This window comes from Paenarthrobacter sp. PPS72 (genome assembly GCF_048537125.1).
GTDB lineage: Bacteria > Actinomycetota > Actinomycetes > Actinomycetales > Micrococcaceae > Arthrobacter > Arthrobacter nitroguajacolicus_E.
In genome coordinates this window covers 1-45,111 of record NZ_JBLYIE010000065.1, presented here as the reverse complement: position 1 = coordinate 45,111, position 45,111 = coordinate 1, and the positions used below count along the sequence as shown (strand labels likewise).

Sequence of the window (45,111 nt, the reverse complement as noted above, 5' to 3'; positions counted from 1 at the left end):
GACCGGTGGATCGAGGCTAAGCTAAAGCCATGGAGTGGACGGCTGACATCCTGGGAACCGACTTCCAATCCTGCGGCCTGGATGCCACAGGCCCGGATGGCGTGGTCCGGCACGCCACCTTGATACGGCACGGGGTCGAACCCGGGCGCCGGTCCAACGACGACGGCGAGTCACCGCCGAAACGCCACGGTGCCGTACTTTTCCTGCACGGTTGGAGTGACTACTTCTTCAATACAGAGCTGGCCGGCTTCTGGGCCAGGCAAGGCTACGATTTCTATGCCCTTGACATGCACAACCACGGTCGGAGCCTTCAGGCCGACATGCCGGGCGGTTACGTCGCCAACCTGTCCGACTACGATGCCGAAATTGAAAAAGCCATCGAAATCATTCATAGCGATCGCGCGGCATCCTCTGTGGGGAGCCTGACCTTGATGGGCCATTCAACAGGCGGGCTGGTGGCAGCGTTGTGGGCAAGCCGCCATCCTAACGACGTCCAGTACCTTATTCTCGACAGTCCATGGCTCGAAATGCACGGTAGCTCACTGGTGCGGCGCGCCGCGCAAGCCATGGTATCCCCCATCGCAAGGATCCGCCCTGAGACAGTCTTGAGATTGCCCGAGCGGGGCTTCTACTTCCGGAGCATCAGCAGCACCGCGGAAGGGGAATGGGCCCTGGATGAGACTTACAGGCCTCCCCTCGCTTTTCCAGTCCGGGCCGGCTGGTTGAGTGCTGTGTTCGCAGGCCATTCCCAAGTGGCCCGCGGCTTGAAACTGGAGATGCCGGTGCTTGTGCTGACGTCGACTACCAGCGCCAATGGCATGGTGTGGCAGGAATCGATGCGCCGTTCGGATGCCGTGCTGGACGTCGGCGTAATCGCCCTGCGTGCCATGGCCCTGGGACGGACAGTTACCCTGGAACGCATCGACGGAGCCCTCCACGACGTCTTCCTTTCAGCCCCCGCAGTAAGGAAGGATGCCTATGCACGGCTTGCCCGGTGGGTCAACGGATTTATGAACAACGACAAGCCGGAGCATCGGCGGGAAAGGGACATATGACCATTACTCGGGAGTCAGTTCCGCTGTGGAAGCCCGATGTCCTGGGCCACGGCTACGAGTGCATCGACCTGCCCCTGAAAGCCGACGAAGAGGGCCCGGTCAAAGCGACCCTCGTCAAGCATGCACCACCGATGGCTCATCCATCCCAGCAAGGGGTCCTGGATTTCCTGGCATCATTTACCAAACGAAAACGCCGGCCCGCCCTGCCTGATCCAGGCGGTGCACCGAGGGTAGTACTTTACTTACACGGATGGGCGGACTACTTCCTTCAGACCGAACTGGCAGAGTACCTGACGGCATCGGCATTTCACTTCTATGCCCTTGACCTGCGGAAATTCGGCCGCAGCCTGTTGCCGGGCCAGACGCCGGGCTACACATCCGATCTTGGCGTTTACGACGAAGACCTTGCCGCTGCCATTCGTGAAATCGAAAAGGATGTGGCCTTGAGGACCAAGGACTCCACACCGCCGACTATCCATGTGCTCGCCCATTCCCTGGGCGGTTTGATCGCGGCACTGTGGGCCGACCGCAATCCCGGCCGCGTGGGTACCTTGGTCCTGAATTCGCCGTGGCTGGAGCTCCAGGGAAGCAGCCTTGTCCGAAGTATTGCCATGCACTTGGTGGAACCCTTCGCCCGGACCGATCCCAAGCGGCCTTTCAGATTCCCGGAAATGCCTGCGTACTGGGAAAGCGTCAGCAATGAGGCACATGGTGAGTGGATGTTGGACCCGGTGTGGCGTCCGCGGGCCTCATTTCCCATCCGGGCCGGATGGACCAAAGCAGTTCTTGCAGGCCACGCTGCGGTAGAACGCAAGCTCAACATCGATGCCCCCGTGTTGATCCTACTTTCGGGACGGACCAGGATTCAGGCCGAATGGACCGCGGACCTCATGAGAGCCGATGCCGTCATTGACGTTGAGGAAACGTCGCGCCGGGCGCTTGGCCTTGGCCGGCGAACTGCCGTATTCCGCTATCCAGGTGCCTTGCACGACGTCTTTCTCTCGCGGCGCACCGTCCGCCAACAGGCTTACCGTGACGTCGCCGTATGGCTGGCGGCCTACCCCTACTGATTTAACTGGTATGCGCTACTTAACAGCCGCGGCCGCATCCACTGCGCCTCCATAGCGTCGATCGCGTTTGGCATAAATCTCGACGGCGTCCCAAAGGGTCCGCCGGTCCACGTCCGGCCATAACGTGTCCATGAAGACGAACTCCGCGTAGGCCGACTGCCACAGCAGGAAATTGGAAAGCCTCTGCTCTCCAGAACTGCGGAGAAAGAGATCCACATCGGGAAGGTCCGGCTCGTCCAAATACTTCTGGATGGTCTTTTCCGACACCGACCCCGGCTTTAGCCGCCCAGCGGCGACGTCGTGCGCGATGGCGGAAACGGCGTCGGCAATCTCCGCACGGCCGCCGTAATTAACACACATGGTTAACGTGCAGGTGTCATTGGCGCGCGTGTAGTCTTCTGCCTCTTCGAGTTCCTTGATGACCGATCCCCATAGGCGTGGCCGTCGACCCGCCCAGCGGATACGGACACCCCACTCATCGAGCTGATTGCGCTGGCGTCGTAGTACGTCCTTGTTAAATCCCATGAGGAACCGAACTTCTTCCGGTGACCGGCGCCAGTTCTCAGTGGAGAACGCGTACACGCTGACGTACTTGATCCCGAGTTCGATGGCTCCGGCCATGACGTCCAAGAGGGCCGGCTCACCTGCCTTGTGGCCCTCTATCCGCGGGAGTCCACGCTGGTTAGCCCAACGCCCGTTGCCATCCATGACAATCGCCACGTGCTGCGGAATGAGCTCACTTGGAATACTCGGCGGCACCGCCCCGGAAGGGTGTCCGTAGGGGGCAACCACGGGTACGGTCCTTGCCGTTGTTGTTTTACTCTTTTTTCCAAGTGCCACTGTTAGCTTCGCTCCACATGTTTGAGTGATTTCAGGGCCCGTTCAAGGTGCCATTGCAGGAAGCTTGCTACCAGGCCTGCAGCTTCCCGCCGGTGCCGCGGATCTGAAGTATCGGCTACGCTCCAGTTACCTGTCAGCAAGGCGCCGAGCAACACCACCGTCTCCGGGGCCGGAGCCGGAGAGCCCGGGGGCCTGCAGTCGTCGCACACCATGCCGCCCACGGGGGCTGCGAACGCTGTATGGGGACCGGGACGGCCACACCGCGCACACGCGGTAAAGCTGGGCGCCCAGCCCCCGGTGGCCAGCGCCCGCAACAAATACGAATCCAAAATGAGTTCAGGTGGGTGGTCCGAACGGCTGAGGGCGGCCAACGCACCAACCAGCAGATTGTATTGGGCGGTTCCTGACTCTGTGTCAGCATCCGTGAGCTTCTCGGCAGTTTCCGTCATGGCCGCAGCAACGGTGAACCGCCCGTAGTCGGCCGCGATGCTACTTCCGTACGCGCCCTTCGCCACGGCCTGGGTCACGATGTCCAATGTCCGGCCGGAGACCAGTTGCAGGTCCGCCACCATAAAGGGCTCCAGGCGAGCCCCGAAGCGGCTGCTGGTCCTGCGGACGCCCTTGGCAACAGCCCGGACCTGGCCATGGTGCTTGGTCAGTAGAGTGATGATTCGATCCGCCTCGCCCAGCTTGTGGGTACGAAGCACCACGGCATCGTCCCGATAGGATCGTGCTGCAAAAGACGGATTGGCCACAACTAATCTTCGCACTATGCCTCGGTCCGGTAGTGTCCGCCGGACCGTGTGGTGACGGTATTTCCCGTCACCACACGGCATATTCTTAGGCCTGGGCGTCCCTGACGGCCCGATTGACCGCAGAAATCAGGGCCTTGAGGGAGGACGTGGTGGTGCTGGGGTCGATTCCCACACCCCACAGAACGCGCTCCCCCACGGCACATTCAACGTAAGCCGCAGCACTGGCACTTCCGCCTTCGGACAGGGCGTGCTCGCTGTAATCGAGCACCCGCACGTCAACGCCGTCGTGGTGGAGGATATCCAGCAGGGCTGCAATGGGTCCATTGCCGTGGCCAGTGCGGCGGACCTCGACGCCGTCGATCCGCAGGTTCGCGTTCATGGTCATGGCCCCGGATTCGTCGGTCTCGGTGCTCACGCTGCCCAGCCCGTAACGACCCCACTGGGCCTGCTCCTCGTCAGAGGGCAAGTACTCGTCCTGGAAGATCTGCCACAGTTGGGCGCCACTGACCTCGCCGCCCACGGCATCGGTCCGCCGCTGGATGACTCCGGAGAATTCAATCTGAGCACGGCGGGGCAGGTCCAGATTGTGCTCATTCTTCAGCAGGTAGGCCACACCGCCCTTGCCCGACTGCGAATTGACCCGGATGACGGCCTCATAACTGCGGCCGAGGTCCTTGGGATCGATGGGCAGGTACGGAACCTGCCAGGTGAAGTCGTCGACCGACTTGCCGGCGGCAGCAGCGTCTTTCTCAAGCGCCTCGAAGCCCTTCTTGATGGCGTCCTGGTGCGAACCCGAGAAGGCGGTAAAGACGAGATCCCCACCGTAGGGCGAACGCTCCGGGACAGGCAACTGGTTGCAGTACTCCACAGTGCGGCGGATTTCATCAATATCAGAGAAGTCGATCATGGGGTCCACACCCTGCACGAACATGTTCAGGCCCAAGGTAACCAGGTCGACATTGCCGGTACGTTCGCCGTTGCCGAACAAGCAGCCCTCGATGCGGTCGGCGCCCGCCAGGTAACCGAGCTCAGCAGCAGCCACACCCGTGCCACGATCATTGTGCGGGTGCAGGGAGATGATGATTCCCTCGCGAGGGTGCAGGTTCCGGTGCATCCACTCGATGGAGTCCGCGTAGACGTTGGGTGTTGCCATTTCCACGGTGGCCGGCAGGTTAATGATGACCTGCTTGTCAGCCGAGGCCTCAAAGACATCAGCAATGGCGTTGCAAACGCGGGCGGCATACTCGAGTTCGGTTCCGGTAAATGACTCCGGCGAGTATTCATAGGTGATGTGCGTATCGGTCAGTGTCTCTTCATACTTCTTGCACAGGCGCGCACCCTGCAACGCAATATCCAGGATGCCGTCTTCGTCCTGGTTGAAGACGACGCGGCGCTGCAAAACGGATGTGGAGTTATACAGGTGCACGATTGCCTGCTTGGCGCCCACCAGGGATTCGTAGGTCCGTTCAATCAGATGTTCACGTGCCTGCGTCAGAACCTGGATGCTGACGTCGTCCGGAATGTGACCGCCCTCAATGAGTTGGCGCACGAAGTCGAAGTCGGTCTGCGATGCCGAAGGGAATCCGACCTCGATCTCCTTATAGCCCATTTTGACAAGCAGCTGGAACATCTTCAGCTTGCGTGCAGGGCTCATGGGATCGATGAGCGCCTGGTTACCATCCCTCAGGTCAACTGCGCACCAACGGGGAGCCTTGGTGATGACCTTATCCGGCCAGGTGCGGTCCGGGACCTCGACAGAGATCTGGTGCTGGAACGGCAGATAGCGGTGAATCGGCATACCGGAGGGCTTTTGTGCATTTCGCATGACGTGTGGCCTTTTCTCTAAGAACTAAGTGAAAGCTTAGCCGGACACAACGGAACTCCGCGGCGAGGATGGCCCAGCGTCAAATAGCTTTCAGGCCTCGCCGCGGCAGCTAAGAAGAAGCATCGCCGTACGCACAAAATCACACTAACACGATGCGTATGATGACAGTGCAACACCTCATGCAACGTCGACTATGCAGACGCCGCGACGGTGGTAACGCCGACTGCAGTGTCCACACAAGGAGCCACAGTGCCACAGTCGGGGATATCTCTTTCAAACATCGATCCCAGCGTCCGGCCCCAGGACGATCTCTATCAGCACGTCAACGGCGCGTGGCTCAACAGCACAACGATTCCGGACGACAGGCCACTTGAAGGTACCTTCACCGCTTTGCGGGATGGCGCGGAACTGGCCGTCAAGGCGATTATCGAAGAAGCGGCCGCCAAAGGAGAGTCGGCGACCGGCGTCGAACGGAAAGTTGGCGGTCTTTACGCCAGCTTCATGGACGAAGAAGCCATTGAAGCAAAGGGAATGGACCCCGTGCGGGGCCGTCTCGATGAGGTCCGCGCGGTGGGTTCTCCACAGGAACTGTCAGCCCTGATTGGACGGCTGTTCCGGCGGGACGTTTCCGGACTTTTCTCCATCTACCCTGCACCGGACGCAGGCAACCCGGAACGCATCGTGCTCTATGTCGGACAGGGTGGCCTGGGTTTGCCGGACGAGTCCTACTACCGGGAAGAAAAATTCGCGAGCATTGTCGCGGCCTACGGCGACTACATTGCCAAGTTGTTCAACCTCGCGGGTGTCCCGGACGCACCGGCAGCCTCCCGCCGTATCGTCAGACTCGAAACCGCGTTGGCAGCACACCACTGGGACAACGTCACTCTGCGGGATCCCAGGAAGACCTACAACCTCAAGACCGCAGCTGAAGCGGCGGAACTCTTCCCCCTGCTGGACACCTGGTTCCAGGCGGCAAGGGTTGAACCAGCGAAGCGACATGAAATTGTGGTGAGCACGCCGGACTTCTTTGCAGGTGCGGCAGCCTTGCTGGAATCCGAGCCCCTTGAAACCTGGAAGGAGTGGCTGACACTGCGGGTCCTCAGCTCAGCCGCCCCCTACCTTTCGTCCGCGTTCGTTTCCACCAACTTCGGCTTCTACGGCACCACACTCAGCGGTACGCCGCAGAACAAGGAGCGGTGGAAGCGCGGAGTGGCTGTTGTCGAAGCAGCCCTGGGCGAAGCAGTCGGCCAGTTCTACGTTGATCGGCACTTCCCTGCCGGACACAAGGCAAGGATGGAGACACTGGTCGCAAACCTGATCGAAGCTTATCGAGAAAGCATCTCGACTCTTGGGTGGATGGGCGAGGAGACCAAGAAAGAGGCGCTGAAGAAGCTGGACGCCTTCCGCCCAAAGATTGGTTTCCCGGACAAGTGGATCGATTACTCAGCAGTGGAAATTGACGCGGCCGATCTCCTCGGGAATGTGGAGCGTGCCCATGATGCGGATGTGGACAGACATTTGGATGAGATAGGGAAGCCGGTGGATCTGACAAAGTGGCTCATGACGCCGCAGACGGTCAATGCTTACTACCATCCAATGCTCAACGAGATCGTCTTCCCCGCGGCAATCCTTCAGCCTCCTTTCTTCACCGCGGACGCGGACGACGCTGTGAACTATGGCGGAATTGGCGCGGTGATTGGTCACGAGATAGGCCACGGTTTCGATGACCAAGGGTCCCAATTTGATGGCAGTGGAGCGCTACGCAATTGGTGGACGGAAGATGACCGTACGGCCTTTGAAGCCCTAACGGCGAAGTTGGTGGCCCAGTACGATGCCTTGTCCCCCTACGCGGCACCCGATCATAAGGTCAACGGCAAGCTGACCCTGGGCGAGAACATCGGCGACCTCGGGGGGCTAACGATTGCGTACAAGGCCTATCTCCTGAGCCTGAACGGAGCCGAGCCCGAGGTCCTTGACGGCTTCACGGGGTTCCAACGGTTCTTCATGTCGTGGGCTGCAGGCTGGCGCCAGGTGATCCGGACCGAGGAAGCGATCCGGAGACTGGCCACTGACCCCCACTCCCCCAATGAGTTCCGGACCAATGCCATAGCCCGGAACCTCGACGCCTTCCACGAAGCGTTCGGTGTGACCGAGGACGACGGCATGTGGATGGAACCAAGGGAGCGCGTCAGCATCTGGTAGTACTAAAAATGCAACGGCCGGCCAGTTCTCCAACGGCCGGCCGTTGCTGTACGCGCCCCCTAAGCAGGGAACTACTGCTGATCTATGTACAGGGGATTTATCTGTTGGCAAACGGAATCTTTGGCCGTTTGGTTGACCACGTCAGACGGTACAGACGCTGCACCATAAGCGGTTCCGGTGCCGAAGTCCGTACCCACGTAGAGCTGCACTCCCGCTACGCCCGGGGCTTCCTGAATCTGCGCGGCAGGGATGCCGAACAAAGTAGCTACGTCGGTAGCCACGTCCGCAAAGCCAGGTCCGTAGTAGAGAACCGTCTGATCCACCGGATTAGCCAAGTAGGACACCGCTTGGGTAAATCCGTTGCCAGTGAGCACGGTCATGAGCTCCTGTGCCCGGGTGGCAACACCGCTGCCGTTGGCAATGGCCACCGGCTGGATCGCTTTGTCGTAGGCAGGTGGAGCAGGAGTGGTAGCCGTGGGCTGTGGGGCAGGGCTTTCGCTGGGAGCTGGCGTGGACGTCGCGCCAGGATTTGTGAGGTCGAGGTCCGCGCGAAGTGCCGCGAACAACTGAGATGCTTGCGGCTCCACGAGTTCCAATCTATTGAGGTCAGCCGAGGCCTGCTGCGTTGGGACAGCCACAAATGCCACCTTCGAAACGTCAATATCCTTGAGCCGCCCACCAATGGTCAACAGCGAGGGAACTGACGCCAAGCCCTCGTCCACGGTCAGGTTCCGCGTGACCACATCCGCGATCTGCAGCAATCTTTGCGGGTTCCCCAGAGTTCCCTCGTCTTTGAGCTTTCTGGTGAGGGACGAGAGGAACGCTTGCTGCCCCTTGATGCGACCGAGGTCACCTCCGTCACCAAAGGCATGCCGGGTACGGAGAAATGCCAAAGCCTGTTCGCCTTCCACAAGGGAATCTCCCTTGGCCAAGCGAAGCCGGGAATCCGGGTCAAACACCGGATCACTGACACAGACGTTCACGCCGCCCACAGCACGGGAAAGCTCCTTGACCGCATTGAAGTCGGCCATCATAAAATGGTCAACTTCCAAGCCCGTCAACTTGTTCACGGTGTCCACCGCGCAACCGATTCCGGCCTCAGCCATAGCCTCATTGATCATTACCCCGCTGCGCGCGGGGAACGTCTGGTTATTGGTGCGATCGGTGCACTGCGGCACGTCAACCAACAGATCCCGCGGGAAACTCAAGACGTTTACGCGTTTGTTGTCTGCGGAGATATCCAGCAGCATCATGACATCGGAACGTCCATAGCCTGTGGAGTCATCAGTGCTACCGTATTCGGCGTTTTTCCCGTCGCGGGTATCGGAACCGAGGATCAGGATCTGCAGGCGATCCGTCTTGTCGTCGACCAGCGGGTCCCCCGCATTGCGTGTTTCCCCTGCGCTCAGGGGCGCCTTGGTGATATTGGTTTGAAGCCGAATGAACCAAAAAGCCGCAAAGGCAACGCCGGCCACAAGCGCTACAGAGACCACTCCGGTAACAATCTTCAACCAGAGTGGCAGGCCTTTGGGTGCCTTCATATGGCGAGGGGTGCCATCGGCATCCTCTCCATGGCGTGCCCCGGTGGGGCCAGCGGTGCCGGTGCCCTGCGGGCGGGCGTCACGACGTCGCACTATTTGGTTTACCTTTCATCAAACAGCTGGATCCCCGCAATCATAGTTGCGGTTTCTGGGAAGTTCCTTATCGGACCCGAAGCCACGCCGGATCCAGTGATGCTAATTAGAACCCGAGTTTGACCAACTGCTTGGGATCACGCTGCCAATCCTTGGCAACTTTAACGTGGAGATCAAGGTAGATCCTGGTGCCCAGCAGCGTTTCAATACCCTTCCGGGCATTGGTTCCCACCTCACGCAACCGGCTTCCCCCCTTGCCGATGATGATGGCCTTCTGAGACGGGCGCTCGACATAGAGGTTCACTCGAACGTCCAACAGCGGGTTGTCCTCGGTCCGGCCTTCGCGGGGAACGATTTCCTCCACTACGACTGCGAGTGAGTGCGGAAGCTCGTCGCGGACACCCTCAAGGGCCGCTTCGCGAATGAGCTCCGCAATCATGACGGCCTCAGGCTCGTCAGTCAGCTCGCCGTCGGGATAAAGCGGCGGCGACGACGGCATATGGCTGATCAAGACGTCTGCCACAGTGGAGACCTGGAAACCATCGGCTGCAGAAACAGGCACAATGTCAGCCCAGCCCTGCTCACCAAGAACGTCGCGTCCCAATGCGGCAACCGCGAGCAACTGTTCCGTCAGCGCCTGACGGTCCACCAAGTCGGTTTTAGTCACCAAGGCCACGATGGGCTTGCGTCCGACGGCGGCCAGTTGCGCCGCAATGTATTTGTCGCCCGGACCGATTTTTTCGTTTGCCGGCAAGCAGAAACCGATTGCGTCGACCTCCGCGAGGGTGTCCGCCACGAGTTCGTTCAGACGCTTCCCCAAAAGAGTACGTGGACGGTGAAGGCCCGGGGTGTCCACGAGGATCAGTTGCGCATCATCGCGGTGGACGATTCCGCGGATGGTGTGCCGTGTAGTCTGCGGCTTAGCCGAGGTGATGGCCACTTTCTGGCCAACCAAGGCATTGGTCAGGGTCGACTTCCCTGCGTTGGGGCGGCCCACGAGCACCGAAAAGCCAGCGTGGAAGCCTCCGAAATCGGCATCGGAATCGAATTTCTTATTTTGCTTGCTCACGTGGAACTCCCTGTTGCGTTGAGTCGGCGTCATCGAGTAGGTCTTCAAAGTCAGTGTCTTCCTTTGGCATGGCTGCCGCAATGATGTGGCTGACCCTGTTTCGGCGACCCTCCAGCCTATCTGCCCGGAGTGATATGCCGTTCACTTCAACGGAGCTCCCAACGATGGGAACCTGACCAAGGGCTTTTGCCAGCAAACCGCCGACCGTATCCACTTCGTCGTCGTCGAGATCGATGTCGAAGAGTTCGCCCAGGTCATCGATGCTCATCCGGGCGCTCACGCGGTACGTGCCATCCCCGAGGTCAACAGCCTCCTCGGCTGCGGCGTCGTATTCATCGACAATCTCGCCAACGATCTCCTCGATGAGGTCCTCAAGGGTGACCAGCCCGGCGGTGCCTCCATACTCGTCGATGACGATCGCTACGTGCGTGGATTCCTTCTGAAGCTCTTTGAGTAGATCGCTCACCGGCTTGGACTCCGGGACGTAACGAGCGTCCCGCGCAAGAGAGTCAACGTCATGGGCTTGTAATCCGGATTCGCTGCGATGCATGGCCGCAGCCACGTCTTTGAGATAGAGAATTCCACGGATCTGATCCGTGTTCTCACCGATGACCGGAATCCTTGAATACCCCGACCGGAGAAAAAGGCCCATAGCCGTCTGGAGGTCCGCGCCCGTGCCAATGCTGACAATGTCCGTGCGGGGAACCATCACCGAACGCACCAGGGTGTCACCGAAATCGAAGACCGAATGAATGAGTTCGGCCTCGTTGTCTTCGATCATGTCCGATTCCGCGGCACGATCCACGAATTCGCGGAACTCTTCTTCGCTGACGAAGGCGTCGTCCCCACTCGGGGCGCCGGGCGCCACAGCCTGCCCCAAGGCGACCAGCCAGCCTGGGATGGGCCCCAGTATCCAGCATAGGAACCTGATTAGCGGTGCAGTAAAGCGAACGACAGGTCCGGAGTGTGCCCTACCCAACTGCCGGGGCGAAACACCCACCAGCACGAAGCCGATCACAGCCATGATGCCGGTCGCAGCAAGCCCCGCGAGCCATACGTTGTCCAGCAGACTGTGCAGGACGACGGCAACGGCAACCGCCGCCGCCATTTCGAACCACACACGCCAGAAACGAAGTGCGCGCATGTGAGCGATCGGGTTCTTGAGAATGCCCCCCAGCGCTTTACCCTTGCTTCGCACTATTGATTGTTCGGCCTCATGCCGCGGCAGGAAGTTGAACGCAGCCTCGGCTGCGGTCAGCAGTGCAACAAAGCTGAGGAAAACCAGCGCCATGCCGACCAGGATGATCCAGGTCACTGCATGGTCTCCGTGGGGGCATCCTTGCCCAGGAATTCAGACAGCAGTTCCCGCTGCAAACCGAACATCTCTTCTTTTTCCTCCGGCTCGGCATGGTCAAAACCAAGCAGGTGGAGAATTCCATGGGTCGTCAGGAGCAGCATCTCATCCTGGGTAGCATGCCCGGCGTTCCGTGCTTGCACCTCTGCCACCTGGGGACAAATCGCGATATCGCCCAGCATGCCTTGCGGCGTGGGCTTGTCCGGAGTGCCCGGCGTCAGTTCGTCCATGGGAACGGACAAAACATCTGTAGCCCCGGGCTCGTCCATGAGTTCGACGTGCAACTTCTCCATGGCCGGTTCATCAACAAGGAGAATGGAGAGTTCGGCCTGCGGGTGAATGTAGAGCCGCTCAAAGATGAAGCGTGACAACGTCACCAGCTGTGCTTCGTCCACTGCTACGCCGGACTCGTTGTTTACTTCAATGCTCATTTACGTTCTCCACGTGTGTACTTTGTTTCGGCTCCATCGCTGCGTTGCGCGTCGTCCCAGGTGCTGTAGGCGGAGACGATGTCGGCAACCAGCCGGTGCCGTACCACGTCAGCAGCCTCCAGGATGGAGAAATTGACGTCATCGATTCCCTTGAGGATTTCCCGAACGATCCGCAGGCCCGACGTTGAGCCAGAAGGAAGGTCTATCTGCGTGACGTCGCCGGTGACCACCATTTTCGATCCAAAACCCAGGCGGGTCAGGAACATCTTCATCTGCTCCGGAGTCGTGTTTTGTGCTTCGTCAAGGATGATGAAGGCGTCATTCAGCGTGCGTCCACGCATATAGGCCAAGGGAGCGACCTCGATGGTCCCCGCTGCCATCAATCGGGGAATGGATTCGGGATCCATCATGTCGTGCAACGCGTCATACAGCGGGCGAAGGTAGGGGTCGATCTTGTCGCTGAGAGTGCCGGGGAGAAAGCCCAGCCTCTCCCCCGCTTCCACAGCGGGCCGGGTCAGGATGATCCGGCTGACTTCTTTTGTCTGCAGGGCCTGCACTGCTTTGGCCATTGCCAGGTAGGTCTTGCCGGTACCTGCAGGACCGATTCCGAAAATCACGGTGTTGTCATCAATGGCGTCGACGTAGTTCTTCTGGTTCAGCGTCTTGGGCCGTATGGTCTTACCCCTGCTGGACAGAATGTTGTGCGTCAGGACATCTGCCGGATTCTGCACGGACTGTGCCCTCAACAGCGACACGAGCTGCTGAAGGATGTCGGGAGTGACAACGGTCCCCTTGGCGACAAGCCCGCGCACTTCCTCCAACAGACGCATAATGCGTGGAATCACTGTGGAAGGTCCGGTCATGGAGAGTTCGTTGCCGCGAACGTGGAAATTGACGTCCTGGAACTGTTCCTCGATGTATCGCAGGGCTTCGTCGTGGCTGCCCAACGAGTGAACCATCTGGTCGGAATTGTCGAACGTGACAACTTCCGTGCGCGTACCCGGTAGTGTGTGCGGGAACTCGGTGGGCGGCGGGTTGCCGTTTCCGGTCCTGAGCCGCCCGTTCAAAGATTCACTCATAGTGCTGGCCTAAGGCCTTTTCTCCTCCGGTTGGTCGTACTAATGCCATCAAATCGACATTCGCGCCGCTGAAAGGAGCCCGCCCGGATGCCGGAATGTCTTCAATCCTACGCCAGCCCGGCCTGTGATGAACCTCAACTGAGGGCAACTTAAGGGCCCGCCTGCCGTGTCCTACATTTTGTCTCAACTCGGCATCGAGCCGGTATCAATCATGTTTCAGTTGGCTCCGGTCAGCCGAATCCCGTCCGACCGCCGTCGACGATGTGCCAAGCTGGCATAGCGGGTGGCATGAACACCCTGTGGCGCGGCGTTGCTGATGCGCCCGCCGAAAGACACAGTAAGGCAGGAATCCCATTACGAAGCCGGTAAGTATCGTCAATGGCACGCGCAGTCGGACGAAGTCCGTTGTCGCCATCCCAGCGATGCTTGCTGTCCTTTTGCTGACCGGTTGCATCGCCAACGGCGGTGGTAGCCAAGCCAGCATGAGTTCGCCTCCGGTCACCGTTCAGGACGCCCCGGCCAGCCACGCCCCGCTGGAGACTACGCAGGCTTCCACCAAGATTCCGGTGTACTGGATCGGGCGCAGCAAGGAAGAGGTTTACCTCTACCGTGAGTTCAGAGACATTTCGAGCGACGAAAACCCCGTGACCACAGCGCTTCGGATAATGATGGCTGAAAAGCCGCTGGACCACGACTTCTTCACGCCCTGGCAGGAGCCCGGAAGTCTCGCGACGTCCATCTCGGGCAAGAACATAATTACCGTTGATATTTCGCGGGACGCCTTCAACTCAAACCTCGACGCCGGGATGGCGCAACGCGCAGTTCAGCAGTTGGTCTATACAGCTACCGCAGCAGCCTCGTCCTCGGGACTCATCAACTCGGGCCAGCAGATTCAAGTGGTGATTCTGGTTGACGGACACAAGGACTACATGGCATTCGGGCAGGTGCAGCTCGGCCAGCCCATGGAACGGAATGCTTCTTTGGTGGCGCCGCTGTGGATTATTGATCCCCAAGAGGAAACATCCTTGCCGGCAGGTGTGGTGAAATTCAATGGCCGCAGCACCGACAGCTCAAGGCCCATCAGCTGGCAGATTCTCCAAGAAAACGGCAAGGGCGAAAAGACCAGCCTGCTCACGGGCCAGGCCAAGGCAACCGGTGAGCAGGGGCAGTACGGACTTTTCACTTTCAACGTCACGTTGAAGACCGGCAAGTATGAATTGCGCGTTTCTCAAGTCGACGAAGCCGGAGCAACCATCGAAACGAGCACGGATACCCGCCTGTTCAACGTCGGATAGCTAGCGGCGCCATCCGCCGGCAGAGGCCTGTTACCAGCGGCCCAGGATGTCACTGGCAAGAACGACGGCGGCAGGACCCGCCGTCGACGACCGCAGGACGTGGTGACCCAGCAAGGCCGTTACGGCCCCGGCATCACTGAGCCGAGTTACTTCACGCGGTGAAATTCCGCCCTCTGGCCCAACGATCAATAAGACCTCGCGCGGCGTCCCTGCAGCCGCATAAGGCAACGCCTCCCACCCTTCAAGGACGGTCCGCAGGGGATTCTTTGCGTCTTCATGCAGGATGATGGCCAAGTCAGCGCCCGCGACAGCCTTCGCCAGAGCGGCGGTATCCACGATGGACCGCACTTCAGGAATCCAGGCACGCCGCGCCTGCTTGGCTGCCGCAGTGACCACCGACTGCCACTTCGCGTGCGCTTTGGCAGACCTTTCGCCCTTCCAACGCACGATGGCGCGTTCGGACTGCCAAGGAATGACGGCATCTATTCCGAGTTCCGTAGCAGTCTCGATAGCGAGCTCATCGCGGTCACCTTTTGCCAGTGCCTGGACCAGCACCATCCGCACGTCCGGCTGGTGCTCGAGGAGCACGTCGGACGCCATCACGGTCAAGGTGCCTGATCCGGCGTCGACCACGGTGCCTATCAGGCGCACCCCTGCACCATCGGCAATATCCACCGGCTCGCCTGCAGAAAGTCGCTTGACCGTGACAGCATGCCGGGCTTCAGGACCCTCAAGTACGAAGGTGGAACCGGGGATCACCTGGCCGAGGCTACCCGCGTCAGTGAAGAAAACGGGATTGCTCACGGTTAGAGATTACCCAGCTTGTCCCGCAGCTTCGCGAACATGCCGCCGCTGGCCACAAGCTTTCCTTCGGTGAACTGCTCACCGCGCAGCTTGGCGAGCTGCTGCAGGAGTTCTTCCTGCGCCGGGTCCAGCTTGCTGGGAGTTTCTACGTGCAGGTGCACCTTGAGGTCGCCGCGGCCGTAACCTCGCAGATGGGTGACGCCAAGACCGCGGAGGGTAATGACTTCACCCGACTGTGTGCCGGCCTTCACGTCGATGTCCTGGGCGCCGTCGAAGGTATCCAGCTGCAGCTCTGTGCCAAGTGCTGCCGCCGTCATGGGCACGCTCAACGTGGCATGAAGGTCGTCGCCTTCACGCATGAACATGGAATCGTTGTTGACCCGGATCTCTACATAAAGATCGCCGGCCGGACCACCCGCGGGCCCTGCTTCACCCTGTCCGGACAACTGGATGCGGGTACCGGTTGCGACACCTGCCGGGACTTTGATGGTGAGGGAACGACGGCTGCGGATGCGGCCCTGTCCATTGCACTCGTTGCAGGGGTCCTTGATGACCGTGCCGAAGCCTTCGCAGGATCCGCAAGGGGCGGTGGTCATGACCTGGCCCAGGATGGACCGGACCGCACGCTGAACCTGGCCGCTGCCACCGCAAATGTCGCAGCGTTCCGGGTGAGTGCCCGGGCGGCAGCAGCTGCCATCACAGGTGGGGCAGATTACCGCGGTGTCCACTTCGAGCTTCTTGTTGATACCAAACACGGCGTCCTTCAAGTCGATGCGGACGCTGATGAGCGCGTCCTGGCCGCGACGGACCCGGGAAGCCGGGCCGCCCTGGCCACCGCCTCCACCGAAGAAGGTGTCGAAAATGTCCTGGAACGCGAAACCCTGGCCGGAATAGCCGCCGCCGAAACCGTTGTCAGTGCCGTTCTCGTTGCCGGTGGCATCGTAGACGCGGCGCTTCTGGGGGTCGGACAACACCTCGTAAGCGTGGGTTACGGCCTTGAACTGTTCCGCGACATCTTCACCGGGGTTTACGTCAGGGTGCAGTTTCCGCGCCAACTTGCGGTACGCCTTTTTGATCTCTTCCCCGGTGGCTTCCGGCGAGACTCCCAAAACGTCATAGTGGCTGCTCAAAGTCGGTATCTCTTCCTTGTCGTACTGCGGATGTTTCCTCGGACGGGTGTTCAGCCGCCGAGAATGCGGGAAAGGTAACGGGCCACGGCGCGAACGGCTGCCATGGTGGTGGGATAGTCCATGCGTGTCGGACCGAGAATCCCAACTTTGGCACCGGAGCCGTAGCCCGTTGCCACGACGGAGGCCTCAGCCAAGCCGTCATAGGGATTCTCACGTCCAATGCTCACTGTGACGCCTCGGGGATCATCCCCCATGTCGGACAACAACCGGAGCATGACAACTTGTTCCTCGAGTGCTTCGAGGACCGGACCGATACTCAAGGGGAAGTCCACGTTGGAGCGGGCGAGGTTAGCCGTTCCCGCCATCAGGATGCGCTCCTCGCGGCTGGTGTCGCTGAGGGATTGGAGTCCTTGAGCCAACGTCTGGGCCAGATTGCGGAGTTCCGGCGGGCACAGGGCAACTACCGAGGGAAGTACTTGCGGCAACAAAGCCAGTTGTGTGGCGGCGATACTGCCCAGGAAGCGGGACCTCAGCAGCATCAGGGCCTCGTTACTTACGTCCGAGCCGGCATCGATAACTTTCTGCCCGACGCTACCCGTGTCCGCAATCAGGACTACCAGCACCTGTTTGGGGGCCAGGAGAACAAACTCCACATGGCGCACCAAGGCACGGTTCGAGTGTGGATACTGCACGACGGCGACCTGGTTGGTCAGCTGCGACAAGAGCCTCACCGTGCGCTCCAGGATGTCATCGACGTCGTCAGGGCCTTCAAGCAAGGAATGGATGGCTCTCCGTTCGGCGGCCGAGAGCGGCTTGACCTGGGAGATGCGGTCCACGAAAAGGCGATAGCCCTTGTCCGTGGGAATGCGGCCTGCACTGGTATGGGGCGCTGCAATCAGGCCCTCTTCTTCCAGGACCGCCATGTCGTTCCTGATGGTGGCGCTTGAAACACCAAGGTGGTGGCGCTCGACCAGGGCCTTGGACCCGACAGGCTCCCTGGAATGCACGTAGTCTTCAACGATGGCACGCAGTACTTCCAACTTGCGTGGTTCGCTCATTGCTCCACCTCCTGACGCCTGCCATGGTCGCTGCGACCGGTCACCGCGGGATCCCTCAGGATCACCGCACTTAGCACTCAACATGCCCAAGTGCTAACTAGTCTAGTATGAGCCACCCCGTTGCTAGCATTGAAACTGCCCATGGCCGGCATCAATCAACCCAGCAAAAGGTAGGCATTCCTTGGCTTTCGACACGTGGGGTCCGCAGGATCTGGCAGCTCCTGCCAAACGACAACTGCCCGAGGTACCCGTTCAACGCGGGATGGTCCTCGAGGACGTCCAGTCTGGTTGGGTGGGCGAGGTCACGCGGGTCGAAAAGACCGGCGGCATGCACATCGTGTCCCTGGAGGACAGGCGGGGGAAGACAAAGTCCTTCCAGCTCGGGTTCGGCTTCCTGCTTGAGGGGCAGCCCATCCGCTTGATGCCCCCGGCTCTCCGGCAAACGGCGGCGCCCGCGCAGGCCGGACGAACGGCCTCGGGTTCGGTGAAGGTACAGGGCCAGCGTGCCCAAGTAGCCAGGGCCAGCCGCATCTGGGTGGAAGGAAAACACGACGCCGAACTCGTCGAGAAAGTCTGGGGTGACGATCTCAGAGTGGAAGGTATCGTCGTCGAACCCTTGCACGGTGTTGACGACTTGAAGTCCGCCATCGCGTCTTTCAATCCAGGCTCGGGACGCCGCCTCGGCATCCTTGTGGACCACCTCGTCCCTGGCTCCAAAGAGTCGAGCATCGCCGCCGAGGCCATGAAGGTGCCTGGGGCGGCAGGAAACGTTTTGATCGTCGGTCACCCCTATGTGGACGTGTGGCAGGCCATCCGTCCCAAAGTCCTTGGAATTGACGCCTGGCCCGCCATACCCCGCGGCGTCGATTGGAAGACCGGCATCCTCAGCGCCTTTGGCTGGCCTCACGAGACCGCGGAGGACATAGGCTTGGGCTGGCAGCGGCTACTCGGGGCTGTTAGCACCTATGCCGACCTCGAGGCATCGCTGCTCGGTCGTGTGGAGGAAGTCATTGATTTCCTGACAGTTCCTTGAAGCAAGGTCAGTGAAGGACCAGCAACTACCGTGTCACCAGGGCTTTGGTCCCGGGAACGCCACCGGGGCCGGTATTCTGGGACAGCAACACCGCAGCATCTTTACAGCAAAGGGAAGACACCGTGGCAGATAACGCTCCTGAAGAACCGGGCAGCGCCGCAGGCCGGCCCCAGTACCATGGCGCGCCTGCCAACGCACTCCCGTTGACGGCCAGCGAGGACCGGCAATGGGCTACCTTGGCCCATTTTGGGGGCATTCTTGGGTGCCTGCCGTCCCTTCTGATCTACTTGATTTTCCGGGATCGCGGACCGTTCACCGCGCAGGAATCAAAAGAAGCCCTGAACTTCACGCTGCCGCCTACCATCGCCGCAGTGCTGGCCAACATCCTGGTGCTGTTGCCCGTGGTGGGTAACATCTTTGCCGTCATAGCTACCGCTATCTGGGTGGCCCTGACCTGCTTCTCCGTCTCTGCGGGAATCCGGGTGAACCACGGCCAGCCGCACCGCTACAAAATCAACCTGCGCTGGATCAAGTAGTTACGCTCCGCCCCTTTGAAGGCGGCAGGTGCGATTAGCGGGCAGCCGGTTAGCTGCCAGCGGGGTTAGTCGGGAAGAATCCTTCGGACTACAGCGTCAGCCAAGAGCCGACCCTTCAGCGTGAGGATCAGGCGACCCTTGAATGCCTGCACGGGATCAACCAATTCGTCAGCTATCAGCCCGGCCATCGCTTGCCGTCCGATCGCATCCAAAGCATCCACCGCCAACCCCGTACCCAGCCGTGCTTCAAGCATGATCCGCTCAACTTCGCGGGTTTCGGCGTCGAGGGTTTCCCGCCCGGCAGCCGGCGAGCTTCCCGCACCCAACCGTCCCGCATAGGCGGTGGGGTGCTTGACGTTCCACCATCGCACACCTCCCACGTGGGAGTGCGCTCCGGGTCCGATTCCCCACCAGTCATCCCCTCGCCAATAGGCGAGGTTGTGGCGGCACGCTTGGTCCGGGGTCTTGGACCAGTTGCTGACCTCATACCAGCTCAAGCCAGCTTGGGAGATCAATTTGTCGGCCAACTCGTATTTGGCGGCGTGGTCGTCGTCGTCAATTCCGGGCACTTCGCCGCGCCGGATCTGGGCCGCCAACTTGGTCCCGTCTTCGACGATCAGTGCGTAAGCGCTGATGTGATCAGGTTGGTAGGACAGCGCAGTCTCAAGAGACAACTGCCAATCCGTCATGGACTCCCCCGGCGTACCGTAGATGAGGTCCAAGCTCACAGAGAGCCCTGCTTCACGCGCCCACTGCACCACCAGTGGCACGCGGCTCGGCGTATGGGTGCGGTCCAGTACCTTCAGGACGTGCGGGACGGCAGATTGCATGCCGAAGGAGACCCTGGTGAAGCCGGCATCAGCCAGCACCTTCAGGGATTCGGGGGTCACGGAATCGGGATTGGCCTCAGTTGTCACCTCAGCGCCGGGTTCGAGTCCCCATTGGTCCACGGCGGCGCGCAGGATCTTTGCAAGGTCTTCCGCGGGGAGCAGGGTGGGCGTACCGCCGCCAAAGAAAACGGTGCTGAGGGGGCGTCGGGGCAAACCGGAGGCGTCCAGTGCCATAGACGCGAAATCGAGCTCAGAGACAGCCGTAGTTGCGTAGGCATCCTGTGAGGCTCCACCACCTAGCTCGGTGGCCGTATAGGTGTTGAAATCACAGTAGCCGCAGCGAACGGCGCAAAACGGGATATGGACGTAGAGCCCGAACTTACGGTGCTCGACGCCGGCCAGCACCTGCGGGGGAAGTATCCCATCCGCAGGTGCCGGATCGCCCAAAGGTAGGACGCTGGGCATTTACTTCTTGGCCTTGTCCTTGGACTCGTCAGTGGTCAGGGCTGCGATGAATGCCTCCTGGGGCACCTCAACGCGGCCCACCATCTTCATGCGCTTCTTGCCTTCCTTCTGCTTCTCCAGCAGTTTGCGCTTACGGGTGATGTCACCGCCGTAGCACTTGGCAAGAACGTCTTTGCGGATGGCCCGGATGCTCTCACGGGCGATGATGCGGGATCCGATGGCGGCCTGGATGGGCACCTCGAATTGCTGCCTGGGAATAAGCTCGCGGAGCTTTCCCGTCATCATTACCCCGTAGGCGTAGGCCTTGTCACGGTGCGTGATGGCGCTGAACGCATCCACTTGTTCACCTTGGAGCAGGATGTCTACCTTGACAAGGTCGGCCACTTGCTCGCCGTCGGCCTTCCAATCCAGCGAGGCATAGCCGCGGGTTTTGGACTTCAGGAGGTCGAAGAAATCGAACACAATCTCGGCCAGCGGGATCCAGTAACGGAGCTCCACGCGGTCTTCGGAAAGGTAATCCATGCCCCGCATCTGGCCACGACGGCTCTGGCAGAGTTCCATGATGGAACCCACGAACTCATTGGGCGCCAGGATGGTGGCAGATACCATCGGTTCGCGGACCTCGGAAATCTTGCCCGTGGGGTACTCGCTGGGGTTGGTGACGTGGATGACCTTCTTGTCCTCCAGGGTGACCTCGTACTCCACGTTGGGAGCGGTGGAGATGAGGTCCAGGTTGTACTCACGTTCGAGGCGCTCACGCGTGATCTCGAGGTGAAGCAACCCAAGGAACCCGACGCGGAAACCGAAGCCCAGCGCTGCGGACGTCTCGGGCTCGTACACCAGTGCAGCGTCGTTGAGCATCAACTTTTCGAGGGCGTCACGGAGTACCGGGTAATCCGTTCCATCCAGGGGGTAGAGACCGGAGAAGACCATCGGCTTGGCATCGGCGTAACCGCTGAGCGACTCCGATGCCGGCTTGGCCAGGTTGGTGACAGTATCGCCAACCTTGGACTGGCGGACGTCCTTCACGCCGGTGATCAGGTAACCCACCTCACCAACGCCCAAGCCCTTGGACGGCGTGGGCTCCGGGGAGCTGACACCAATTTCCAGAAGCTCGTGGGTTGCCCGGGTGGACATCATCTGGATGCGTTCGCGGGGGTGCAACATGCCGTCAACCACCCGGACATATGTAACGACGCCGCGGTAGGTGTCGTAGACCGAGTCAAAGATCATGGCCCTGGCAGGAGCGTTCGGATCACCGACGGGGGCAGGCAGATCCCGGACAATCTTGTCCAGCAACGCTTCCACGCCAACACCGGTCTTGCCCGAGACCTTGAGGACATCCTCGGGGTCGCCGCCAATGAGATTGGCCAGTTCTGCCGCGTATTTCTCGGGCTGCGCGGCCGGGAGGTCGATCTTGTTCAGCACAGGAATGATGGTGAGGTTGTTCTCCATCGCCAAGTACAGGTTGGCCAAGGTCTGGGCCTCGATGCCTTGCGCAGCATCGACCAGCAGTACGGCACCTTCACAGGCGGCCAGGGAGCGGGAGACTTCATAAGTGAAGTCGACGTGGCCAGGAGTATCGATCATGTTCAACGCATAGCTGTTGCCATCAAGTTCCCACGGCATGCGAACTGCCTGTGACTTGATGGTGATGCCGCGCTCACGTTCGATATCCATACGGTCCAGATACTGGGCCTTCATGTCGCGTTGCTTAACGACGCCGGTGTACTGCAGCATGCGGTCGGCCAAGGTTGATTTACCGTGGTCGATGTGGGCAATGATGCAGAAGTTCCGGATGATGGCCGGATCTGTTGCGGCGGGCACCGGTGCGGTGCGGGCCATGGGAGACACGCAGGATCCTTACTGTCGACACTCGCGCGGTAATTCCTGCAACTAGGCATAGGCCAGCCGGAATACGCCGCGCATCTGATCCTCTAGTCTCCCATGAACCGGCGCTTCGCCGTACATTGCATGCCCCGCATTCGCAGCAGCCGGCTGTAGCGTTGTCACATGGCTTTCGACTTGCGCCTCTTGGGCAAACTTCTCCTGCGATCCCTCAAAGTTCTCGGAGGCGGCACCAAGACGGCCACCACGTCAGGCGCAACCGGGCAAAGAACGCGGCGAACCGCCGTCGTACATCAACCCGACTCCTACCCCGGCGACTTCAGCGGCCCGGTCAAGGCCAACTACTCCCCAAAGCCCGACGGCAAACCTGATCCTGGCGAGATTGTCTGGAGCTGGGTCCCCTATGAAGAGGACCACACGCAAGGCAAGGACCGGCCTGTACTTCTGGTGGGCCGGGACCGTGAGTGGCTCTTGGGCCTCATGCTGACATCCAAGGACCACGACAACGGCGCGCGCGCGGACGACTACGTTGACATTGGAACCGGCTCCTGGGATCGACAAGGAAGGCCGAGCGAAATAAACGTGGGGCGCGTCATCCGGCTTGATCCCAGGGCTATTCGGCGTGAAGGTGCCGTGCTGGGAGAGGTGCAGTTTCACGACGTCGCCCGAGCCCTCCAAACGCGGCGCTAGCCGCGCTGAATGCCCAGGACTGCGCGGGCCCTGAGTTTCTGCTATCCTTTATAGCTGTGTGTCCGTGCAGGTCGACGGCCATGCATGGTTGGCTGCCATAGGCATCCCCACGCCGCTCAGTCGATGGCCAACCTGAAAACCCTCTAGACCATTTCCGCATTAAAAAGAGAGTTCATACGTGGCTAATATCAAGTCCCAGAAGAAGCGCATCCTCACCAACGAAAAGGCTCGCCTGCGTAACAACGCAGTCAAGTCCGAGCTGAAGACGGCCATCCGCGCCGTCAACACCGCCGTTGAGTCTGCCGACAAGGATGCTGCTGGAACTGCACTTGTTGCTGCCAGCCGCAAGCTGGACAAGGCTGTCAGCAAGGGCGTTATTCACAAGAACAACGCTGCAAACCGCAAGTCTGCGATCTCCAAGAAGGTCAGCGCACTCTAAGGTTTTTCCAGTTCGACTGAGCTGATCAAAAGGCCGGTACCCCTTCGGGTGCCGGCCTTTGGGTTTAACATGCAGTGTGAGCGCGCCGGCAGTGACGCAGCATGTTGGCTCAGCGGCGACTGGCAGACGTGGCAATCACCGTGACCGCGTGTTCCACCGCGTAGACCGGGTCACGCGATTCACCCTTCACCTGGGCATCGGCTTCAGCGATGACCTGAATGGAGCGGATCAGGCCTTCGGGGGTCCAGCGCCGGACGTCACGCTGGGCTTGCTCAACAAGCCACGGCTGCATTCCCAGGTTCTTGGCGATAGCGGCAGGAGAACCATTGGCTCCGGCAACTTTGGCCAGGGTCCGCAGCTTGGCCGCCAGTGCCGCCACCAGGGGAACCGGATCCACACCCGTAGCCAGGGCGTGCCTCAAGGTGGATAGTGCCACGGGCCCGTTACCGGCCATTGCAGCATCCGCCACCTTGAAAGCCGTAGCCTCTACCCGGCCGCCGTAGTACCGTTCCACGGTCTCCGCCGTCACGGCGGTAGTAGCATCGGCGATTAGTTGGCTGCATGCTGCTGCAAGTTCGGAAAGGTTGGCGCCCACAGCATTGACCAGCGCCTGGACAGCTTCACCCTCAATGCGACGCCCACCAGACTTGAACTCAGAGACGACAAATGCGGTCTTGTCAGAGTCCTTCTTCAGCGGCTGGCAATCAATAACGGGCCACCCGGCCGACTTAACGGCGTCTAGAAGTTTTTTACCGCGAACACCCCCCGCATGACGCAAGACAAGGACAACGTCTTGGTCCGGATGCCGGAGATATGCCAATCCGTCGGCAAGAAAGGGATCATTCATGGCTTCGAGGCCTTCAACCTCAATAAGTTTCCCTTCGCCAAAGAGGGATGGCGTGACCGTCATCGCCAAGGATCCGGACTCGTAGGAGCCTGCGTTCAGTCGGGTGAGCTCGACGTCAGGGGTGGCGCTTCGGACCTGGGTACGGATGCCATCCATGGCCCGGATACCGAGATATTCTTCGGGCCCCATGATCAGGACGACGGCGGCCGGCGCAGCATCGCGCCAACTGACGGTGTTCGCCGCGACGCTCTTGGCCCGGGTGTTCTGGGCAGCAGCCACTCGTGGTTCCTTCCGGACGTTTCTTTGGAGACTTCAAGTCTGCCATGTTTGGTGAGGACCCTTCACAACTACTTTGCGTGCTTGGACTCTCACGAGGCACCCGAACGCTCCCCTAAGCAGACCCTTCTTCTCTTAGTACTCCTGCGCCAAGCGGATAGGTGGTGTATTCGAGGCAGTCACCTGATACTCAGAGAGCACCCGGGCCATGACGTCGTTGAAAACTCCGGCCTGCGTAATGCCGTAAATGTTGCCCTTCGGGCGCTGCACGTTGACCATCACGATGTATTGGGGGTCTTCCATGGGTGCCATCCCTACGAAGGACGCCGTGTAGCCGTCGAAGCCGGCCCCGGTGTCGGCGACGGCTTCGGCTGTACCTGTCTTGCCGCCAATACGATAACCAGGGACTTTCACGTCTTTGGCGCCACCGGCGGTGACCACGCTTTCGAGGATGTCCGTACTTGCTTGGCTGTTTCAGCGCTGACGACTGTTGTTCCGGGCGTTGCATCGGGCACATGCTCGATGCCGTCTTGGTCCACCGTGGACTCAACCAACTGTGGTTGCAGGCGCACGCCGTCATTGGCAATGGCTTGGAACGCCATGACTGTTTGTAACGGCGTCTGCGACACGCCTTGCCCGAACAGCACAGAGAACTCCTGCCTGGAATCCCATTCATCCGGTTGAGCCAGCAGACCGGCGGATTCGCCAGGCAGCGGAATGCCGGTTTTCTGACCAATGCCGAACTTCCTGAGATACTCATAACGCTGCTCAGGAGTAAGCTTCTCGCCGACCATCACCGTGCCGGTGTTCATTGAGTCACCGATGATGCCCGCGAAAGTCCGCTGCTGTTCACCGTGAACAAACGAGTCCTCGAACTTCTGCCCATTCACCGTGTATGCCGGTGGAACCAGCAGCTGTGACAGCGGCTCGATCTTGCCTTCTTCGATTGCTGCAGCTGCCGTGATGGCCTTCTCAGTCGATCCGGGCTCAATGGCGGCGGTGACAGATCGCGCGCCGCGGTCCTCAGGCTTCGTCGCCCCGGGAGCGTTGGGATCCACGGTACCCGTCTCGGCCATGGCACGGATCTTGCCGGTCTTGGCTTCCACCACGATGATGTTGCCGTACTCGGCGTTCTGAGTCTGCACCTGCTTCTCGATGGCGTTCTGCGAGTAGAACTGCAGATCACTGTCGATGGTCAGCTTGACGGTATCGCCGTCGGACGCTGGCGTGACCTGATTCGCGGCCGTGGGAATAATGATTCCGTCGGCGCCGATCTGGTAAGTCCGTTCGCCGTCGGCGCCCTTGAGGTTGTCGTTCAGGGTCTGCTCGATGCCCGCAGCACCTCCGTCTGCGTTGATGTACCCGACGATACTGCCGGCAACCGAGCCGAGCGGATAGGTACGCTGTTGGACCGGGCGGGATGTAATTCCGGGGATCCGCAACCCGGCGATAAGGGTCTCAGCTGCCGGCGAAACAGAACGAGCCAGATACACAAACTGACTGTCCCCTGTGAGGGCAGTCTTCACCTCCTCCACGGAGCGGCCAAGCGCCTGGGCCAGCTCGCGCAACCCCTCGTCACGGGTAACGTCACCTACGGTTCCATCGGAAGCCAGTCGGGGGAAGGTCTCTGACCCGTTGTTCTCCCGGGGAGAGGCCACGATGTCATAGCGGATGATGCTCTCAGCCAGCACAACCCCTGAGGCATCCACGATCTTGCCGCGGGACGCACCCAACACGGACGACTGGGTACGCAGATCATTTGCTGCACCGGCGAGCCGCGTGGGATCAAAGCCTTGGACAAAGATCACTCGAACGGCTATGGCCACGAGGAAGGTCAGCATTAGCCCCATGCCGACACGCAAGCGGGTGCTGCCCCAGTCCCTGATGCTTGGTCTCGCACCCAATGATGCACTTCTGCGCACGTCCAAAGTCCCCCGCCTCGACAATTCTTCCTGAGCCATCACCGGCGGTGCGCATTCCCCCGGCCTTCCATGTACCCTCGCAGGCTACGCCAGGACTGGCTCATCTTTGGGCAAAGACTCGCACCAGCCTTGCAGATAGTTGGATGGTCTCAAGCGCGCGATGTGAGGGCGCGGGGTTCGTCCGGCCGACGTTTAGCGACCCACCAAGTAGGTCACCCACGGCAGAGCCCGATGACTGCTGAGGAGCAACGCCGCCACACCCATCAAAAGGAGCGCAAAGCTCACCATGACGGGAAATTGATCCCAGGAATGACCCTTGTAACCGTAGAAAGTCATCCTGGAACCCGCGCCGCGACGATAAGCGGCGTAGGTGACACCCGCAGCAAGGAAAGGCGCAGACCACAGCATCAACAGGTTCGCCCTTCCCGGCCGCAGGGGTTCGCCCAGGAGGGCAATCCCGGAAGCCACAGCAAAGAACACCGGAACATACCAGGCCGCAGCAACAACTGTTCCAGTGAGCGCCGTGACTATGGGCATGAGAACCGCCGACACCATGACCAGCACATGCGTTGCTATTCGAAGGCGTCCAACCCGGAGAACAGTCGCTCCGAAGGCCACGAGCCACAACAGGTAGACCACGCTTGCAGCTGAGGTGAACGGACCAAACAGCGCAATCTCCGGGCCGTAGCTGTCGAACCTGAACCAGCGCCCCAGCTCGCCTAGGACCATCATGGTTGACGCTGCGGCGGTTCCAATGGCTGTGGCGCCGGTAGCAACCAGGGTCCGACGTTCAGCGGGAAAGTGCCCGACGATCATCGTGATTCGTGCCAAAAGTCCGTTGATACAGAGGCTGAAGATCTGACGCTTCGTGGCCCCTGGCTGTTGATCATCCGCGGCAACATCCATCAGCACGCCCAATAACTCATCGCCAAACTGTCGCCGCCAACTCGACGGATAGAAGCGGAGAGCCCTTCGATACTGCCGTTCCACATGATCCGGACCGTCGCTCACGCCACCCCTCCTGACAGCTGTGCCGAACGCAGCCGCAGGGCATTTCTTCCAGCCGCAGCGTTGGCTTCCAACCTGGCGACTTCACCGTCCAGTTCCTCAGCGCCGGCATCGGTCAGTTCGTAATAGCGCCGCAGGCGACTATCGACAACTTCTTCCCGAGCCACTGCTACGGCTTCGAGGGCGGCATCATTGCCACTTCGTCGTAGTCGGGCAACGGTGTTCCGATCAGTTGAACCGCATGGCGATGGCTCGGCTTAACCGTGTCACATCAATGTCCCCGGCTGCCTCTGCGACAAGTGCTTTGGCGAGCCGCTTGGGCCAAAGTACGTGGACGCCACGAGTCGTGAATGCTCCCCCGATCAGCGGCCAGTCTGCTTGGATGAAGCACAACACGCCGTTGACCGGAACGTCCCCGGCATGTTCACGCACCGCATCGACCTGTCTGAGTACACCCTCAACCATGTTCGTGGAGTCGCGTCCGCCCACGAGCAGCTTCTCGGTCCGTGGACGGAAGAGGCCACCCTCGATCTTCAGTTCAGGCCGGCCTTTATACCGTTTAGCGTCGATTACCCAGACTCCACACGGAGTAACAGCGATGTGGTCGATATTGGCTTTCGTACCCGGGATACGCAGGTCGTGGAGCACAACCAGCGCACCGGAGGACACAGCATCCAGCCGAGCGCCCAAGCGTTCCTCGCCACTGGCACCTTGAGCCCACGACTTGGTGGATGGCCGCTCATCAGAAAGCGCGACAGCCAACGTACCGAGATGTCCCCATTTCTCGCGCAACCTTTCCTGGTCTTTGCTTTTGCGGCGCTCATACTCGCGACGAGCCGAACCTCCGGCTATCCCGGCTGCATTTGGCAGCACCTCGTCACGAGTTACTTCCGGAGAAAGTGCCTGTCCAAGCTCAGTGGCACACACCAAGCAGCGGACAGTCCTGGTTTCACGCTCATAGGACGCTTCCATTCCGGCGGCGATGGAGGTCCCGCACTGCCGACAAACTCCGCTGTACCGGAGCTTCATCTGCTTCATGTGGGTTCCGGCGTCCGGGCATATCTCACAGTTCTGACCTCAGAACTAAGGTCGGACCACCGCTATAGCGTGCCATGGCTCATGGTGGTCTTGTCTCTTTCCCGTGTCAAGACATCTTCCCAGACGGAGCACACGGGACTCATACCGACGCCATCCGCTGCCGGGTGAGACCGGCGGATCCCTGTCAATCCGGCGCGTCCGTAGGTGCTTCGTAGCCTTCGGGGATTTCTGGGACTCCAGCATCCAGAGCACCTCCATAAACCCAGGCCGAGGCCAGGCGTCCGCCGTCGCCCGAAAGCTCCACGCGCAACTTTAATGCAGTAGTAACCGGCACTTGGTGGATCCGCCTGCTGCCCACGGTCTTCCCCTCAGCAAGGTCGGCTCCTTGAGCAGATATCGCATGTCGGGTAATCCGCTGCCCGGAACTCAAGTCCTCCACAAGCTCCAGATGGTTGAACGTGACCGCGCCCGGAAGCCTCAGGGTCGCTCCGCCGTCGTGATTTTCAACCGCGGCTTCCATCACGCCCGAGAGGCGACGGTCCAGTTCCGCTTTCCAGTCCTTGAGCCTCGCGGAATCCTCGTCCGGGATGAGTCCGCGGGTATCAGGCGGCAGGCTCAGGAGGAGGTTCGCACCCATTCCCACCGACTGGTAATAGATGGCGAGCAGGTGCTCCACCGATTTCGCTTCGTCGTCCGGATGCCAGAACCAGCCCCGGCGGATGGAGACATCGCATTCCGGCGGCAAATAGTGCTCTGCGTGCAGCCCTGAGCTGGAAGCTGTGTACTGGGTATCTGACGTGCGGTCCACAACGTAGTTGACGGGATCGGAAGCCAACCCGTTCTCATTCCCTACCCAGCGAATGGTGGGCTGGCCCATATTGAAGATCATGGCGTCGGGCTGGTGTGCCTTAACAACAGCGATGATGCGGCCCCAGTCATACTCACGACCCACCGAGCCGGCGCCATCGAACCACAATTCCATGAGGGGACCGTAGCGCGTGCAGAGTTCGGTGAGTTGCTGGACGTAGAAATCGTCGTAGGCGCCGGGATCGCCGTAACAGTCAGCGTTCCGGTCCCACGGCGATAAATAGAGGCCCAGCCTGATCCCCTGTTCTGCACACGCGTCCGCGACTTCGCGGACGACGTCCCCCTTTCCGCCGCGCCATGGCGGGGAGGCAACCGAGTAGTCAGTAGTTGCCGTCGGCCACAGGCAGAATCCGTCGTGGTGCTTGGCGGTGAGGATCAGATACCTTGCACCTGCTTCTTTCGCCACGCGGACCCAACTGCCGGCGTCGAGTTCTGCCGGGTTGAAATTCGACGCCGGTATGGTGCCGTCGCTCCACTCCTTGCCGGCAAAGGTGTTGATGCCAAAGTGGATAAAGACGCCAAATTCGAGCTGCTGCCAGCGGAGCTGGGCCGGGGTGGGTACAAGCTGGGTCACTGCGGGTGGCTCCTGGATAGGACGACGTGGAGGAAGAGAAAACTGTGGAGTTTCGCACATCAGGGGGTCGAACACGGCCGAACCTACTTAAGGCCGCCTACAGGAACACCGGACTGTATTCTTCGATGGAACGCCAGTTAGACGGCAAGTACTGCGAGCATGCTATCATCATGCCCGTAAAGAGGGCGCTGAAGTCGACAGCTATCGGGAATCCTTCCGCCAAAAGCCTACGGAGGACCGCCATCGCACATGATGGCCTCCTTCCGATGCCTGACTTGGGCCGCGTTTCACAGGGTCATGCCCCAGCCACCGGTCAAGGAGCACCACTACCCTGCCATGCAGCCCAACAATGAGTGCCGCTACCCCCAGCGGATGTAGTGCCGCCCAGACGACCATTACCGTCACTATTGAAAGGACCACCATGGACACAATCCCGGCCGGTCCTTCTGCCCACGGCACCGACGCACCGGGCAAATTCGCGAAGAACCTGGCCAATCCGGCCACCGCTCCGGCACATGTCCCGGCAATAGCGACAGGCACCACCGCCAACCATGGAAGGGCCGCCGACAGGGGAACCGCAAGTGTCCCGAAGATGGTCACAGGTGCCACCAGGGGTCCGGCCACCACATTGGCAATGAGTGCGTAGGGAGTGAACTGCGGCTGAAGAGCCACTATCACCGGGCCGCACAGTAACTGGGCTGACAACGGTACTGCAACCCCCGCGGCCAACCACCGCGGCACCCATACAGGAATCCATGACGCAATGCGGGCAGCCAGCAGCACGATACCCAGGGTTGCCAGCACGGACAGGAGAAACCCGACATTTGTCGCCATGCCCGGATCCAGCAGCAACAGAATGATGGTGGCAAGACAGAGGAAAGTCAGGGATCTGCCCCGTAGGCCCCCAATCAGGGCGGCCAGCCCCACGGTACCCATGACAGAAGCCCGAAGCACACTCGGCTCGGGACCTACCATGACAACAAAAGCCATCAAGCCGCACGCAGCAAAAGCTCCGGCTGCCGGACGTGACAATCTGAGGCAGCGGGCAAGCAGAATGAAGCCTCCCAGCACCAAACTACAATTGGCGCCACTGACTGCCGTCAGATGTGTCATTCCTGTTGTCTTCATGTCCGCCTCCAGGCTTTCGGGCAGCGCGGCGGTGTCTCCTGTGACCATGCCAGGCATCAGACCGGCCGGGTCCGGTGCCAACCAGCTCGATGCTGCCACGAATTGAGTGCGCACATCAGCGGCCCAGTACCGGACATCAAATGCTGAGCCCACCACAACAGGCACCGACGACGCGGACAGGAGTGCTGCCTGGGTTTGTCCCTCCCGAACAGACTTCAGCGTTCCTGGAGTTCTGACTCTCTGTCCTGGTCGCACGTCTTGCCAGCCATTCCCACCAACCACCGTTAGGTCTGCGGAACCCTGGATAACGGATCCCTTGGCGGTAACGTCCACCAAGGTTGCAGTCACTGACCACCGCTCTCCACCCGAGGCACCCGGCACCCGGACCTCCTCAGGAGTGCCTGTGATGAGCACATGGATGAGAATGCCGCCTCCTTCTGCGACTGCCTCAGCGAGCGGTCCCTCTTCGCGGGTGTTGGCCATAACTGCGCCATGGGCAGCTACTGCTGCGCCCAGGACGGTAGCCACGGCAAGGGTGGCGGCGATCGTTCTGGGACGTCGCTGGGCTGGCAGCTGTCGCCGCGCCCGCACCAGCAGCAGCGCCCCAGCCAAGGCCAAGACCGTCGCCACCGCCGCGCACCAGATGGCGTCGACGAAGGTACAGATAAGTGCAACGGACCACGTCACCAGCACAGCAGGGACAAGTCTGAGATCGATGCGCCTCGGCGACGCCGCGCCGTCAGTTGATTCAAGGCCCACCTTTTCAGCCACCCTGCACCGTCACAAGGTCCTTGAGCGACTCCATGAGCTTGGGGCCGATGCCTTCAACGGCGTCAAGCTCATCCACCGAGGCAAACGGTCCATGCTCTTTCCGCCAATCAATAATCCCTTGCGCAGTCACTGGACCGACTCTTGGCAGCGTTCCCAGTTCTTCCAGCGAGGCGGTGTTGATGTTGACTTTGGCGTCCCCGGACGCAGGGCCCGCGTTTCCGCCGGCGCCGGCGGGTCCGTCAGTACGTGGGGAAGCGGCAGCCGGCACCTCCCCCACCAGCGGCACCTGAATCTTGACGCCGTCACTTAGCACCTCAGCAAGATTGAGCCCGCTTAGGTCCGCGCTGGGCCCAACACCGCCGGCTGCTTCTATCGCTTGGAAAACGCGGCTTCCTTCCGGCAGGGAAACGACACCTGGCTTCTGAACGGCACCGGCTACGTGCACGAGCACGGTTTTCTTTGCAGACGGTGCTCCGGTTACTGGGGACTCTGACGGATCCGGTAGTGCGGGGCCCGCAGATAGTGAATGACCCAAGGGTACTGACGTTGGTTGTCCCACAGCCGCTTGCCATACAGTCCAGCCGATGATGCCAACGCCTACTACGGCCAGGAGGGTAGCAACCCTCCATGGGATGCGCCACCGAGTCCGCGCGTGACGCGTTTCGAACCCAGACTCTGAACCATCAGGCTCCGGATCCGACTCGACAGGCAACTGCAACAGCGGAAGGGCTTGGGTGTCCGTACCCAGGCGGGACGCAAAACGCTGCCGGGCTGCCTGCGCTGCGGCATCTGGGGAGGCATCCCGGTTCCGGCGTGGCATAAAACGAGCCTAAGGCTGCCGCTGCTGCCAGGACCTGGACGAAGTGCTCTATGTGGATAAGACAACCCAAGAATCAATCCGTTGGAATGCTGCTCTCCCCGACGATGACCGCAAGAACGCCCAATCCTGCGTGTGCCGCCAGCACAGCCGGGAGCGCGCTGATCTGGGGTGCCGGGCAGTCAGGAAATTTTTCCTTGAGGCGGGCAGCCAAGGCTTCGGCTTCCAACTGATTACCAAAGTGGTGAACTGCCAAACGTTGCTGTCCGGCAGGGCGGGAGGCCACGTCCGCAGCGACGATCTCCTCCAAGCGGGCCACGGCTCGAACAGCGGAACGGACCTTTTCGAGGGGGACGATGCGGCCGCCGTCGACCGCAAGGATCGGCTTGATGGCCAGGACCGCACCGAACAGGGATGCTGCCGCCCCGATGCGCCCGCCCCGCCTCAATTGTTCCAGGCTGGGCACATAGAAGTAGACCTTGGTGCGCTCCATCCGTTTTACCGCGAAGCCGCGGACTTCTTCTGCTCCTTGGCCATCGGCCGCTGCTACTACGGCACTTTGGACACCCATGCCCTGTGCCATCCCGACCGTGCGCGAGTCCACCACTTCCACAGGGATGGTGACGCGCGCGGCGGCCAACCTTGCGGCATCAGCGGTTCCGGAGAGTTCGGCAGAAATATGAATGGACACCACAGCTTCGAAACCCTGGCGCTGTGCAGCGAGGTACGCCTGTTCAAACTGTCCGGGCGATGGCCGTGAAGTCTTAACCGGGGCGCCGGAGGCGAGAGCCAACGAAAGCGTCTGGGTGATGTCGTCTTCGCCTTCGCCGTAAATTTCACTCCCGACCATGACCGGCATGGGGACTACCGTCAGCCGGCCGTCGGCGGTAAAGGCAGACACCCAGTCCGGCGGTAGTGCGGCTGCGGAGTCGGTCACGACCGCCGTCTTGACGACGGCGGCCAACGGCACGTCCGCGACAGGAACCGGGGTGGAGGGCTGGCGGAGACGCGCCACTCTTTCCTTAAGCCATATCCATGCGGGTGGTTCTCGCTCAGGCACGCAACCTCCAAAGATGATGGCAGGCCGCCGGCACAGTGCCGGCGGCCGCACTATCCCTGCTAGGCAGGAACGATGTTCACCAGTTTAGGTGCCCGCACGATGACCGTGCGGATGCCGCGGCCATCCATGGCACGCTGAACGTTCTCCGAGGCCAATGCGAGCTCACGCAGCTCGTCCTCCGTGATGTCCGGCGAAACTTCCAGGCGGTCGCGAACCTTGCCCTGGACCTGAACCACTGCGGTGATGGTGTCCTGCACCAGCAGGGCATCGTCGTGCTTCGGCCAGCCCGCATTTGCCACGGAGGCCGGGTGGCCCAGCGTGTTCCAAAGGTCCTCGGCCGTGTAGGGCGCAAAGAGGCTCAGGATCACGGCCACAGCTTCCACGGCTTCACGCACGGCCGGATCTGCGGCGCCTGCACCCGAATCAATAGTCTTACGGGTGGCGTTGACCAACTCCATCAAACGGGCAACCACGACGTTGAACTTGTTGTTGTCCAGGAGTTCAGCGGCGTCGGCAATGGTCTTGTGCGTCACGGTGCGCAGGGCACGGTCACCAGCGGAAGGATCAACACCCGGTTCGCTGCTGACGTCTTGGCCCAGGCGCCAAGCACGGGCCAGGAACTTGGCCGAACCCGACGGCGAAACGTCCGCCCAGTCGACGTCGTCCTCCGGTGGGGAGGCAAAGACCATGGTGAGGCGGACGGCGTCGACGCCGAATTTGTCCAACTGCTCACCGAGGTCCACGCCGTTGCCGAGGGATTTACTCATGGCCTTGCCGCCATTGAGCACCTGTCCCTGGTTGAGTAATGCCGAGAAAGGTTCGTTGGCTTCGATCAGGCCGATGTCCTTGATGACCTTGGTGAAGAAGCGGGCGTACAGCAGGTGCAGGATGGCGTGCTCAACGCCACCCACATACTGGCCCACCGGCATCCAGTTGTTGATCTTTTCGGGATCGAACGGGCCTTCGGTGTAGTCCGGGGACACGAACCGCAGGAAGTACCAGGACGAGTCCACGAACGTATCCATGGTGTCCGTATCACGCTGCGCAGCACGCCCACAGTTGGGGCATTCCACGTTGACCCACTCGACGGCGGCGGCCAGCGGCGAGGTTCCCTTCGGGGATAACGCCTCACCGCGCAGGTTGTCCGGCAACCTGACGGGCAGCTGGTCATCGGGAACCGGCACTTCACCACATTCACCACAGTGGATGATGGGGATGGGGGTGCCCCAGAAGCGTTGCCGGCTCAGCAGCCAGTCACGCAGCCGGAAGTTGACGAATTTCTCGCCGGTTCCGAGTTTCTCGAGGATCTCAATGGCAGCCGGAATTCCTTCGGACTTGGACAGGCCATCCAACTCACCGGAGTTCTTGAGAGTTCCTTCGCCGGCAGTGGCAACACCGGTTTCTGCGGGGTCTTCGTCACCGGTGTCCAGTACCGCACGGACGGGCAGTCCGAAGGTGTTCGCGAAGTCGAGGTCGCGCTGGTCATGAGCCGGAACGGCCATGATGGCACCGGTGCCGTAGTCTGCCAGCACATAGTCGGCGGCCCACACCGGGAGCTTCTCGCCGTTGAGCGGGTTGATGGCGTAGCGGCCGGTGAAGACGCCGGTCTTCTCACGCTCGGTGGACTGGCGCTCGATTTCAGAGAGCGCTTTGACCTTTTCCCGGTAGGCCATGAGTTCGTCGTGCTGTTCCGGCGTCACCAGGTCCAGCGCCAGGTGCGCGTCCGCGGCAACGACGAAGAAGGTAGCACCGTAGAGGGTGTCCGGCCGGGTGGTGAACACGGTAACTTCGCGCTCGGCACGCTCTTCGGTGGCCTCAATGACGAAACGGACGTGGGCGCCTTCGGAGCGGCCGATCCAGTTGCGTTGCATGGCCAGGACGCGCTCGGGCCAGTGACCTTGCAACTGGTCCATGTCCTCCAGCAAACGGTCTGCGTAGTCCGTGATCTTGAAGTACCACTGGTTCAGGGACTTCTTGGTAACAGGCGTGCCGCAACGTTCACAAGCACCATTGACCACCTGCTCATTTGCCAGGACGGTGAGGTCCTTCGGGCACCAGTTGACGGGCGAGTCCTTGCGGTAGGCAAGGCCACGTTCGTAGAAACGCTTGAAGAGCCACTGTGTCCAACGGTAGTACTCGGGGTCGGAGGTGTGGAGACGCCGCGACCAGTCCGCAGAGATGGCATAGCGCTTAAAGGACGCCGCCTGGGTGTCGATGTTGGCATATGTCCACTCGCTGGGGTGCGCATTCCGCTTGATCGCAGCGTTCTCAGCGGGCAGGCCGAAGGAATCCCAGCCGATGGGGTGCAGGACGTCGAAGCCCTTCTGGCGCAAGTAACGAGCTACCACGTCACCCATAGCGAAGGCCTCGGCGTGGCCCATGTGGAGGTCACCTGATGGGTAGGGGAACATGTCCAGCACGTAGCGGCGTTCCCGCGAACCGTCGTCGGCAGGCGTGAAGACCTTAAGGTCCTCCCAGACCTGCGGCCACTTGGCCTCCATCGCAGCGAAGCTGTAGACGCCTTCTTCGGGCGCTTCGGCTGCGGCTGTCTGTGCTGTTCCGGTCTCTGTCTCCGGCTGAACGCTCACTGCTGCCCTCTTCTGTTCTTCGATGGCGGTTTTGACTCCTGCTATGGCACCGGAAAGTCCCGGACACACAAAAGCCCCTCAACAATGGAGGGGCGGCCGCACGGCTATTGAAAGCCGAGCGGCTAGCTAAGCAGAAGGATCGCACGCATACCAATACCTTACCCCACCAAACCAGCGGGCTGGGTGTAAGACGGCCGCGCGCCAAAAGAGGTTCCGGGGACTCCCCGCCATGGTGTGGTGGGCACCGCGAAGCGGGCGGGCGGGAGTCTCCGGAACCTCTGTCGGTAGATGACTACATAACGTCCTCGTCCACCCAGTCCATGGACTTTGTTACGGCCTTCTTCCAGAGCCGCAGCTGACGCTCCTGCTCTTCTGCCGGAAGCTGCGGTTCCCAGCGCTTGTCTTCGTTCCAGTTGGCGCTGAGTTCGCCGAGGTCTTTCCAGAATCCGACGGCCAGTCCAGCAGCGTAGGCAGCGCCGAGGGCGGTGGTTTCGACCACCTTCGGGCGGACTACGGGTACGCCCAGGAGGTCTGCCTGGAACTGCATGAGTGCCTCGTTGGCGACCATGCCGCCGTCGACCTTCAACTCGGTGAGCGGAACACCCGAGTCGGCGTTGACGGCATCGAGTACTTCCCGGGTCTGGAAGGCAGTTGCTTCCAGTGCTGCGCGGGCAATGTGACCCTTGTTGGCAAAGCGCGTGAGGCCGACGATCGCACCGCGTGCATCTGCACGCCAGTACGGCGCGAACAGTCCGGAGAACGCCGGGACGATGTAAACGCCGCCGTTGTCTTTAACACCTGCAGCCAATTCCTCAACTTCAGGGGCAGAACTGATCATGCCCAGGTTGTCGCGGAGCCACTGGATCAAGGACCCGGTGACTGCAATGGAGCCCTCAAGGGCATAGTGCGGCTTGGCGTCGCCCAGTTTGTAGCCAAGGGTGGTGAGCAGGCCGTTCTTGGAGTGGACGATCTCCTCTCCGGTGTTGAAGATCAGGAAGCAGCCGGTGCCGTAGGTGTTTTTGGCTTCACCGGGCTGAAAAGCGGCCTGACCGAAGGTTGCTGCCTGCTGGTCACCGAGGATGCCGGCTACCGGCGTTTCGCGCAGCAGCTGCGAGGTGTGAACGTGGCCATAGACCTCGGAGGACGACTTGATGGCGGGCATCATGGAGGCGGGGACGCCGAAGACGTCCAGGATTTCCTGGTCCCACTGCAGGGTTTCGAGGTCCATGAAAAGGGTGCGCGAAGCGTTGGTGACGTCAGTAACGTGCACGCCGCCGTCGATACCGCCGGTCAGGTTCCAGAGAACCCAGGCGTCGGTGTTGCCGAACAGGAGGTCGCCGGCTTCCGCACGTTCGCGGGCACCGTCCACGTTGTCCAGGATCCATTTGATCTTGGTCCCCGAGAAGTAGGTGGCGAGCGGAAGGCCGACCTTCTGTTTGAACCGCTCCACTCCCCCGTCCTGGGCGAGCTCATCGACGATGGGCTGGGTGCGTGTGTCCTGCCAGACGATGGCGTTGTAGACGGCCTCGCCGGTGTTTTTGTCCCAAACGACGGCGGTTTCGCGCTGGTTCGTGATACCGACGGCGGCGATATCGTGCCGCGTCAGGTTCGCCTTGGACAGAGCGGAGGCGATGACCTCCCGGGTGTTGTTCCAGATTTCGGCGGGGTTGTGCTCCACCCAGCCGGCCTGCGGGAATATCTGCTCATGTTCCATCTGGCCGGTGGACACAATGTTGCCCGTGTGGTCAAAAACGATGGCGCGGGAGCTGGTGGTGCCCTGGTCGATGGCGATGACGTATTGATTCATGGTGACGTCCTTGTCTTTGTTGTTTAGCTACTCAAGTGGTTTTCTACAACGTGAGGGAGGTGCGAGTACGTAAAGAACTAGCCGGCGACTGCAGGCATGATGTCCGGCACCCACAGGGCTACAAGACCCGCAAGTGCACCGCCGACCAGCGGCCCGACAACGGGGACCCAGGAGTAGGCCCAGTCGCTGGTGCCCTTGCCCTTGATGGGGAGGATGGCGTGGGCGATGCGGGGTCCGAGGTCACGTGCAGGGTTGATGGCGTAACCGGTGGGGCCACCGAGGGAGACGCCGATGCCGACAACAAGCAGGGCAACGGCCAGCGGACCAAGTTCGTTGGGGGTGCCGCCGAAGGTCAGGATGACGAAGACCAAAACGAAGGTGCCGATGATTTCGGTGATGAGATTCCAAGGGGTGGAACGAATGGCCGGGCCGGTGGAGAAGGTGCCCAGCTTGTTCGCGGCCAGGGGTTCTTCATCGAAGTGCTGCTTGTAGGCGAGCCAGCAAACAACAGCACCCAGGAAAGCGCCCAGCAGTTCAGCGCCGAAGTAGGTCAAGGTGGAAGCGAACGTGACGGCCACGTCCGGGGCGTACTCTGCCTTGCCGTTGACGAGCAGGCCCAAAGTGACGGCCGGGTTAAGGTGCGCACCGGACTTAGCGGCCACGAAAACGCCCGCGAAGACCGCAATACCCCAGCCCCACGTCACCATCAAGAATCCACCGTTGTTGCCCTTGGTGCCTTTGAGCGCAACGTTTGCCACAACGCCGCAACCCAGCAGGGTCAGCATCATGGTTCCGAATACTTCGGAAAGGAAAACAATTCCAAGAGACATCTTTGACTCCTCATTTTTCTGTTGTCAGCCTCCTCGCGGGTGAGGAGGGCTGTTGGGACGGTTCCGTTATCTCCGGAACCGTCCCGGTGTGGTGGTCCCCTGGCGGGCCCACCTACCCCATTCCGCCCCTACCGCACGCTGGGACGGTCAAGCTGTTTGACGCTGCTTGGGCTCAGGCTACGAGACTGTGCACGTCAACCTTGTGGAACCGTTGCAGTACTTCCTGGGCGTGGCGGGTTTCTGCTTCGCGGGCAGCAGCATCCCAGCCGAGCGGTTCGGCCAACGCTGCTGCTATCTCGTTGAGCAGCTCTCCGGTAACCAGGCCACGGAAAGCGAGGGATGTCCTGCGGATGAGGACATCCACAAGGTGCCCGATCTGCTCGTGCTCGGCCATGAAAGCCAGCTCCCGGACGCTCAGTTCGCGGGTGGATCGCAGCGGAGTGTCGTGTCCGGCATTCAAGTAGTCGATGACGGCGTCCGCGCGCGTTCCGTACCGGGTCAACAGGACGGCTACACGGTCAGCGTCCAGGCCAGGGCCCATGTGCTTTTTGATCCATTCCTGCTCGCCTTGTTCAGTGGCCGGGAAGCCGGCACCGCCGCCGATGGCGAGTTTCGCCGTCGAGACTTTGCGTTCCATGCCCAGTTCGCGGAGCACGTCATTGCTCATGTGCTCGGCCAGGGCCCGGAACGTTGTCCACTTGCCGCCCACCAGGCTGAGGACGACGGCGGCCTTACCGCCCGGTGTTGCGACGGAATCGCTGCCGCTGCGGACGCTGCGTTCGATGCGGTAATCACGTGAGACGAACCCCGGCTGCGTTTCGTCGTGGCGCGGCAGGGGTCGGACGCCGGCGAAACTGTAGACGATCTGTTCCCGCTTCACCGTGATGTTGGGGAACACATGGCCAACGAGGTCGAAGAAGTAGTCGATTTCTTCTTCGGTGCACACAGCGTCCTCGGACATATCAGCGTCCACATCCGTGGTGCCTACCAGCACGCGGTCACCCATGGGGTAGATCAGGACGATGCGGCCATCGGTGTGCTCGAAGAAGATTTCGCGGCCGTTGCACGCTGCGAGCAGTTCCGGGTGGTCCAGGACGATGTGCGAGCCCTTGGTGCCACCCATGAACTTGCTGACGGCGCCCATGGCCTGGTTGGTGAGGTCCACCCAAGCGCCAGTGGTGTTGACGACGACGTCCGCCTGGAAGTCGAATTCCTTGCCGGTCAGTTCATCGCGGAGCCGGACGCCGTCCGAGCCCATGGAGACGAGCGAAACGTAATTGCTGGCGCGGGCGCTTCCGCCCGGCAGTCCCGCGCCCCGGCCTGCTTTCTCGCCATCCTGCAGGACGTCGAGGGTCAGGCGCTCGGGATTATGCACTGAAGCATCAAAGTAGGTAGCCGCGTACTTGATACCGGAGTGGAGTTGGGGAAGCTCAGCCAAAGCCTTGGTCCGTCCGCGGAACTGGTGGCGCGGTACGCTGCCGCCGTCGCGGGAGAAGAAGTCGTACATGCTCAGGCCAACCTTGATGAGGAACGCGCCGCGCTCCTTGGGCTTGCCTTGCTTGTGGGTGAGGAACCGCATGGGCGCGGACAGGATGCCGGAGAACGTGCTGAAGATCGGAATGGTGGTCTGGAGCGGCTTGACGTAGTGCGGGGCGATGCGCAGGAGCCTGTTGCGCTCAACCACCGATTCCTGGACCAGCCGGAACTCGCCGTTTTCGAGATAGCGGATTCCGCCGTGGATCATGTGGGATGAGGCGCCGCTTGCGCCCTGGCAGTAGTCTCCGCGTTCAACAAGCGCCACGTCGACACCCTGCAGGGCGAGGTCGCGGAAGGTACCCACACCGTTGATGCCACCGCCGATGATGAGTACCTTGGCCGACGGCCGCTCCTGCAGTGCAACGACGGAGTCGCGCTGCTGTGCGTGCTGTGAGCTACCGGAAATCCTGTTGTGTCCCAAAACTGCTCCCTTGGGCTTGGTTCGTGCGCCGCGCCACTCGCTGCTGCACCGTTCACCACTAATCTTGCGAAGGTGGAAAATGGAGTCAAGCTATTTGCACAAACGTGCAGTAAGGAAATGAGATGGGACGATCACGTCACTCGGACGCGCTCCGGGCTGCACAAATGTATTACCTGCAGGACCTCACCATGGATGCCATCGCCAGGGAGCTGCGGACCTCCCGGTCCACCGTCTCCCGGCTGTTGTCTTCGGCACGGGAAACGGGCCTGGTGCAGGTCCAAATCCGCAGCCCGTTCGATACCGGCCCTGAGCTGGAAAGCCAGATACGGAGCCATTACGGAGTGGATGTCCATGTGGTTCCAGTGCTGGATACGCTCAACGAAGCAGAGACCCTGGACCGCGTAGCCATGCAGGCTGCACGAACAATCGGACCACTCGTGGACTCGAATGCCATCATCGGCGTCGCCTGGGGTGCCACGCTAAGCGCGGTCAGCCGGCACCTCACCCGCAAGGTGACCCATGACAGCGTCGTGGTCCAGCTCAACGGCGCGGGAAACATGCAAACCACCGGCATTACCTATGCCAGTGACATCATGCGGCGGTTTGGCAGTGCCTACGGGGCCAGAGTTGAGCAGTTCCCTGTTCCGGCGTTTTTTGATCACGCCTCCACCAAGACGGCCATGTGGAATGAGCGCAGCGTTCAACGCATCCTCGACCTGCAGGCTCGCATGAGTATCGCCATCTTCGGCGTCGGGTCGGTGGATTCGGACTACCCGAGCCATGTATACGCCGGAGGTTACCTCGATGAACACGACCTCACCATGTTGGCCGCGGACGACGTCGTAGGCGATGTAGCGACCGTCTTCTTCCGGAGTGATGGTTCCTCTGACGGCATCACTCTGAATGAGAGGTCAACCGGTCCCAGCCATGAACAGTTGCGGCAAGTCAGGCGACGGATCTGCGTGGTCTCGGGGGCGTCCAAAATCAATGGCCTCCAAGGAGCCTTGGCTGCGGGACTTGCAACTGACCTGATACTGGACGAGGCCTCAGCCAGACGCCTGGTGAGTTTCAACGGCCATTCCTGAAGCAATCGTGGAAGGAATGGGTAGAGTCGTTGCTATGAGATCCCCTTCCAAGCTGACATCGAACAGGCTGGCACTAAACAACGGCGTTCAGATGGATCGCATGGGATACGGACTCTACAAAGTTCCCGCCAAGGATGCAGAAGCGTTGGTTGCGACGGCTTTGGGCGAGGGCTACCGCCGATTCGACACTGCCGCCATGTACGGAAACGAACCTGGAGTGGGCCGCGCTCTCGGCGGTGCCATCGGTGACGCCACGGAGGCCAACAGAGGTACCGGCGGCTCCGGCGAGTCGGTACACGCGCTGGCACGCGAGGACCTCTTCGTCACCACCAAGGTCTGGAACGATGACCAGGGCTACGATGCAACACTGCGGGCCTTCAACACGTCCATAGCAAACCTTGGACTTGATTACGTAGACCTCTACCTCATCCACTGGCCGTGTGCAGGGCGGGGACTTTTCAGCGAAACGTGGAAAGCCATGGAAACCCTCTACAGGGAGGGCAAGGTGCGCGCTATAGGTGTCTCTAATTTCCAGCCCACACACCTCCATGAGCTCATGCAAAAGGCAGAGGTTGTTCCCGCAGTCAACCAGATCGAACTGCACCCTTGGTTGCAGCAGACCAAGTTGCGGACATTGCACGAGCAACTCGGAATCCGTACGGAAGCCTGGAGTCCCCTTGGTCGCGGGCAGGTCCTCGCCGACCTCGCCATCGTGTCGCTTTCGGAAAAGTACAGCCGGACTCCGGCCCAGGTCATTCTGCGATGGCACCTTCAACTGGGGAACCTGGTCATCCCCAAAGCAAGCTCGGCGGGACGAATCAAGGAAAACTTCGCCGTCTTTGATTTTGAATTGGACGCAGCGGACATGGACGGCATGGCCGCCCTAGAACGCCACCATCGGACCGGGTCGCACCCGGACAACGTGAACTAGGAACATACGAATGGACAACGTGGACACCGCGCCCTCCCCCCGGGGCGCGCAGGCCCCCAGTGAATTCTTCAGCGAATCCCTGTCGAGGAGGAGGCACGCCTCGGAAGTCGAGGTGGATGGCAGCAAAGTGGCGTACTGGACGTACGAATCGGTCACTGTCACTCCGATGACACGAACGATCCTGGTGATCCATGGCTTCCGGGGAGACCACCATGGGTTGCTCCGCGTAGCGGACCAACTTCCTGAAATGCGCATCATCATGCCGGACTTGCCGGCCTTCGGGAGCTCGGAACCCTTCGCGCACGACGAACACAGCGTTGAACGCTATGGGAAGTTCATCTCCGCGTTCATGAACGCACTAGCTTTGGACGGGAAGACGGTACTGCTGGGCCACTCCTTCGGCTCAATCGTGGCCAGCCACTTCGCGGCCGCGAACCCCGGCACCGTCTACCCACTGATCCTCATCAACCCCATCGCCGCGCCCGCATTGGAGGGTCCCAAGGGCACCATGACCAAGCTTGCGGTGCTGTACTACCAGGCGTCGGCAAAGCTACCCCGCGCCTTGGGCCTCGCTGTCCTTCGCAACCGGGCAATCGTTCGCATCATGAGCATCACCATGGCCAAAACCAAAGACAAAGCGCTACGCCGTTTCATCCACGGCCAGCACGATGCCTACTTCAGCGCCTTCGCAGACAGGAAAAGCCTGCTCGAATCGTTCAAAGCCTCCGTCTCGGGCAACGTGGCCGAGGTCGCTGAACAGCTCACTCTCCCCGTGCTGTTGGTAGCCGGCGAGAAAGATGAGATCGCCACTCTTCCCAACCAGCACAAACTCATGAAGCGACTACCTGATGCAAAGCTGGAAGTGATTCCCGACGTCGGGCATCTCATCCACTATGAAACGCCGGTTCCGGCGGCAGAAGCAATCCGCACCTTCCTGGAGGAACATCCCGCGTGAAAATCGTCATCGACGCCCGCTTTACCCGAACGGACCACCACGATGGCATCAGCCGCTACGGTTCCAGCCTCATAGCAGCAACATCCAAGATCGCCGACGTCACTATGCTCATCAGTGACAAACGTCAACTGGCCCTTCTACCAGAGGTCCCGTACGTCATGGTCAACAGCCCGCTGTCTCCCATGGAATTATTCGTAGCCCGAAAGGTCAACCCCCTTGGCGCTGATGTGGTGGTCTGCCCCATGCAGACCATGGGCACCCTGGGCCGCCGCTACGGACTGGTACTGACGCTCCACGACCTCATCTACTACGAACACCCGACCCCTCCAGGCTTCCTGCCCGCCCCCGTGCGCCTGCTCTGGAGGCTTTACCATAAGGCGTTCTGGCCCCAGCGGCTCCTGCTCAATCGGGCGGACATTGTGGCGACCATCAGCCGAACCACGGAAGCCCTCATGGCGAAGTACAAACTGACAACGCGGCCCGTGCGCTTGGTTGGGAACGCCCCCCAACCAGGTCAAACACCTCGCGCCCCTGAAGCAGGCGCAGATAAGTCCCTGCTCTATATGGGTTCGTTCATGCCCTACAAGAACGTGGAAACCATGATCAGGGGCATGTCCGGCCTGCATGACTACACCCTTCATCTGCTCAGCCGGATCACCCCCCAGCGCAAAGCCGAATTGGAGGCGATCATCCCCGAAGGCGCCAAAGTCATGTTCCATAACGGCGTAACGGACGCCGAGTACGACGCACTCCTGCTGCGGGCCACGGCATTGATCAGCATGTCACGCGCCGAAGGGTATGGTTTGCCGCTGGTGGAGGCAATGGCGTTGGGTACCCCCGTCATAGCAAGCGATATTCCGATCTTCCGGGAGGTCGGTGGCGAAGCCGTCAGCTACGTCCACCCTGAATCGCCCACGGAATTCGCGGCCGCTGTGACGACCCTTGGCGAGGACACACTGTGGCGCCGACGCTCCCGGGCATCAGTGGAACGCGCCGCAGAATTCAACTGGGACGAGTCGGCACGGCAGCTCCTTGCCGCAGCCGAAGAAGTGGTTGCCCTGCGCAAGCGAGCGGCCTAGCTGGCGGCTAGATGAGTAAGTCCTATTGCTGTGCCGGGCGCGGGAGCTTTTAAAGTAAGGCGGAGAGTGTTAAGCCGAGTTTGTGAACACGCAACTAAACACTCTCCTGACCACACTTTACGTCTATTT

The 45,111-nt window shown here is 60.9% G+C and carries 37 protein-coding genes and 1 pseudogene; 12 read left to right on the top strand and 26 right to left on the bottom strand.

Annotation, left to right across the window (positions count from 1 at the left end):
- Positions 1 to 29: 29 nt before the first annotated feature.
- Both ACLRGI_RS21745 and ACLRGI_RS21740 read left to right on the top strand, forming a co-directional pair.
- Entirely contained in the window at positions 30 to 1,055 is a 1,026-nt protein-coding gene (locus tag ACLRGI_RS21745) for an alpha/beta hydrolase (protein ID WP_419203534.1), read from the top strand.
- Positions 1,052 to 2,125, top strand: a complete 1,074-nt coding sequence (locus tag ACLRGI_RS21740) for an alpha/beta hydrolase (RefSeq protein WP_419203533.1) — start codon at positions 1,052 to 1,054, stop codon at positions 2,123 to 2,125. Before ACLRGI_RS21745 ends, ACLRGI_RS21740 begins: the two co-directional genes overlap by 4 nt.
- 15 nt (positions 2,126 to 2,140) lie before the next feature.
- Here ACLRGI_RS21740 and ACLRGI_RS21735 read toward each other — a convergent pair whose 3' ends face one another.
- From ACLRGI_RS21735 to leuA, 3 genes are all read right to left on the bottom strand, one after another.
- A complete protein-coding gene (locus ACLRGI_RS21735; RefSeq protein WP_419203532.1) occupies positions 2,141 to 2,965 on the bottom strand; it encodes an isoprenyl transferase in 825 nt (274 codons plus the stop codon).
- 2 nt (positions 2,966 to 2,967) lie between these two features.
- Positions 2,968 to 3,720, bottom strand: coding sequence for a DNA repair protein RecO (recO, locus tag ACLRGI_RS21730; RefSeq protein WP_419203531.1), 753 nt, complete (start codon positions 3,718 to 3,720; stop codon positions 2,968 to 2,970).
- Positions 3,721 to 3,805: 85 nt separating this feature from the next.
- Positions 3,806 to 5,545: a 2-isopropylmalate synthase gene (gene leuA / locus ACLRGI_RS21725; protein ID WP_419203530.1), complete on the bottom strand. Its 1,740-nt coding sequence runs from the start codon at positions 5,543 to 5,545 to the stop codon at positions 3,806 to 3,808.
- A 249-nt stretch (positions 5,546 to 5,794) separates the two neighbouring features.
- On the opposite strand from leuA, the gene ACLRGI_RS21720 reads away from it, so the two are divergent.
- On the top strand, positions 5,795 to 7,747 hold the full coding sequence (locus tag ACLRGI_RS21720; protein WP_419203529.1) for a M13 family metallopeptidase: 1,953 nt from the start codon (positions 5,795 to 5,797) through the stop codon (positions 7,745 to 7,747).
- 71 nt (positions 7,748 to 7,818) lie between these two features.
- On the opposite strand, the gene ACLRGI_RS21715 is transcribed toward ACLRGI_RS21720, so the two are convergent.
- The 5 genes from ACLRGI_RS21715 to ACLRGI_RS21695 all read right to left on the bottom strand — a co-directional run bounded on the left by ACLRGI_RS21715 (position 7,819) and on the right by ACLRGI_RS21695 (position 13,314).
- Entirely contained in the window at positions 7,819 to 9,381 is a 1,563-nt protein-coding gene (locus ACLRGI_RS21715; RefSeq protein WP_419203528.1) for an LCP family protein, read from the bottom strand.
- 106 nt (positions 9,382 to 9,487) lie between these two features.
- The gene (era, locus tag ACLRGI_RS21710) at positions 9,488 to 10,483 is read right to left on the bottom strand and encodes a GTPase Era (RefSeq protein ID WP_419203527.1); all 996 of its coding nucleotides are present in this window, start codon (positions 10,481 to 10,483) and stop codon (positions 9,488 to 9,490) included.
- Entirely contained in the window at positions 10,434 to 11,765 is a 1,332-nt protein-coding gene (locus ACLRGI_RS21705) for a hemolysin family protein (RefSeq protein ID WP_419203526.1), read from the bottom strand. Before ACLRGI_RS21705 ends, era begins: the two co-directional genes overlap by 50 nt.
- Positions 11,762 to 12,235: an rRNA maturation RNase YbeY gene (gene ybeY / locus ACLRGI_RS21700; protein WP_419203525.1), complete on the bottom strand. Its 474-nt coding sequence runs from the start codon at positions 12,233 to 12,235 to the stop codon at positions 11,762 to 11,764. Before ybeY ends, ACLRGI_RS21705 begins: the two co-directional genes overlap by 4 nt.
- The gene (locus tag ACLRGI_RS21695) at positions 12,232 to 13,314 is read right to left on the bottom strand and encodes a PhoH family protein (RefSeq protein ID WP_419203524.1); all 1,083 of its coding nucleotides are present in this window, start codon (positions 13,312 to 13,314) and stop codon (positions 12,232 to 12,234) included. Before ACLRGI_RS21695 ends, ybeY begins: the two co-directional genes overlap by 4 nt.
- A gap of 422 nt (positions 13,315 to 13,736) precedes the next feature.
- Here ACLRGI_RS21695 and ACLRGI_RS21690 point away from each other — a divergent pair, with 422 nt between their 5' ends.
- Positions 13,737 to 14,609: a GerMN domain-containing protein gene (locus ACLRGI_RS21690; RefSeq protein WP_419203523.1), complete on the top strand. Its 873-nt coding sequence runs from the start codon at positions 13,737 to 13,739 to the stop codon at positions 14,607 to 14,609.
- 30 nt (positions 14,610 to 14,639) lie between these two features.
- On the opposite strand, the gene ACLRGI_RS21685 is transcribed toward ACLRGI_RS21690, so the two are convergent.
- Genes ACLRGI_RS21685 through hrcA form a run of 3 tightly spaced genes read right to left on the bottom strand, consistent with a single transcriptional unit; the run spans position 14,640 to position 17,601 of the window.
- A complete protein-coding gene (locus ACLRGI_RS21685; protein WP_419203522.1) occupies positions 14,640 to 15,413 on the bottom strand; it encodes a 16S rRNA (uracil(1498)-N(3))-methyltransferase in 774 nt (257 codons plus the stop codon).
- 2 nt (positions 15,414 to 15,415) lie between these two features.
- Positions 15,416 to 16,543 carry a molecular chaperone DnaJ gene (gene dnaJ / locus ACLRGI_RS21680; RefSeq protein ID WP_419203521.1) on the bottom strand — a complete coding sequence of 376 codons (1,128 nt, stop codon included), beginning with the start codon at positions 16,541 to 16,543 and terminating at the stop codon, positions 15,416 to 15,418.
- A gap of 50 nt (positions 16,544 to 16,593) precedes the next feature.
- Positions 16,594 to 17,601, bottom strand: coding sequence for a heat-inducible transcriptional repressor HrcA (gene hrcA, locus ACLRGI_RS21675; RefSeq protein ID WP_419203520.1), 1,008 nt, complete (start codon positions 17,599 to 17,601; stop codon positions 16,594 to 16,596).
- A 181-nt stretch (positions 17,602 to 17,782) separates the two neighbouring features.
- Here hrcA and ACLRGI_RS21670 point away from each other — a divergent pair, with 181 nt between their 5' ends.
- Both ACLRGI_RS21670 and ACLRGI_RS21665 read left to right on the top strand, forming a co-directional pair.
- Positions 17,783 to 18,634 carry a DUF3097 domain-containing protein gene (locus ACLRGI_RS21670; protein ID WP_419203519.1) on the top strand — a complete coding sequence of 284 codons (852 nt, stop codon included), beginning with the start codon at positions 17,783 to 17,785 and terminating at the stop codon, positions 18,632 to 18,634.
- 122 nt (positions 18,635 to 18,756) lie between these two features.
- A complete protein-coding gene (locus ACLRGI_RS21665) occupies positions 18,757 to 19,170 on the top strand; it encodes a DUF4870 domain-containing protein (protein ID WP_419203518.1) in 414 nt (137 codons plus the stop codon).
- Between the two features lie 65 nt (positions 19,171 to 19,235).
- On the opposite strand, the gene hemW is transcribed toward ACLRGI_RS21665, so the two are convergent.
- On the bottom strand, positions 19,236 to 20,465 hold the full coding sequence (gene hemW, locus ACLRGI_RS21660) for a radical SAM family heme chaperone HemW (RefSeq protein WP_419203517.1): 1,230 nt from the start codon (positions 20,463 to 20,465) through the stop codon (positions 19,236 to 19,238).
- Positions 20,466 to 22,319, bottom strand: coding sequence for a translation elongation factor 4 (gene lepA / locus ACLRGI_RS21655; RefSeq protein ID WP_011774924.1), 1,854 nt, complete (start codon positions 22,317 to 22,319; stop codon positions 20,466 to 20,468). It abuts the gene before it with no gap.
- Between the two features lie 159 nt (positions 22,320 to 22,478).
- Here lepA and ACLRGI_RS21650 point away from each other — a divergent pair, with 159 nt between their 5' ends.
- Together ACLRGI_RS21650 and rpsT are read left to right on the top strand one after the other, a co-directional pair.
- Positions 22,479 to 23,003: a type II toxin-antitoxin system PemK/MazF family toxin gene (locus tag ACLRGI_RS21650; protein WP_419203516.1), complete on the top strand. Its 525-nt coding sequence runs from the start codon at positions 22,479 to 22,481 to the stop codon at positions 23,001 to 23,003.
- A gap of 178 nt (positions 23,004 to 23,181) precedes the next feature.
- The gene (rpsT, locus tag ACLRGI_RS21645; RefSeq protein WP_419203515.1) at positions 23,182 to 23,442 is read left to right on the top strand and encodes a 30S ribosomal protein S20; all 261 of its coding nucleotides are present in this window, start codon (positions 23,182 to 23,184) and stop codon (positions 23,440 to 23,442) included.
- A 109-nt stretch (positions 23,443 to 23,551) separates the two neighbouring features.
- Here the strand turns inward: rpsT and holA are convergent, their stop codons facing one another.
- The 13 genes and pseudogenes from holA to ACLRGI_RS21580 all read right to left on the bottom strand — a co-directional run bounded on the left by holA (position 23,552) and on the right by ACLRGI_RS21580 (position 40,932).
- Positions 23,552 to 24,568, bottom strand: coding sequence for a DNA polymerase III subunit delta (holA, locus tag ACLRGI_RS21640; protein ID WP_419203514.1), 1,017 nt, complete (start codon positions 24,566 to 24,568; stop codon positions 23,552 to 23,554).
- Between the two features lie 132 nt (positions 24,569 to 24,700).
- Positions 24,701 to 26,406 (bottom strand): annotated as a pseudogene (locus ACLRGI_RS21635) (peptidoglycan D,D-transpeptidase FtsI family protein).
- A 273-nt stretch (positions 26,407 to 26,679) separates the two neighbouring features.
- Positions 26,680 to 27,498 carry a hypothetical protein gene (locus ACLRGI_RS21630; RefSeq protein WP_419203513.1) on the bottom strand — a complete coding sequence of 273 codons (819 nt, stop codon included), beginning with the start codon at positions 27,496 to 27,498 and terminating at the stop codon, positions 26,680 to 26,682.
- Entirely contained in the window at positions 27,495 to 27,662 is a 168-nt protein-coding gene (locus tag ACLRGI_RS21625) for a hypothetical protein (protein ID WP_419203512.1), read from the bottom strand. Before ACLRGI_RS21625 ends, ACLRGI_RS21630 begins: the two co-directional genes overlap by 4 nt.
- 61 nt (positions 27,663 to 27,723) lie before the next feature.
- The gene (locus ACLRGI_RS21620; protein ID WP_419203511.1) at positions 27,724 to 28,533 is read right to left on the bottom strand and encodes a nuclease-related domain-containing protein; all 810 of its coding nucleotides are present in this window, start codon (positions 28,531 to 28,533) and stop codon (positions 27,724 to 27,726) included.
- 184 nt (positions 28,534 to 28,717) lie between these two features.
- Complete coding sequence (locus ACLRGI_RS21615; protein WP_419203510.1) at positions 28,718 to 29,974, bottom strand: alpha-L-fucosidase; 1,257 nt, start codon at positions 29,972 to 29,974, stop codon at positions 28,718 to 28,720.
- A gap of 201 nt (positions 29,975 to 30,175) precedes the next feature.
- Positions 30,176 to 31,861, bottom strand: coding sequence for a ComEC/Rec2 family competence protein (locus ACLRGI_RS21610; protein WP_419203509.1), 1,686 nt, complete (start codon positions 31,859 to 31,861; stop codon positions 30,176 to 30,178).
- Positions 31,862 to 31,865: 4 nt separating this feature from the next.
- Positions 31,866 to 32,693, bottom strand: a complete 828-nt coding sequence (locus ACLRGI_RS21605; RefSeq protein ID WP_419203508.1) for a helix-hairpin-helix domain-containing protein — start codon at positions 32,691 to 32,693, stop codon at positions 31,866 to 31,868.
- Positions 32,694 to 32,766: 73 nt separating this feature from the next.
- Positions 32,767 to 33,801, bottom strand: a complete 1,035-nt coding sequence (locus tag ACLRGI_RS21600) for a DegV family protein (protein WP_419203507.1) — start codon at positions 33,799 to 33,801, stop codon at positions 32,767 to 32,769.
- Between the two features lie 8 nt (positions 33,802 to 33,809).
- Complete coding sequence (leuS, locus tag ACLRGI_RS21595; protein WP_419203506.1) at positions 33,810 to 36,338, bottom strand: leucine--tRNA ligase; 2,529 nt, start codon at positions 36,336 to 36,338, stop codon at positions 33,810 to 33,812.
- A 292-nt stretch (positions 36,339 to 36,630) separates the two neighbouring features.
- On the bottom strand, positions 36,631 to 38,145 hold the full coding sequence (gene glpK, locus ACLRGI_RS21590; protein WP_419203505.1) for a glycerol kinase GlpK: 1,515 nt from the start codon (positions 38,143 to 38,145) through the stop codon (positions 36,631 to 36,633).
- A 77-nt stretch (positions 38,146 to 38,222) separates the two neighbouring features.
- Positions 38,223 to 38,975 carry an MIP/aquaporin family protein gene (locus ACLRGI_RS21585; protein WP_419203504.1) on the bottom strand — a complete coding sequence of 251 codons (753 nt, stop codon included), beginning with the start codon at positions 38,973 to 38,975 and terminating at the stop codon, positions 38,223 to 38,225.
- Between the two features lie 172 nt (positions 38,976 to 39,147).
- Positions 39,148 to 40,932, bottom strand: coding sequence for a glycerol-3-phosphate dehydrogenase/oxidase (locus ACLRGI_RS21580; RefSeq protein WP_419203503.1), 1,785 nt, complete (start codon positions 40,930 to 40,932; stop codon positions 39,148 to 39,150).
- Positions 40,933 to 41,054: 122 nt separating this feature from the next.
- Here ACLRGI_RS21580 and ACLRGI_RS21575 point away from each other — a divergent pair, with 122 nt between their 5' ends.
- From ACLRGI_RS21575 to ACLRGI_RS21560, 4 genes are read left to right on the top strand one after another with little or no spacing between them, the layout of a single operon-like run.
- Positions 41,055 to 42,017: a sugar-binding transcriptional regulator gene (locus ACLRGI_RS21575; protein ID WP_419203502.1), complete on the top strand. Its 963-nt coding sequence runs from the start codon at positions 41,055 to 41,057 to the stop codon at positions 42,015 to 42,017.
- 34 nt (positions 42,018 to 42,051) lie between these two features.
- Positions 42,052 to 42,948, top strand: a complete 897-nt coding sequence (locus ACLRGI_RS21570; RefSeq protein WP_419203501.1) for an aldo/keto reductase — start codon at positions 42,052 to 42,054, stop codon at positions 42,946 to 42,948.
- 10 nt (positions 42,949 to 42,958) lie between these two features.
- A complete protein-coding gene (locus tag ACLRGI_RS21565; RefSeq protein ID WP_419203500.1) occupies positions 42,959 to 43,903 on the top strand; it encodes an alpha/beta fold hydrolase in 945 nt (314 codons plus the stop codon).
- A complete protein-coding gene (locus ACLRGI_RS21560) occupies positions 43,900 to 44,982 on the top strand; it encodes a glycosyltransferase family 4 protein (protein ID WP_419203499.1) in 1,083 nt (360 codons plus the stop codon). The genes ACLRGI_RS21565 and ACLRGI_RS21560 overlap by 4 nt, the downstream gene beginning before the upstream one ends.
- Positions 44,983 to 45,111: the final 129 nt, after the last annotated feature.

Coding starts and splice junctions, on each gene's coding strand:
- ACLRGI_RS21690 (WP_419203523.1), top strand. CDS start 13,737: ATGCTTGCTGTCCTTTTGCTGACCGGTTGCATCGCCAACGGCGGTGGT.
- ACLRGI_RS21605 (WP_419203508.1), bottom strand. CDS start 32,693: ATGCCACGCCGGAACCGGGATGCCTCCCCAGATGCCGCAGCGCAGGCA.
- ACLRGI_RS21575 (WP_419203502.1), top strand. CDS start 41,055: ATGGGACGATCACGTCACTCGGACGCGCTCCGGGCTGCACAAATGTAT.
- era (WP_419203527.1), bottom strand. CDS start 10,483: ATGACGCCGACTCAACGCAACAGGGAGTTCCACGTGAGCAAGCAAAAT.
- ACLRGI_RS21585 (WP_419203504.1), bottom strand. CDS start 38,975: ATGTCTCTTGGAATTGTTTTCCTTTCCGAAGTATTCGGAACCATGATG.
- ybeY (WP_419203525.1), bottom strand. CDS start 12,235: ATGAGCATTGAAGTAAACAACGAGTCCGGCGTAGCAGTGGACGAAGCA.
- hemW (WP_419203517.1), bottom strand. CDS start 20,465: ATGCCCAGCGTCCTACCTTTGGGCGATCCGGCACCTGCGGATGGGATA.
- ACLRGI_RS21650 (WP_419203516.1), top strand. CDS start 22,479: ATGGCTTTCGACTTGCGCCTCTTGGGCAAACTTCTCCTGCGATCCCTC.
- ACLRGI_RS21620 (WP_419203511.1), bottom strand. CDS start 28,533: ATGAAGCAGATGAAGCTCCGGTACAGCGGAGTTTGTCGGCAGTGCGGG.
- leuA (WP_419203530.1), bottom strand. CDS start 5,545: ATGCGAAATGCACAAAAGCCCTCCGGTATGCCGATTCACCGCTATCTG.
- ACLRGI_RS21695 (WP_419203524.1), bottom strand. CDS start 13,314: ATGAGTGAATCTTTGAACGGGCGGCTCAGGACCGGAAACGGCAACCCG.
- ACLRGI_RS21745 (WP_419203534.1), top strand. CDS start 30: ATGGAGTGGACGGCTGACATCCTGGGAACCGACTTCCAATCCTGCGGC.
- ACLRGI_RS21740 (WP_419203533.1), top strand. CDS start 1,052: ATGACCATTACTCGGGAGTCAGTTCCGCTGTGGAAGCCCGATGTCCTG.
- hrcA (WP_419203520.1), bottom strand. CDS start 17,601: ATGAGCGAACCACGCAAGTTGGAAGTACTGCGTGCCATCGTTGAAGAC.
- glpK (WP_419203505.1), bottom strand. CDS start 38,145: ATGAATCAATACGTCATCGCCATCGACCAGGGCACCACCAGCTCCCGC.
- ACLRGI_RS21570 (WP_419203501.1), top strand. CDS start 42,052: ATGAGATCCCCTTCCAAGCTGACATCGAACAGGCTGGCACTAAACAAC.
- ACLRGI_RS21565 (WP_419203500.1), top strand. CDS start 42,959: ATGGACAACGTGGACACCGCGCCCTCCCCCCGGGGCGCGCAGGCCCCC.